This window comes from Microbacterium sp. NPDC055357, assembly GCF_053644835.1.
Genome location: NZ_JBSHLZ010000003.1, coordinates 225,125 through 280,257 on the forward strand (window position 1 = coordinate 225,125; position 55,133 = coordinate 280,257).

60 protein-coding genes (2 of these 60 running past the window's edge) are annotated in these 55,133 nt (G+C 67.9%); 35 read left to right on the top strand and 25 right to left on the bottom strand.

Features of this window, described 5'->3' with window-relative positions; translation table 11 throughout:
- Both ACWICD_RS06385 and ACWICD_RS06390 read left to right on the top strand, forming a co-directional pair.
- Positions 1–700, top strand: the 3' portion of a protein-coding gene (locus tag ACWICD_RS06385; protein WP_454139678.1) for an adenylosuccinate synthase. The gene continues 587 nt to the left of window position 1, outside the view; only the last 700 of its 1,287 coding nucleotides appear in the window; its start codon lies beyond the left edge, outside the window; its stop codon occupies positions 698–700.
- Between the two features lie 157 nt (positions 701–857).
- Positions 858–2,033 (top strand): lactonase family protein, encoded by a 1,176-nt coding sequence (locus tag ACWICD_RS06390; protein WP_454139679.1) that lies wholly within the window; start codon positions 858–860, stop codon positions 2,031–2,033.
- Between the two features lie 241 nt (positions 2,034–2,274).
- Here the strand turns inward: ACWICD_RS06390 and ACWICD_RS06395 are convergent, their stop codons facing one another.
- A complete protein-coding gene (locus tag ACWICD_RS06395; protein ID WP_454139680.1) occupies positions 2,275–3,462 on the bottom strand; it encodes an AI-2E family transporter in 1,188 nt (395 codons plus the stop codon).
- Between the two features lie 50 nt (positions 3,463–3,512).
- Between ACWICD_RS06395 and ACWICD_RS06400 the strand changes: the two genes are divergently transcribed.
- Positions 3,513–3,809, top strand: coding sequence for a chorismate mutase (locus tag ACWICD_RS06400; protein WP_376129302.1), 297 nt, complete (start codon positions 3,513–3,515; stop codon positions 3,807–3,809).
- Between the two features lie 30 nt (positions 3,810–3,839).
- Here ACWICD_RS06400 and ACWICD_RS06405 read toward each other — a convergent pair whose 3' ends face one another.
- From ACWICD_RS06405 to ACWICD_RS06415, 3 genes are read right to left on the bottom strand one after another with little or no spacing between them, the layout of a single operon-like run.
- On the bottom strand, positions 3,840–4,535 hold the full coding sequence (locus tag ACWICD_RS06405; RefSeq protein WP_376129300.1) for a hypothetical protein: 696 nt from the start codon (positions 4,533–4,535) through the stop codon (positions 3,840–3,842).
- Positions 4,532–5,446, bottom strand: a complete 915-nt coding sequence (locus ACWICD_RS06410; protein ID WP_376129298.1) for an ABC transporter ATP-binding protein — start codon at positions 5,444–5,446, stop codon at positions 4,532–4,534. Before ACWICD_RS06410 ends, ACWICD_RS06405 begins: the two co-directional genes overlap by 4 nt.
- Complete coding sequence (locus ACWICD_RS06415) at positions 5,443–5,829, bottom strand: GntR family transcriptional regulator (protein ID WP_454139752.1); 387 nt, start codon at positions 5,827–5,829, stop codon at positions 5,443–5,445. Before ACWICD_RS06415 ends, ACWICD_RS06410 begins: the two co-directional genes overlap by 4 nt.
- Positions 5,830–6,165: 336 nt before the next feature.
- On the opposite strand from ACWICD_RS06415, the gene ACWICD_RS06420 reads away from it, so the two are divergent.
- From ACWICD_RS06420 to ACWICD_RS06430, 3 genes are read left to right on the top strand one after another with little or no spacing between them, the layout of a single operon-like run.
- Complete coding sequence (locus ACWICD_RS06420; protein WP_376129294.1) at positions 6,166–7,476, top strand: quaternary amine ABC transporter ATP-binding protein; 1,311 nt, start codon at positions 6,166–6,168, stop codon at positions 7,474–7,476.
- The gene (locus ACWICD_RS06425) at positions 7,476–8,408 is read left to right on the top strand and encodes an ABC transporter permease (protein WP_454139681.1); all 933 of its coding nucleotides are present in this window, start codon (positions 7,476–7,478) and stop codon (positions 8,406–8,408) included. The genes ACWICD_RS06420 and ACWICD_RS06425 overlap by 1 nt, the downstream gene beginning before the upstream one ends.
- Positions 8,409–8,452: 44 nt before the next feature.
- Positions 8,453–9,379, top strand: a complete 927-nt coding sequence (locus ACWICD_RS06430; protein WP_376129290.1) for a glycine betaine ABC transporter substrate-binding protein — start codon at positions 8,453–8,455, stop codon at positions 9,377–9,379.
- A 90-nt stretch (positions 9,380–9,469) separates the two neighbouring features.
- Here the strand turns inward: ACWICD_RS06430 and ACWICD_RS06435 are convergent, their stop codons facing one another.
- Positions 9,470–9,841 carry an FCD domain-containing protein gene (locus ACWICD_RS06435; RefSeq protein WP_376130307.1) on the bottom strand — a complete coding sequence of 124 codons (372 nt, stop codon included), beginning with the start codon at positions 9,839–9,841 and terminating at the stop codon, positions 9,470–9,472.
- Between ACWICD_RS06435 and ACWICD_RS06440 the strand changes: the two genes are divergently transcribed.
- The 7 genes from ACWICD_RS06440 (at position 9,743) to ACWICD_RS06470 (ending at position 17,254) form a co-directional block, all read left to right on the top strand.
- Positions 9,743–10,858, top strand: coding sequence for an ATP-binding cassette domain-containing protein (locus ACWICD_RS06440; protein ID WP_454139683.1), 1,116 nt, complete (start codon positions 9,743–9,745; stop codon positions 10,856–10,858). The genes ACWICD_RS06435 and ACWICD_RS06440 overlap by 99 nt on opposite strands.
- Positions 10,855–11,541, top strand: a complete 687-nt coding sequence (locus ACWICD_RS06445; RefSeq protein WP_454139684.1) for an ABC transporter ATP-binding protein — start codon at positions 10,855–10,857, stop codon at positions 11,539–11,541. The genes ACWICD_RS06440 and ACWICD_RS06445 overlap by 4 nt, the downstream gene beginning before the upstream one ends.
- Before the next feature lie 196 nt (positions 11,542–11,737).
- Positions 11,738–12,424 carry a TetR/AcrR family transcriptional regulator gene (locus tag ACWICD_RS06450; RefSeq protein WP_454139685.1) on the top strand — a complete coding sequence of 229 codons (687 nt, stop codon included), beginning with the start codon at positions 11,738–11,740 and terminating at the stop codon, positions 12,422–12,424.
- A 99-nt stretch (positions 12,425–12,523) separates the two neighbouring features.
- On the top strand, positions 12,524–13,948 hold the full coding sequence (locus ACWICD_RS06455) for an aldehyde dehydrogenase family protein (RefSeq protein ID WP_454139686.1): 1,425 nt from the start codon (positions 12,524–12,526) through the stop codon (positions 13,946–13,948).
- A gap of 233 nt (positions 13,949–14,181) precedes the next feature.
- The gene (locus tag ACWICD_RS06460) at positions 14,182–15,357 is read left to right on the top strand and encodes an aspartate aminotransferase family protein (protein WP_454139687.1); all 1,176 of its coding nucleotides are present in this window, start codon (positions 14,182–14,184) and stop codon (positions 15,355–15,357) included.
- A 60-nt stretch (positions 15,358–15,417) separates the two neighbouring features.
- Entirely contained in the window at positions 15,418–16,221 is an 804-nt protein-coding gene (gene surE / locus ACWICD_RS06465; RefSeq protein WP_454139688.1) for a 5'/3'-nucleotidase SurE, read from the top strand.
- Positions 16,222–16,225: 4 nt separating this feature from the next.
- Positions 16,226–17,254 (top strand): phosphotransferase, encoded by a 1,029-nt coding sequence (locus ACWICD_RS06470; protein WP_454139689.1) that lies wholly within the window; start codon positions 16,226–16,228, stop codon positions 17,252–17,254.
- Positions 17,255–17,314: 60 nt separating this feature from the next.
- Here the strand turns inward: ACWICD_RS06470 and ACWICD_RS06475 are convergent, their stop codons facing one another.
- Positions 17,315–18,730, bottom strand: coding sequence for a purine-cytosine permease family protein (locus tag ACWICD_RS06475; RefSeq protein ID WP_454139691.1), 1,416 nt, complete (start codon positions 18,728–18,730; stop codon positions 17,315–17,317).
- A 31-nt stretch (positions 18,731–18,761) separates the two neighbouring features.
- Positions 18,762–18,923, bottom strand: coding sequence for a hypothetical protein (locus ACWICD_RS06480; protein WP_454139693.1), 162 nt, complete (start codon positions 18,921–18,923; stop codon positions 18,762–18,764).
- A gap of 192 nt (positions 18,924–19,115) precedes the next feature.
- On the opposite strand from ACWICD_RS06480, the gene ACWICD_RS06485 reads away from it, so the two are divergent.
- Genes ACWICD_RS06485 through ACWICD_RS06505 form a run of 5 tightly spaced genes read left to right on the top strand, consistent with a single transcriptional unit; the run spans position 19,116 to position 23,952 of the window.
- Positions 19,116–20,267, top strand: coding sequence for an NAD(P)/FAD-dependent oxidoreductase (locus ACWICD_RS06485; protein ID WP_454139694.1), 1,152 nt, complete (start codon positions 19,116–19,118; stop codon positions 20,265–20,267).
- Positions 20,268–20,287: 20 nt separating this feature from the next.
- Positions 20,288–21,157 (top strand): transketolase, encoded by an 870-nt coding sequence (locus tag ACWICD_RS06490; protein ID WP_454139753.1) that lies wholly within the window; start codon positions 20,288–20,290, stop codon positions 21,155–21,157.
- Between the two features lies 1 nt (position 21,158).
- Positions 21,159–22,103 carry a transketolase family protein gene (locus ACWICD_RS06495; protein ID WP_454139695.1) on the top strand — a complete coding sequence of 315 codons (945 nt, stop codon included), beginning with the start codon at positions 21,159–21,161 and terminating at the stop codon, positions 22,101–22,103.
- A 2-nt stretch (positions 22,104–22,105) separates the two neighbouring features.
- Positions 22,106–22,897 carry an SDR family oxidoreductase gene (locus tag ACWICD_RS06500; RefSeq protein ID WP_454139754.1) on the top strand — a complete coding sequence of 264 codons (792 nt, stop codon included), beginning with the start codon at positions 22,106–22,108 and terminating at the stop codon, positions 22,895–22,897.
- Positions 22,894–23,952: a zinc-binding dehydrogenase gene (locus ACWICD_RS06505; protein WP_454139696.1), complete on the top strand. Its 1,059-nt coding sequence runs from the start codon at positions 22,894–22,896 to the stop codon at positions 23,950–23,952. Before ACWICD_RS06500 ends, ACWICD_RS06505 begins: the two co-directional genes overlap by 4 nt.
- Positions 23,953–24,022: 70 nt before the next feature.
- Here the strand turns inward: ACWICD_RS06505 and ACWICD_RS06510 are convergent, their stop codons facing one another.
- From ACWICD_RS06510 to ACWICD_RS06530, 5 genes are all read right to left on the bottom strand, one after another.
- Positions 24,023–24,760 (bottom strand): hypothetical protein, encoded by a 738-nt coding sequence (locus tag ACWICD_RS06510; RefSeq protein ID WP_454139697.1) that lies wholly within the window; start codon positions 24,758–24,760, stop codon positions 24,023–24,025.
- A 9-nt stretch (positions 24,761–24,769) separates the two neighbouring features.
- Positions 24,770–25,660, bottom strand: coding sequence for a hypothetical protein (locus ACWICD_RS06515; protein WP_454139698.1), 891 nt, complete (start codon positions 25,658–25,660; stop codon positions 24,770–24,772).
- A 46-nt stretch (positions 25,661–25,706) separates the two neighbouring features.
- Entirely contained in the window at positions 25,707–25,838 is a 132-nt protein-coding gene (locus ACWICD_RS06520) for a hypothetical protein (protein ID WP_376130226.1), read from the bottom strand.
- Between the two features lie 10 nt (positions 25,839–25,848).
- Positions 25,849–28,239, bottom strand: coding sequence for a phosphoribosylformylglycinamidine synthase subunit PurL (purL, locus tag ACWICD_RS06525; RefSeq protein ID WP_454139755.1), 2,391 nt, complete (start codon positions 28,237–28,239; stop codon positions 25,849–25,851).
- Between the two features lie 102 nt (positions 28,240–28,341).
- Entirely contained in the window at positions 28,342–29,349 is a 1,008-nt protein-coding gene (locus tag ACWICD_RS06530) for a hypothetical protein (protein WP_454139699.1), read from the bottom strand.
- A 128-nt stretch (positions 29,350–29,477) separates the two neighbouring features.
- Between ACWICD_RS06530 and ACWICD_RS06535 the strand changes: the two genes are divergently transcribed.
- The 5 genes from ACWICD_RS06535 to ACWICD_RS06555 all read left to right on the top strand — a co-directional run bounded on the left by ACWICD_RS06535 (position 29,478) and on the right by ACWICD_RS06555 (position 33,970).
- Positions 29,478–30,077: a TetR/AcrR family transcriptional regulator gene (locus tag ACWICD_RS06535; protein ID WP_454139700.1), complete on the top strand. Its 600-nt coding sequence runs from the start codon at positions 29,478–29,480 to the stop codon at positions 30,075–30,077.
- Positions 30,078–30,140: 63 nt separating this feature from the next.
- The gene (locus tag ACWICD_RS06540; RefSeq protein WP_454139756.1) at positions 30,141–31,280 is read left to right on the top strand and encodes a threonine synthase; all 1,140 of its coding nucleotides are present in this window, start codon (positions 30,141–30,143) and stop codon (positions 31,278–31,280) included.
- On the top strand, positions 31,277–31,939 hold the full coding sequence (locus ACWICD_RS06545; protein ID WP_454139701.1) for a helix-turn-helix transcriptional regulator: 663 nt from the start codon (positions 31,277–31,279) through the stop codon (positions 31,937–31,939). Before ACWICD_RS06540 ends, ACWICD_RS06545 begins: the two co-directional genes overlap by 4 nt.
- Entirely contained in the window at positions 31,923–32,846 is a 924-nt protein-coding gene (locus ACWICD_RS06550; protein ID WP_454139702.1) for an ornithine cyclodeaminase family protein, read from the top strand. Before ACWICD_RS06545 ends, ACWICD_RS06550 begins: the two co-directional genes overlap by 17 nt.
- Complete coding sequence (locus ACWICD_RS06555; RefSeq protein ID WP_454139703.1) at positions 32,843–33,970, top strand: DSD1 family PLP-dependent enzyme; 1,128 nt, start codon at positions 32,843–32,845, stop codon at positions 33,968–33,970. Before ACWICD_RS06550 ends, ACWICD_RS06555 begins: the two co-directional genes overlap by 4 nt.
- Positions 33,971–33,988: 18 nt before the next feature.
- Here ACWICD_RS06555 and ACWICD_RS06560 read toward each other — a convergent pair whose 3' ends face one another.
- Together ACWICD_RS06560 and ACWICD_RS06565 are read right to left on the bottom strand one after the other, a co-directional pair.
- Entirely contained in the window at positions 33,989–34,447 is a 459-nt protein-coding gene (locus tag ACWICD_RS06560; protein ID WP_454139704.1) for a DUF1801 domain-containing protein, read from the bottom strand.
- 81 nt (positions 34,448–34,528) lie between these two features.
- Positions 34,529–34,909 (bottom strand): cupin domain-containing protein, encoded by a 381-nt coding sequence (locus ACWICD_RS06565; RefSeq protein WP_454139705.1) that lies wholly within the window; start codon positions 34,907–34,909, stop codon positions 34,529–34,531.
- A gap of 156 nt (positions 34,910–35,065) precedes the next feature.
- Between ACWICD_RS06565 and ACWICD_RS06570 the strand changes: the two genes are divergently transcribed.
- Together ACWICD_RS06570 and ACWICD_RS06575 are read left to right on the top strand one after the other, a co-directional pair.
- The gene (locus ACWICD_RS06570; protein ID WP_376130250.1) at positions 35,066–35,317 is read left to right on the top strand and encodes a type II toxin-antitoxin system Phd/YefM family antitoxin; all 252 of its coding nucleotides are present in this window, start codon (positions 35,066–35,068) and stop codon (positions 35,315–35,317) included.
- Entirely contained in the window at positions 35,314–35,700 is a 387-nt protein-coding gene (locus ACWICD_RS06575) for a type II toxin-antitoxin system VapC family toxin (RefSeq protein WP_376130253.1), read from the top strand. Before ACWICD_RS06570 ends, ACWICD_RS06575 begins: the two co-directional genes overlap by 4 nt.
- 22 nt (positions 35,701–35,722) lie before the next feature.
- On the opposite strand, the gene ACWICD_RS06580 is transcribed toward ACWICD_RS06575, so the two are convergent.
- Together ACWICD_RS06580 and ACWICD_RS06585 are read right to left on the bottom strand one after the other, a co-directional pair.
- Positions 35,723–36,352 (bottom strand): NAD(P)-dependent oxidoreductase, encoded by a 630-nt coding sequence (locus tag ACWICD_RS06580; RefSeq protein WP_454139706.1) that lies wholly within the window; start codon positions 36,350–36,352, stop codon positions 35,723–35,725.
- Positions 36,349–36,819 carry a MarR family winged helix-turn-helix transcriptional regulator gene (locus ACWICD_RS06585; protein WP_454139707.1) on the bottom strand — a complete coding sequence of 157 codons (471 nt, stop codon included), beginning with the start codon at positions 36,817–36,819 and terminating at the stop codon, positions 36,349–36,351. Before ACWICD_RS06585 ends, ACWICD_RS06580 begins: the two co-directional genes overlap by 4 nt.
- Before the next feature lie 17 nt (positions 36,820–36,836).
- Here ACWICD_RS06585 and ACWICD_RS06590 point away from each other — a divergent pair, with 17 nt between their 5' ends.
- From ACWICD_RS06590 to ACWICD_RS06605, 4 genes are all read left to right on the top strand, one after another.
- Positions 36,837–37,715, top strand: a complete 879-nt coding sequence (locus ACWICD_RS06590) for an SDR family oxidoreductase (protein WP_454139708.1) — start codon at positions 36,837–36,839, stop codon at positions 37,713–37,715.
- Positions 37,716–37,929: 214 nt separating this feature from the next.
- Entirely contained in the window at positions 37,930–38,304 is a 375-nt protein-coding gene (locus tag ACWICD_RS06595; protein WP_454139709.1) for an ArsR/SmtB family transcription factor, read from the top strand.
- A gap of 2 nt (positions 38,305–38,306) precedes the next feature.
- On the top strand, positions 38,307–39,287 hold the full coding sequence (locus ACWICD_RS06600) for an SRPBCC family protein (protein WP_454139710.1): 981 nt from the start codon (positions 38,307–38,309) through the stop codon (positions 39,285–39,287).
- A 65-nt stretch (positions 39,288–39,352) separates the two neighbouring features.
- A complete protein-coding gene (locus ACWICD_RS06605; protein WP_376130271.1) occupies positions 39,353–40,249 on the top strand; it encodes a TerC family protein in 897 nt (298 codons plus the stop codon).
- A gap of 198 nt (positions 40,250–40,447) precedes the next feature.
- On the opposite strand, the gene ACWICD_RS06610 is transcribed toward ACWICD_RS06605, so the two are convergent.
- The 3 genes from ACWICD_RS06610 to ACWICD_RS06620 all read right to left on the bottom strand — a co-directional run bounded on the left by ACWICD_RS06610 (position 40,448) and on the right by ACWICD_RS06620 (position 43,611).
- Positions 40,448–41,740, bottom strand: a complete 1,293-nt coding sequence (locus ACWICD_RS06610; protein ID WP_454139711.1) for a cytochrome P450 — start codon at positions 41,738–41,740, stop codon at positions 40,448–40,450.
- Between the two features lie 156 nt (positions 41,741–41,896).
- Positions 41,897–42,340 (bottom strand): Fe-S cluster assembly sulfur transfer protein SufU, encoded by a 444-nt coding sequence (gene sufU / locus ACWICD_RS06615; RefSeq protein ID WP_454139712.1) that lies wholly within the window; start codon positions 42,338–42,340, stop codon positions 41,897–41,899.
- Positions 42,337–43,611, bottom strand: coding sequence for an aminotransferase class V-fold PLP-dependent enzyme (locus tag ACWICD_RS06620; RefSeq protein WP_454139713.1), 1,275 nt, complete (start codon positions 43,609–43,611; stop codon positions 42,337–42,339). Before ACWICD_RS06620 ends, sufU begins: the two co-directional genes overlap by 4 nt.
- A 108-nt stretch (positions 43,612–43,719) precedes the next feature.
- On the opposite strand from ACWICD_RS06620, the gene ACWICD_RS06625 reads away from it, so the two are divergent.
- On the top strand, positions 43,720–44,817 hold the full coding sequence (locus ACWICD_RS06625; protein WP_454139714.1) for a VanZ family protein: 1,098 nt from the start codon (positions 43,720–43,722) through the stop codon (positions 44,815–44,817).
- Between the two features lie 78 nt (positions 44,818–44,895).
- Here ACWICD_RS06625 and ACWICD_RS06630 read toward each other — a convergent pair whose 3' ends face one another.
- The 3 genes from ACWICD_RS06630 to ACWICD_RS06640 are packed head-to-tail and all read right to left on the bottom strand — an operon-like array spanning position 44,896 to position 48,884.
- A complete protein-coding gene (locus ACWICD_RS06630; protein WP_454139715.1) occupies positions 44,896–46,116 on the bottom strand; it encodes an amidohydrolase in 1,221 nt (406 codons plus the stop codon).
- Positions 46,117–46,173: 57 nt separating this feature from the next.
- Positions 46,174–47,178, bottom strand: a complete 1,005-nt coding sequence (locus ACWICD_RS06635; RefSeq protein ID WP_454139716.1) for a LacI family DNA-binding transcriptional regulator — start codon at positions 47,176–47,178, stop codon at positions 46,174–46,176.
- 23 nt (positions 47,179–47,201) lie between these two features.
- The gene (locus tag ACWICD_RS06640) at positions 47,202–48,884 is read right to left on the bottom strand and encodes a glycoside hydrolase family 13 protein (RefSeq protein WP_454139717.1); all 1,683 of its coding nucleotides are present in this window, start codon (positions 48,882–48,884) and stop codon (positions 47,202–47,204) included.
- Between the two features lie 55 nt (positions 48,885–48,939).
- Between ACWICD_RS06640 and ACWICD_RS06645 the strand changes: the two genes are divergently transcribed.
- Positions 48,940–49,455 carry an adenine phosphoribosyltransferase gene (locus ACWICD_RS06645; RefSeq protein WP_454139718.1) on the top strand — a complete coding sequence of 172 codons (516 nt, stop codon included), beginning with the start codon at positions 48,940–48,942 and terminating at the stop codon, positions 49,453–49,455.
- Between the two features lie 2 nt (positions 49,456–49,457).
- Here ACWICD_RS06645 and ACWICD_RS06650 read toward each other — a convergent pair whose 3' ends face one another.
- From ACWICD_RS06650 to purS, 3 genes are read right to left on the bottom strand one after another with little or no spacing between them, the layout of a single operon-like run.
- Positions 49,458–50,381: a 2-hydroxyacid dehydrogenase gene (locus ACWICD_RS06650; RefSeq protein ID WP_454139719.1), complete on the bottom strand. Its 924-nt coding sequence runs from the start codon at positions 50,379–50,381 to the stop codon at positions 49,458–49,460.
- A gap of 34 nt (positions 50,382–50,415) precedes the next feature.
- Positions 50,416–51,123 (bottom strand): phosphoribosylformylglycinamidine synthase subunit PurQ, encoded by a 708-nt coding sequence (gene purQ, locus ACWICD_RS06655; RefSeq protein ID WP_454139720.1) that lies wholly within the window; start codon positions 51,121–51,123, stop codon positions 50,416–50,418.
- Positions 51,120–51,368, bottom strand: coding sequence for a phosphoribosylformylglycinamidine synthase subunit PurS (gene purS, locus ACWICD_RS06660; protein ID WP_376130302.1), 249 nt, complete (start codon positions 51,366–51,368; stop codon positions 51,120–51,122). Before purS ends, purQ begins: the two co-directional genes overlap by 4 nt.
- 296 nt (positions 51,369–51,664) lie before the next feature.
- On the opposite strand from purS, the gene ACWICD_RS06665 reads away from it, so the two are divergent.
- The 4 genes from ACWICD_RS06665 to ACWICD_RS06680 form a co-directional block, all read left to right on the top strand.
- Positions 51,665–52,930: an ABC transporter substrate-binding protein gene (locus tag ACWICD_RS06665; protein WP_376130305.1), complete on the top strand. Its 1,266-nt coding sequence runs from the start codon at positions 51,665–51,667 to the stop codon at positions 52,928–52,930.
- A gap of 94 nt (positions 52,931–53,024) precedes the next feature.
- Positions 53,025–54,071, top strand: a complete 1,047-nt coding sequence (locus ACWICD_RS06670) for a carbohydrate ABC transporter permease (RefSeq protein ID WP_376130724.1) — start codon at positions 53,025–53,027, stop codon at positions 54,069–54,071.
- The gene (locus tag ACWICD_RS06675; protein WP_454139721.1) at positions 54,068–54,985 is read left to right on the top strand and encodes a carbohydrate ABC transporter permease; all 918 of its coding nucleotides are present in this window, start codon (positions 54,068–54,070) and stop codon (positions 54,983–54,985) included. Before ACWICD_RS06670 ends, ACWICD_RS06675 begins: the two co-directional genes overlap by 4 nt.
- 39 nt (positions 54,986–55,024) lie before the next feature.
- A protein-coding gene (locus ACWICD_RS06680) for a GH1 family beta-glucosidase (RefSeq protein ID WP_454139722.1) crosses the window boundary here: on the top strand, positions 55,025–55,133 show its 5' portion. It continues 1,361 nt past the right edge of the window; 109 of the gene's 1,470 nt are visible here — the first part of the coding sequence; its start codon is at positions 55,025–55,027; its stop codon lies beyond the right edge, outside the window.

Consider the following 55,133-nt stretch of genomic DNA (forward strand, 5'->3'; position numbering starts at 1 on the left):
CAGGCCCATGGTGGCCGACACGTCGCTCCTGCTCAACGATGCGCTCGACCGCGGAGAGGTCGTCGTCTTCGAGGGCGGCCAGGCGACCATGCTCGACGTCGACCACGGCACGTATCCCTTCGTGACGTCGTCGTCGGCGACGGCGGGCGGCGCCGCGACGGGTTCGGGCGTCGGCCCCAACCGCCTGGACCGGATCGTCGGGATCGTGAAGGCCTACACGACCCGTGTCGGCTCAGGTCCGTTCCCGACCGAGCTGTTCGACGAGCAGGGCGACTGGCTGCGTTCGCGCGGCTTCGAGTTCGGCACGACGACGGGCCGACCGCGACGCGTCGGCTGGTACGACGCGCCCATCACCCGCTACGCCGTGCGCATCAACGGGATCACCGACCTCGTGCTGACGAAGCTCGACATCCTCACGGGACTCGAGCGCATCCCCGTCTGCGTCGCCTACGACGTCGACGGCGAGCGGTTCGATGAGATGCCGGTCAACCAATCCGACGTGCACCACGCGACGCCGATCCTCGAGTACTTCCCCGGCTGGTCGCAGGACATCTCGGGCGCCCGTTCGTTCGATGACCTGCCGATCGAGGCCCAGGACTACGTGCTCACGCTCGAAAAGATGAGCGGCACACGCATCTCGGTCATCGGCGTGGGTCCGGCGCGCGATGCCGTCATCGTGCGTCAGGACCTCGTCGACTGATGACCCCCCGGCCCCTGCGCCTGCCTCCCCGGCCCCTGAGCCCGTCCTCCCGGTCCCTGAGCCCGTCCTCCCGGTCCCTGAGCTTGTCGAAGGGTCGCCCGTCCCCCCGACCCCTGAGCCCGTCGCCCCGGTCCCTGAGCTTGTCGAAGGGTCGCCCGTGAGGTTCCTCATCGGCGGCTACTCACCCGACAAGGACGGCTCTGCCACCGGCATCGGGATGCTGCTCGCCGGCGCCGCCGACGATCACCTGGCGGGCGGGTCGCTCGGATACGCGGGCGAGGTCGCCGCGGCGACCTCGCCGTCGTGGGTCACCGCGCACCCGACCCTCGATGTCGTCTACGCGTCGCTGGAGACCAGGGGTCTCGTGCAGGCCTTCCGGCGCACGGGCGACGCGACGTTCGCGCCGCTCGGTGAGCCCGTCGCGGCCGGAGACGCCGTGTGTCACCTCGCTGTCTCTCCCGATGCGCGCTTTGCTCTCGCGAGCTGCTGGGGCGACGGGCGCGTCGTGCGCATCCCGCTCGACGGCGCGGGTCGGCCCGGCACTCCGCGAGTGCTGCCGCCGGCGGTCGGCTCGGACACCACCGTCGACGCGGACCCCGACGGCATTGATCTCGCCGCCGCGGCGCGGGCGCTGCGCGCGGCGGCCGGCGAGGAGTTCGCTCACCTGGTGCCCGCGTACGACGATCGCGAGGCGGATGCGACGAGCGAGGCATCCGATGGCCGACCTTCTCGCGCGCACCAGGCCGTGTCGCTGCCGGGCGGTGCGTTCGCCACGACCGACCTGGGGCTCGACCTCGTGCGGTTCTGGCAGACCGACGGTTCGCGGCTCGTGCCGACGCAGCAGGTCGAACTGCCGCGGGGGAGCGGACCGCGTCACGCCGTCTGGCATCCGAGCGGTCACCTGTACGTCAACACCGAGCTGTCGAACGAGGTGTACACGCTGGCGTGGGACCCCTCGCTCGCGCAGGGTCGCGGCCGTTGGCGGATCGCGGCGGGAACGCCGCTCGGTCCGACCCTCGAGACCGACACGGGCGCCGAGCTCGCGATGTCGCACGACGGTGGATTCCTCTATGCCGGGGTGCGGGGAAGCGACACGATCGCGACGCTGCGCGTGCGCGGCGCGGGCGAATCCCTCGATCCCGTCGCTCTCGTCGAAGCAGGAGTCGTCTGGCCGAGGCATCACCTCGTCGTGCGGGACACGCTGCTCGTCGCCGGGGAGCGCTCGAACGACATCGCCTCGCTCACCCTCGACACGCGCACGGGCGTGCCGGGCCGCGCACGTCACCGCACCGCGGCGCCCAGCCCCACGTGCATCCTCCCGATCGACGGCTGAACAGTCGCTGAGCTTTGGGTCTCCGCGTGACGACGGTGGCGCGCTCGCGGTCATCGAGTAGCGCCGCAGGCGCGTATCGAGATGCGCGGGGGATCTCGATACGCGGCCTGCGGCCGGCGCGAGGGGATCTCGATACGCGGCCTGCGGCCGGCGCGAGGGGATCTCGATACGCGGCCTGCGGCCGCTACTCGATCTTGTAGCGAGTCGCCTCAACGCTGCTGCGCAGCATTGACCCGACTCGCTACAACTTTGCGTCCTGCCGGGGGATCAGGATCTGCTTGATGATGAGCAGGATCGATGCGGTCACCGGGATGGCGACGAGCGCACCGAGCAGCCCGAGCAGAGTGCCGCCGACGAGCGCGCCGATCACGACGAGCGAGCCCGGTACCGAGATCGTCCGGTTCATGACGCGCGGCGTGAGGACGTACGCCTCGAGCTGCATGTACACGAGGTAGATCGCCGCGAACAGCAGCGCCGGCAGCCATCCCGTGAACAGGGCGATGACCGTCGCGAGCGCCCAGTAGAGGACCGAGCCCACGAGCGGGATGAGCGTGATGCAGAAGGCGACGACCGCCATCAGCGCGGGGAACGGCAGTCCCAGCACGAGATGCAGGACGAGTGCGAGGATCGAGTTGCAGAACGCGAGGATCACCATCCCCATCAGATATCCGCCGATCGAGTCGGTGATCTCCTCGGTGAGGCCCGCGGCCTTCGGCCGGTTGCGGGCGGCGAAGACCCGGTTGAACGCCTTCTTCATCGTCGGGAGCGACGCGAGGAAATACAGGCTCAGAACGAGCACGATCACCAGGCCCGAGATCGTCGTGGCGATCGAGGCGCCGACCTGCAGCAGCCCGCCGCCGATCGTCGCGATGTTGGAGGGGTTGGTGATGAACGACTGGACCTGGTTGAGGATCGTGCCGACCTGGTCGCCGAAGTTGTCCTGCAGCGAGTGGTAGAAGTCGGACTTCTGGAAGTCGGCGATGAGCGACGGAACGTCACTGACGAACTGCGCGATCTGCCGGATGACGGTCGGGACGATGAGCAGCAGCACTCCGGCCATGAGGATCGCGAAGCCCGTGTAGACGATGACGATGCCCCACGAGCGCTTCACCGAGTGCTTCTCGAGCCACCGCACGATCGGGTCGAGCCCGAGTGCGGCGAACAGCGCGAACACGATGTAGATGAGGACGGTGGAGAGGTTCGTGAAAGCCACCCCGACGGCGAATGCCGCCAGTGCGCCGAGAGCGAGGAAGAACCCCGCGATGAAGGGTCGGTTGAGTGTCGTCCAGTAGCTGCGCGACGCCGGTGCCTCACCGGAGGTGGTGAGGATCGCCTCTGCCGGCACATCTGCCGCGGGCGGTGCTGCGACCGACCCTGCGGGCGTCGGTGACGCGGGTGGTGGGGTGGCGGCATCCGAAGCATCGGTCATGTGTCACACTCTAGGGCCGAGCGGTCGGGTGGCACGGGTAATCTCGACCCATGACCGACGAGGACCCGACGACGACCCTCCTGCGCCTGCGCAGCAGCATCGACAACGTCGACGCTGCGCTGATCTTCCTGCTCGCGGAGCGGTTCAAGTGCACGAAGCAGGTCGGTCAGCTGAAGGCCGAGTTCGGGATGCCGCCCTCCGACCCCGCCCGCGAGGAGCAGCAGCTCGAGCGACTGCGTCGCCTGGCCGAAGACGCCGACCTCGATCCGGCGTTCGCCGAGAAGTGGTTCAACTTCGTCGTGGCCGAAGTCATCCGCCACCACACGGAAGCGGCCGACGGGCGCTGACGCCCGCCGGCCGCCACGCGGCATCCGTGTCTATGGAGTCGCGCGCCGCAGCGTGAGGTAGGACGTTCCCGAGAGAAGGACGATCAGTGCGAGTCCCCACAGTGTGAGTCCGAGCGCGCCCGTCGTCATGATCCACGAGAAGAGATCCGACCACGCGTTCTGCTGGCTCACGATCCACAGGAGCCCGACCAGGATCAGCGCGATTCCGAGGATGACGATCGTCAGGACGGCAGTGCCGAACCGCTTGAAGATCGTCGCGCCCCAGAAGCCCACGACGAAGAACAGCATCGCGAGAGCGAAGAAGCACAGACCGGCAGCGGCCGGACCGGCCTCCCAGACCCACGGCAGGTAGAAGAAGTACCCGTTCATGCCCCAGCCGTTCGAGGCCTGCTCGAACAGGCCGCCGAGCACGAAGATGAGGGCGAGGATCGCCGAGGTGAGCGCCGCCGTGAGGAGGGTGCCGAGGTAGAACTCCCGCCGCGTGACGCTCATCGCCTGCGAGAACGGGAAGGTCAGCGTCAGCGCCTGCGCGCCGACGACGGCGAAGTACCACAGCGGAGCCTGCGCCCCGCCCCCGTACAGGGCGCCGTCGACACCGGCGCTGGAGATGATCCCGTAGATCGCCAGGGTGATGATCAGCGAGCCGACCAGCACGATCACGGGAACCCAGATGTAGGTCTGACGGTTCACCAGCTGCATGCGGACGACATTGAGGGTGCGGCTCATCGGAGGGCTCCTTCGTCGAGGGCGGACGGGTCGGACTTCTGCTGCGCGTGCTGCGTCGTGCGCACGATCAGCTGCTGCAGTGAGACGGGCGCGACATCCAGGCCCGCTGCGGTGAGGCGCGCGCGGTCATCCTGGCTGAGCGCGCCGAGCACGGTCACCGACGAGACGCGGCCGAGGCTCTCGCGGTGGATCACCTCACGGCCATCGACGAAGGCATCGACAGCGGCCGAGTCGCCGACGATGTTCGCCGCCCGGTCGCGCACCGAGTCGGTGTCCTCGTCCATCACGATGCGGCCGCGATCGATCACGAGCACGCGCTCGATGAGGTTGGACACTTCGTCGATGAGGTGGCTCGAGAGGATGATCGTGCGCGGGTGCTCGCTGTAGTCCTCGAGCAGCCGATCGTAGAAGATCTGACGCGCGACGGCGTCGAGGCCGAGGTAGGGCTCGTCGAAGAAGGTGATCTCGGCGCGGGCGGCGAGCCCGATCACGACGCCGACGGCGGACAGCTGGCCGCGCGAGAGCTTCTTGATCGTCTTCTTCAGCGGCAGCTGGAAGTCGTCGATCAGGCGGTCTGCGAGCTCCTGATTCCAGTTCGGGAAGAACAGGCGGGCCGCGCGGAACGCGTGACGCGGTGTCGCATCATCCGGGTACTTCTGGCTCTCGCGCACGAAGCACATGCGCTGCAGGACGTGCGCGTTCTCATAGGGGTTCGCGCCGAAGACGCGGACATCACCCGACGTGGCGAAGTTCTGCGCCGTGAGGATCGACATGACGGTCGTCTTACCTGCACCGTTGCGGCCGAGGAGGCCGTAGATCCGATCCTTCTCGATCGTGAAGCTGACGTCGTCGACGGCCAGCGTGTCTCGATAGCGCTTGGTGAGGTTCTTCACCTCGATCACATGGGTCATCGTGCGGGTCCTTCCGTGGTGGTCGTTCGTGCGGCGCGGTCGCGCAGCAGCGTCGCGAGGTCCTCGGCGTCGAGCCCGATCGTGCGGGCCTCGTCGAGGAGTGGATCGAGGTAGCGCTCGGCGAACGTGGCGCGTCGCTCCGAGAGGAGCAGGTCGCGCGCCCCGCCGGCGACGAACATGCCGATGCCGCGGCGCTTGTAGAGCACCCCCTTGTCGACGAGCATGTTGATCCCTTTCGCTGCTGTCGCGGGGTTGATGCGGTAAAACGCGGCCAGCTCGTTCGTCGACGGCGCTCGGCTCTCTTCCGCCAGGCTGCCGTCGACGATCGAATCCTCGACACTCTCTGCGATCTGCAGGAAGAGTGCTCTGCCGTCTTCGATCACATCGACCTCACTGAGTTGGTTACTTACTTGACCAACCAACCATGCAACGAATGCTGCGCGCTTGTCAAGCCCCACGGGGTTTGGCAACGCGCAGTGGAGGGGACTAGGGTCGGTCGGGGCCTTTCCGAGGCCACGCACGACCAGTCCGCGACCGCCATGCCGCACCTTCTGGGGAGCCGGTGCGGGGGGCGTACGGTCGGCGGTCCAGGCGACGGACCCGATGTGTGTCGCCGCGCGCAGTCATCTGAACTCTCATCTCAGGGCAGGCGCACCCAGGATCGTCACCCGGGCGTAACCGATGCCGCACCGAAGCCGGGTGCGGTCGAGGCCAAGCACGTGACCACAGCACCAGTCGTTCCCGCCATCGAGGCGCGGAACATCTACAAAGTCTTCGGACGCAACCCGAAGGACGCCGTCAAACGGCTCCGTGCCGGTGAGACCCGCGCCGAGGTGAGCGATGTCGGGACCGCGGCCGTCATCGATGCCGGCTTCGCCGTCGCGCCGGGCGAGATCTTCGTCATCATGGGGCTGTCCGGATCGGGCAAGTCCACCATCATCCGCATGCTCAACGGGCTGCACGACGCCACCGCCGGAACCATCTCGGTCTACGGCGACCCCATCACCGACATCCCGGCGAATCGCCTGCGCGAGCTGCGCCGGGATCGGATCTCGATGGTCTTCCAGCACTTCGCGCTGCTTCCGCACCGCACCGTCGCCGCGAACGTCGCGTACCCCCTCGAGCTGCGCGGCGTCTCGAAGGCCGAGCGACGCGCGAAGGCGGACGAGATGCTCGCCCTGGTCGGGCTCACGGGATGGGGCGACAAGCTGCCGTCGGAGCTGTCGGGAGGCATGAAGCAGCGCGTCGGCATCGCTCGCGCGCTCGCCGCCGACACCGACATCCTGCTCATGGACGAAGCCTTCAGCGCGCTCGACCCGCTCATTCGTCGGGAGATGCAGGAGCAGCTGCTCGATCTGCAGCAGAAGCTCAAGAAGACGATCGTCTTCATCACCCACGACCTCAACGAGGCGATGTTCCTGGGCGATCGGATCGCCGTCATGCGCGACGGCCGCATCGTGCAGACGGGCACTCCCGAGGACATCCTCACCGACCCCGCGAACGATTACGTCGAGCAGTTCGTGCAGGACGTGGACCGTGCGCGCGTGCTCACGGCGGCGAACGTCATGGAGCGCTCCCGGCCGGTCGTCACCGACACGGCGGGTCCGCGCACGGCCCTTCGGCAGATGCGCGACGCCTACATGTCGGCCGTCTACGTCGTGGGCCGCGACCGTCGTCTGCTCGGCGTCGTCTCCGACCGTGACGCGGTCAAGCTCGTCCGGCAGGGCGCCACGACCCTCACTTCGGTCATCAAGCCCGCACCGCAGACCGTTCGCGAAGACGAGACGCTGATGAACCTGTTCGTCCCCGCGGTCGAGTCGCCGCTGCCGCTCGCCGTGACGGACGCCGAAGGCCGTCTCGTCGGCGTCATCCCGCGAGTGACGCTCCTCGCGGCACTCGGACCAGGGCCCAACGCCACGGAAGAGATCGCTCTGCCGCTTCCCCCTGTGCCGCAGGCCGAGATCGACGCGGTCCTGGACGCGGCCGACGCCGTCGCCCGAGGGGCCGGCGACGGCGAGGGGGTGCGCTGATGGATGGGTTCCGCATTCCGATCGGCAGCTGGGCGAAAGCCGTCATCGACTGGATCAAGGCGAACCTCGAGTGGCTTCTCGACGGCGTCGCCGACGTCACGCGCTGGCTCGTCACGTCGCTCACCGATGTGCTGATCGCGACGCCGATTCCGCTCGCGATCCTCATCTTCGCCCTGATCGGGTGGCTCGTCCGCTCGTGGCAGCTGGCCGTGGGCACCGTGATCACCTTCGTGCTGATCGTCGGCATGAACATGTGGGTCGCTTCGATGCAGACGCTGGCCCTCGTGCTCGTCGCGACGCTCGTGGCCGTGGCGATCGCCGTGCCGCTGGGAATCTGGGCCGCGCGCAACGCCACCGTGAGCACGATCATCAAACCGGTCCTCGACTTCATGCAGACGATGCCGGCCTTCGTGTACCTGATCCCGGCGATCGTCTTCTTCAGCATCGGCATCGTGCCCGGCATGGTCGCGACGGTCATCTTCGCGCTGCCGGCCGGTGTGCGCTTGACCGAGCTCGGCATCCGCGGCGTCGATTCCGAGACCGTCGAGGCGGGGTACGCGTTCGGCGCGAAGCCGGGGCAGATCCTGCGCGGCATCCAGTTGCCCCTCGCGATGCCGACCATCATGGCCGGCGTCAATCAGGTCATCATGCTCGCGCTGTCGATGGTCGTCATCGCCGGCATCGCTGGCGCGGACGGCCTCGGTAAAGAGGTCGTGGCGGCGGTATCCACACTCAACGTGCCCCAGGGCGTCGAGGCAGGGCTCAGCGTCGTCTTCGTCGCGATCTTCCTCGACCGCGTCACGGCGGCACTGGGCAACCCCAATGACTACCGCACCTCGCTGCTGGGCATTCTCGCCCGACGCCGCGAGGCGCGGCAGAAGGCCTCGACAGAGGCACCCGCGATCGAGACCATCCCTGCAACCGTCTCGTGAGCACATACGGAACGCATGAACGTATACGGAAAGAAAGAGATCACATGAAAAAGCGCAACATCACAGCACTCCTGGCGCTGGGCGCCGCAACGAGCCTCGTGCTCGCCGGCTGCAGCACCGACAACGGCGACAATGGAGCCGACGGCGGCGACGCCGGCGCGGGCGCTGCCGACGAATGCAGCACGATCACCCTCGGCTTCCTGCCCGGATGGACGGACGGCCTGAGCACCGCGTACCTGCTCGAGAACCAGCTCGAGAAGCTCGGCTACACGGTCGAGATGAACACCCTCACCGAGGCGGGCCCGCTGTACACCGGCCTCGCCAACGGCGACGTCGACATCTACCCCTCGGCGTGGCCCGAGCTGACCCACGCGTCGTACATGGACGAGTACGGCGACAGCATCGAAGACCTCGGTGCGTACTACGACAACGCCAAGCTCACGCTCGCGGTGCCGACCTACATGGACATCGACTCGATCGAAGACCTCGTCGGCAACGCCGACCGCTTCAACGGCACGATCTACGGCATCGAGCCGGGTGCCGGCCTCACGCGTCAGACGCAGGAGGAGATGATGCCCGCCTACGGCCTCGACAGCGAGTACGAGCTGCTGACGTCGTCGACCGCGGCCATGCTCACCGAGCTCGGCAGCAAGATCGATGCGCAGGAGGACATCGTCGTGACGCTGTGGCGTCCGTTCTGGGCCAACGACGCGTTCGACATCAAGGACCTCGAAGACCCGAAGGGCGCCATGGGCGACCCCGAGGCCCTGCACTTCCTCGGCACGGAGGGCTTCTCGGAGCGCTGCTCCGAGGCCGCCGACTACATCGCCGGCATCCAGCTCGATGACGCCGAGTACAACTCGCTCGAAGACCTCGTCGTGAACGAGTACGGCGAGGGCCAGGAGCGCGAGGCGATCGTCGCATGGCTCGAGCAGAACCCCGACGCCTTCGAGACGATCATCACGGACTGATATCCCACGCAGAACGGCCCCGGCGCTCGCGCCGGGGCCGTTCTGCGTCACGCGGGACCGGGGCGACGGATGCCGCTGCCCGATGCCGCGTCACACCGGTTCCAGAGGCGCGGGCCCTGTGCTGCGCTCGCGCAGCAGTGCATCCTTCGTTCGCCACCGGTGATTTCGGGCGGCGAGTTCGATCGTCACCGGGTCGACATCACTGCGCAGCATCTCGAGCATGTCGCAATGCTCCTGGACCGACTGCAAGGCGCGATCGGGCACGAAGGCGAACGTCGAGCCGCGCAATCCCGACAGTCGCGTCCCGCCGCGGTGGACGAGTTCGAGGATCTGGTCGTTGGGACACGGTGCGAACAGAATCGAATGGAACCGGCGATTGAGGCGGTGAGCGCGTTCATCGGCGGCATCGCCGGCGGACTCATCGTCGGACAGGTGACGACGGCGAACTACATCACGTTCCAGACCTTGAACTCGCTCGGGATGTACGTGCTCGCGATCGCGGTGGGCGCACACCTCCTGGACATGGCGCTGGTCGGCGGCATCCTCTTCGTGCTCGTTCCCGAGATCCTCAAGCAGTTCAAGATCCCGTTGGAGTGGTCGAACATCGCGTTCGCGCTGCTCGGGATCTATGCGCTCGCGACGAACTCGAACATCGGAAACGACATCCGCAACGCGATCATGCGACGTCGACGTCGTCGTGCCGGATTGCGCTCGGGGTCGTCGCTCGCTTCGCTGACACCCTTGGATGCACCGGTGCCGCGGCCGCACGAGGATGTCCTGCTCGACGTGCGAGGCCTCACGGTCAGCTTCGGCGCCGTGCGCGCGCTCTCCGATGTCGATGTGCAGATCCGCCGCGGCGAGATCCTGAGACTGATCGGCCCGAACGGGGCCGGGAAGTCCACGTTCATCGATGCGCTCAGCGGGTTTCTGCCGCAGCACGAGGGAAGCGTGACACTCGAGGGGATCGGGCTCGGGAGCCGTGCGCCGCACCAGATCTCTCGCGCCGGGCTGCGCCGCACGTTCCAACAAGACCGCGTGCCGACCACGATGTCGGTCGGTGCCTACGCGCGATTCATCGCACGCCGATCCGCGGACGATGAGATCGATGAGGCCCTCGAGTTCTTCGGCTGCCCCGACCCGGCGACGCCGTTGCAGATCGTGGATGTCGGCACGAGACGGCTCATCGAAGTCGCGGCGAACATCGCGGCCAAGCCGAAAGTCCTCCTGCTCGACGAACCCGCCGCGGGACTGTCGCACGAAGAGCACCTCGCGTTCGCGGACCGGCTGCGTGCCGTCCCCGACCGCTTCGGCGTGACTCTGCTCATCGTCGAGCACGACCTGGATCTGGTGCGGAGCGTGTGCACCAACCTCGTCGTTCTGAATTTCGGTGAGGTGCTCGCCGCGGGTGAGCAGGCGGCGGTTCTGTCCGACCCTGCCGTGCTCACGGCGTACATGGGGGAAACGGAGATGCTGTCATGAGCCTCGTTCTCGAGGAAGTCACGGTTCGACGCGGCGTGGGACCGGTCATCTCGGACGTATCGCTCGAAATCGTCCCGGGCGAGATCACGACCATCGTCGGGCCGAATGGCGCGGGCAAGACGAGCCTGCTGGAGGCCATCTCCGGTGTCGTGACGACGGTCAACGGGCGCATCACGATGGACGATGTGCACGACGTGCGCAAGCTGTCGCGACGTGGTCGCGCGCGGTTGGGCATCAATCACGTCGAACAGGGGCGCATGATCTTCCCCTCGTTGACCGTGCGGGAGAACCTGAAGCTCACCGCCCGCACGAAAGTCGATCTCGACGAGTCGCTCGCGCTCTTCCCGGAGCTCGAGAAGCGGCTCGACAACGCGACGGTGCTGCTCTCCGGCGAGCAGCAGATGGTCGTGCTCGCGCGCGCGTTCGCCGCGAAGCCGAAGTACCTGCTGCTCGACGAGATGTCTCTCGGTCTCGCCCCCGTCGTGTTCTTGAGGCTCCTGCCCACGATTCAGCAGATCGCGCAGACGGGAGTAGGCGTGCTCCTCATCGAGCAGTTCGCCCACCTGGCACTGGGCGTGGCAAGCCACGCGGTGGTCGTGACCGGCGGGCGAGTGACCTACAACGGAACGCCGGCCGCACTGCTCGAGGACTCGTCGCTGCTGCGGGAGGCCTATCTCGGCTGACCGACCTCGACTGCGGTGTCCGGGCGTGAGATCCACGCTCCGCGCGGGCACCGCTTCCGTCCGACGCGGTTACATGAGCTCGTCGGAGCCGCTGCCGCGTTTCGGCGCGTGCGCTGAAGCGGCTTGCGGTGGCCGCGGATGTCGGCCGACGTCGCGGAGTTCTGTGCCGCCACGCGGTCGGTCGCCTAGAGCCCATATGATTCTCGACATGGCGCCCCGACACGACACCGGACGATCTGTCGAGACGCCTCTCGTGCGGTTGCTCCTGTTCGCGCGCGGCGACCGTCGCGCAGAGAAAGACACGACGCGCCATCAGATCATGGTGGCCGCAATCCAGCTCTTCACGCGTCTTGGCTACGGCGGCACCTCGATGCGAGCCATCGCCAGTGAGGTCGGAATACAGGCCGCCAGCATCTACGCGCATTTCCCTCAAGGGAAAAGTCAGATCCTCTTCGAAGGTCTACGCGAGATCTTCGAGGAGTTTCTCGCGCACCTCATCTCGCCGCTCACGCCTGAGATGTCCTCAGATGAGCAACTGGGGACGATCATCGAACAGCACGTTCTCTGGCAACTCGACTACGGCTCTAAGGCGCTGGCGTGGGACGCCGCTTTCTCTGGTCTGGGCGTGCATGGCGTTCTGGCAGACGAGCAGCAGAAGGAGCTACGTCGTCTGCAGCGTCTCTATCACGACTACCTCGCCGAACTCATTGCCGAGCAGGTCCCCCAAGGGGCCGATGTCAGAAGGCTGACTCGCTTGTGCCTCCTGCTCTGCGATGACGCGGGCCGCGTCCGCGCGAACGACGAGCCGACCGATAGTGTGTCGCGTTTCGTGCGAAGCCTTTTCATGGATGACATTCTGCGAGCGGTGGCGCCAAGCACCTGACCTGATATGCTCCTAACGATCGTAAGGAACTAACGATCGTTAGTCAGCAACTTGGAGGGTGACGTGCCCAACCCCATCAGCGCTCCCGCTTTCTCGGAGATGGCGCTCCTGCCGCTTGTCGGCGGCGAGTTGACGGCGATCGGTGAGCAGTCGCTCCCGGTGGTCAATCCGGCCACCGGAGAGATCCTTGGCAACGTGTACGACGTCGGGACCGAGGGGGTGGACCGTGCCGTGCGCGCCGCGGTCGATGCGCAGGAGTCCTGGGGCGCCCTATCGCCGCGGGACCGAGCTCGCTACCTCCTGCGCCTTGCCGACGTGATCGAGCAGCACGCCCCGGACATCGCAGCGATCGAGTCATTGGATGTCGGCAAGCCGTACCCCCTCGTGCCGTACGAGGTCGAGAGCTCGGTCGACAAGTATCGGTTCTTCGCGGGCGCCTCGCGTGTTCTCACGGGGCTCGCCGCCAACGAATACCGTCAGCCTTACACCAGCTTTGTTCGCCGTGACCCGGTGGGCGTCGTCGCCGCACTCGCACCGTGGAACTACCCGTTCTCTCTGGCCTCGTGGAAGATCGCGCCCGCCCTCGCGGCTGGCAACACCGTTGTGCTCAAGCCCTCGCCGGACACGAACATGTCCACGCTCAAGCTCGCAGAACTGGCCGCCGGCGTCTTCCCCCCCGGTGTGCTGAACATCGTGACCGGTGGTGCCGAGGTCGGCAAGGCCCTCACGGCGCACCCTGCCGTCAACATGGTCTCGCTCACTGGCGGCACGGCGACCGGCAAGGCGGTCATGCAGGCTGCGGCCTCATCGGTCAAGCGATTGCACCTGGAATTGGGCGGAAACGCTGCGATGCTCGTCTTTGACGACGCGGATCTTGACCGTCTGCGGGACCTCTATTTCATGGCCGCGTTCCGCAACTCGGGCCAGGACTGCCACGCGGCCAGCCGCGTGTACGCCGCTGAGCACATCGCCGATGAGGTTGCCGCTGTCCTGTCTGGCGTGGCGAACACGACGCGCGTGGGAGACCCCTTCGACGAAGCAGTGCGCATGGGCCCCTTGGTCTCGGGTGCACAGCACGCGCGTGTGTCGGGCATGCTTGATCGTGCCGTCCGTCAGGGCGCCGAGATCGTATCGTCCTCTCCGGCGCCGACGAGTAATGGCTTCTACCTTCCACCGACGGTTCTGCGCGGCGTCGAGCATTCAGAGGAGCTGGTGCAGGAGGAGATTTTCGGGCCTCTCGTGACGGTCGGCACGTTCCGCGACGAGGATGAAGCCGTTCGCCTCGCCAATGGTGTTTCGCAGGGTCTGGCAGCGTCGGTGTGGACGGGCAACATGGACCGCGCGATGCGCGTCACCAAGCGACTCTCGGTGGGTACCGTGTGGGTCAATTCCCACGGCGCCACGATTGGTGAGATGCCCTTCGGCGGGGTGAAGGAATCCGGGTTCGGTAACGACCTGTCGATCTACTCGATGGAGCAGCACACCGTACTCAAGCACGTCGCGATCTACGTCGACGGACACTGACCCGCCACGATACCGCCACGCGGAGGGCCCACGAACGTGGGCCATCCGGTGCGCCAGCCCGCCGGAGCGGCCCGCGAACGAGGACTCTGAGGAACTTTATGGGAACTGCACACACCGCCCCGAGCACGAGTTCGGAAGCCTGGACCGAACGGGCGGCGCGTGTCCTTCCGCGAGGCGTGACCTCCGGCGCTCGCCTGCGAGCTCGGGCGCCGATGTTCGTCGGCGGATCGGGTGTGACGCTCCACGCTGATGACGGCAGCGATTATCTCGACACGATCATGGGATCGGGCCCGCTGCTGCTCGGACACGATCGTCCCGAGGTCATCGATGCCGTGCGCGCACAGCTGGACCGCGGAATCCTGTACGGCAACCACCCCACCGAGGTTGAGGTCGCCGAGAGAGTTCTGGCGATCGTTCCGCACTTCGACACTGTGGCCCTGATCAACTCCGGAAGCGAAGCCACGCACCTGGCCGTTCGCATCGCTCGGGCCACCACCTCTCGGCCTCTCATCGTGAAGTTCGAAGGCCACTATCACGGGTGGATAGACCCGCTCTTCCTCAACAACCAGTTCACCGAGCCGTACATGGGCGCAGGGCTTCCCCCTCGGCAGCACGCTGTGGCCCATATGACTGCGGATGCCGAAGTCATCGTCTGCCGCTACGACGACGAGGACGAGATAGCCCAGGTCTTCGCCGAACACGGCGACCGGATCGCCGCTGTCATTGCCGAGCCTGTACCCATGAACTTCGGCACCTTCCTTCCGAGAGCCGGCTACCTCGCCCGGGTGCGGGAGCTGTGCTCGACACACGGTGCCCTCCTGGTCTTCGACGAGGTGCTTTCGGGATTCCGCCTCGCGCTCCGTGGAGCACCGCCCCTCGTCGGAGTCTCTCCAGACATTGCCGTATACGCCAAGGCGATCGCATCGGGCTTTTCGCTGGCCGCCGTCGCCGGCACGGCCGCAGCGATGACATCGATCACTGAGGGGGGTGTGACCCCCGCGGGAACCTACAACGGCAACCCCGTCGCCACGGCGGCGGCACTTGCGACGCTGAATGTTCTCGAGGCCGAGCAAGACGCGATCTATCCGCACCTCGAGGCGATCGGTGTCCGTATGGCCGCGGGACTGCGCACGATCGCCGCGAGTACAGGTGCGCCGTTGAGCGTGAATCAGGTCGGTTCCGTACTGCAGATGTTCTGGGGAGTGGAAGGTGTGCATGACTTCGCGACCGCCACGACTTCGGATCGAGCCATGATCGCCGAGGTTTGCGAAGGGACGATGGACGATGGCATCTTCATCGCGCCGCGAGGTCTCATGCTCCTCAGCGCTGCCCACACGATAGATGACATCGACCGGGTCATCGCCGCTTTGGATCGGTCCGTCCACGCGGCCGTGCGTCGGTCCGGCTGACGGCACATACTTCACGCTCGCGCACAAGTCGCAGGGCGAAGATCTTATGAAGGGTACGACATGAGCCACGTGTTGGTGACGAACGACGACGGATTCGACGCAGAGGGAATTGGATCCCTCGCCAGCGCTCTCTCGCGGGCAGGTCACCGCGTGACGGTCGTCGCGCCCGACAGCAACCGCAGCGCCGCAGGGCATCGCATCATGATCCGCGGGAACCTCGAGCTGATCGAACGGGAGAAGCGCGACGGTATCCGTGTGCTTTCGTACTCGGGTACTCCCGCAGATTGTACGCGCGTCGCACTGCTTGCGGGTGTCGTCGAGCGCCCGGATGTCGTGGCCTCGGGCGTCAACCATGGAGTGAACCTGGGTGACGATGTGCGCTACTCGGGCACCGTCTCGGCGGCTGTTGAGGCTTCTCTGCTCGGCCTTCCCGGTGTCGCTATTTCGCAGCAAGGCCCCGGCGCGGGAGTCCGGTTCCTCGCTGACCCACCCGAGCAGTTCGACCACCTGGACGGTGTCGTTCGACTCATCGAGCGGTTCGCCGCTCTCGCTCGCCCGCGCGAGATTCTCAACGTCAATATTCCGCACGCGAACCCGGATGCCGGCGCAATGTGGGCTCCGCTCGGAACGCGCAGATGGGCAGACGTGCGAATGTCAGTCCAGGGCGACCTGCCGATGACGGTCCGTGCGTGGGAGTCCGATCCCGAGCCTGTGTTCGAGCCGCGCTCCGACTTCTCGGTCGTTCGTGACGGGGGTATCGCGGTGAGCCTCCTCAGCTCGCACGGTGGTCTTCGTGACATCTCCGATCAGGCGACCGACATCATCTTGTCGCAGGAACTCAACCGTCTCTTCTCCGGGGAATGACGCGATGAAGGCGTCACCGGTCAGTGCCCCGTCCGTCGTGATCGATGCGTCGATCGGTCCGGATGATGCCGAACGGATCCAGACGGCTTTGGCGGCTATGGCGCCCATCGAGCTCGATGCCAAGGCGATGACCGTGCTGCCGCTGTCGGGAGGGGGAAGCAACGAGAACTATCTCGTCTTCGACGGCGATGTGCCGCGTTATGTTCTGCGCATCGCCGCATCGCTGGCCAACAGCACCCGCTTCGGCATCGACCGGTGGGCAGGGGTTCTGATCCACCGGGAAGCAGCGCACTGGGGCCTCGCTCCCGCGCTTCGTGGTGTCGTGTTCCCCATCGGCGATTCGATGACCGACTTCTTGTCGGGCGGACTCGTGACACCGACCGCGATCCGAGAGGGAGGGGGCATCGAGGAGTGCGTCACACTCATCCGCACAGCTCATGCGCGACTTCGGGGGACAGACCATCGCTTCGGGGCCGTGGCGGACATCACTTCCTACCTCGCGCTCGCGCGAGACGAAGGTCTTCGCGTGCCAGAGGACATCGATGCACTGGTAGCCGATGTCGCACGTGTCGAGGAGGCCTTCGCCGGTCTGCCGATTCCCCATGTGGTGTGCCATAACGATCCAACGACGACCAACTTCTTCCGCGCTGACGGGCGACTGTGGCTCCTGGACTGGGAGTACGCGGGGCTCGGGAACCCCTACTTCGATCTGGCGGCGTTCGTTTCTGAGGCGGCGCTGGACGATGGTGAGATCGATCGCGTCCTTCGGGCATACTTCGGCGGTGTGCGCGCGTGCGATCGCGCGCGGATCCTCGCACAACGATTTCTCGCGGACATGCGAGAGGCGACGTGGGCCGTGGCGGCCCGCCCGGTCCTCGCCGCGACCGGATATGACCACGCCGCGCGCGCTCACGAGTTCTTCGCGCGGGCCCGGGTGAGCGCGCACCAGCTGACTCCTGCCGTCATGGTCGACATCCGAGCCGGCGCGGACAGCGACGAACTGCTCTTCAATGAGGCCTTCTCGCACGCGTGATGCCATACACGAAAGCGGGGGTGACGACTTCTCAGTCTCCGCCCCCGCTTCGTCGTCCCGCTACGGCGTGAGCGCGTCGCGATCCTTGAGGAGGTAGTGCTTGAACATGGGGATCTGCCCGAGCACGCCATAGATGACGGCCGTCGAGAGGCACGCGAAGGCCGAGGAGCCCAGAATGTAGAAGACGTCGCTTCCGATTTCGCCCGTGACGGGGTTCATCACGAGGAGCGAGATGACAGCGCCGGCGATCATCGAGAAGAACGCAAGAAGGTTGAAACCGCCGGTGTACTGGTACGCCGTGTTCCCATCAATCCGATAGATCGAGCGCAGCGAGAAACGGCCGCGGCGAACAACATAGAAATCGGTGAGCATCAGGCCGATGAACGGAGCGTAGACGAGACCGGCGATCGACAAGAACGCGCCGAAGTACTCTGTCGCACCACCCCAGACCGCAAGGATCGCTGTGTATGCCGCCAGTATCCAGACCAGCACTCGGTAGTCGGCCTTCGGGAATGCGGACTTGAGCGCGATGGAGTACGAGTAGGAGCCGATGCTCTGGGTGGTGATATTGGCAACCCCAACCCCGATCAACGCCAGCAGCGCCACAACAGGCGACCCCATCGCGATGAGCATCTCGGTCATGTCGTCGCTCATCACGCCGAACTGCAAGAACATGGCGATCGCCATGATGCCGCCGGTCAGGACGAACAGAGGAACGACGAGGCCGTAGGCCAAAACCGTGCCTGCCACCGTGTGGCTTTCACGACGAGCGAGGCGAGGCATGACCCCGAGGGCGGCAACCCAGCTCATCGCGAAGGCGATGCTCGCCTCGATCGAGAATGCGAAGTTGGCGGGGCTGTCGCCGCCTTCCGGCTTGTACGCAGCGATCGCGTCGAAGGGGACAGCGCCAAGGGCGATGCAGATGATGACGATTGCGACGATGATCAACAGCGGCACGGTGATTCGGTTGGACCACTTGATCGCGATGGGGCCGCCCAAGGCGATCAGCGTCCCACCGAGAACACACAGCACGGCCAGGACAGGGTGGAAGATCTCCGGAACTGTGACGCCGAATCCTTCGATCAGGCGAATGAGCGAGGAGGAGAAGATCCCCGCGGCGACGGCGTACCAAGGGAAGTTGACGATCACGAGGAGCACAGCGATGACGCGGATGCCGCGGTACCCGTAAAGCGCCCTCAGGCTCACCCAAAGGTCAACGCCGTATCTGACGACCGGTGGAATCGCGAGAGCGATGATGACGATGAACAGGAGGTTGCCGGCCAGTACGCTAACCGTCATCTCGGCAAAGCCCGTGAGACTTGCTGTGTACGCGCCTTGCGTGAAACACCAGGTGGCGATCCCGTATCCGGCGACGACGAGAAAGAAGTCCCAGAAGCCGAATGTCTTTTCTCCCCGCATGACGGGGAGGGTTCCGTACAGCGCTTCGCGAGTGACCTTTTCTTTGACGGAGCTCATATCAGTCCCTTTTTTCAGATTCGGTGCTGGGTCACACCACGAAGATGGAGATGAGGCACGCGACGACCACTCCGATGGCGACGACCCAGCTCACCGCGCTAAAGCGCTGGCCGAGGTCATAGCCGGGAGTTTCGATTGCCTCGACGCGCGCGCGAACTTCCGTGTCAAACCAGGCGTTGTCGGGATCAGACATTGTGCGCCTCTCCTATGAGGTGTGAGGTATTTCCCTAACGTATGTGTGGATGATGCCACCCCAGTGTCCGCCTGCGCAACACGGGCGTGAGATGAGAGCACCGTCTGCGTTGACGTGGACGCCTAACGAACGTTAGCCTGAGGTTAGCGATCCGCGCGATGCGATCGCTCTTCGGTGTGGTGGGAGTCAGGAATGAGCCAAGACACGCAGCCGTCCGGACCTGCCATCGTCGTCATCGGCGCTGGCGTGGCCGGATTGAGCGCGGCATACAGCGCGGCGCGGATAGGTGCCCGGTCGGTGACGGTGTTGGAGAAGACCGGACTCGCTGCCGGCTCATCTGCCTTGTCTGCTGGAATCTATAACCGACAGACATTCGATCCGCTCGACCTTCAATTCCGTGTCGGGAGCGGTCCGCGCCTGGCGGAGCTGGAGCGCGAGACATCGTTCCGCGTCACGCGGTCAGGGTACATGCGACTCGCGCGGACCGAGCAGCAGTGGATGCTCGTTCGCGACACGATCGATAACGGCACCTATCCCGACACCGAGCTGCTCGATGCAGAGGCAGTCGCACGTCTGGTTCCGGGCATGCGCGTCGACGACGTCGTCGGAGCGATGTACGGGCCGGAGGACGGCCACATGGACGGGCCTGAACTGTGCGCCGCGTATCTCGCGGTTGCGCGTCGGTGCGGCGTGGAGTTCCGGAGCGGCGTCGAGGTACTCGGTTCGACGCGCACGGCTGGCGGCATCCGCATAGAGACGACAACCGGTTCCCTCGAGGCCGACATCGTGATCAACGCCACGGGTTCCTGGCTCTCAGAGGTTGGCGAACGTCTCGGCGCCCCCGTCCCGATTGAGAATCAACTCCACGAGATTGCGCTCATGAGTGTGCCGTCATTGCGCGGCCGAGCCGTTCCCACGGTGCAAACCTATTTCCCGGGATCCGGCGAGAACGCCGTGTACATCCGTCCCGAAGGTTCGGGGATGTTCTTGGCGGGCCTTCACTCCTACGAGTCGGAGGCCGGCGCAGTGGCGCCCGGCACTTCCAGTCGCCATATCTCCGAGACGGCGATGGAGGAGCTTGCCGAGGCCCTCTTTGACCGTTTCCCCGACTGGACCGACGCGAGCATCGACTCTGGCTGGAGCGGCGTGTACCCGCTCAGCCCGGACGGACGCTTCATCATCGGTCCGAGTGATGACCGTGTCGTGACGTTGGGCGGTCTCGGCGGTGTCGGACTGAACGTGTCGGCAGCCGTGGGTGCGCTCGCTGCCGAGTGGGCCGTGTACGGCGAAGCCCGGACGTTCCATGGAACCGACCTCCTCCTGCCCACGAGGTTTGCGGCATGATCGCGCCTGTCGACCCGCCCATGCAGGGCTCCGCGACCGTTCCTGAGCTCGAAGCGATCGCTCGCGAGGTGCGCTGGCGCATCATCAGCACGGTCGCGGCCTCCGGCGCAGGCCACATCGGCGGACCACTGTCGATGACAGATCTACTCGTCTCGCTGTACTTCTCACACTTGCGCGTCGACCCGGCGACGCCGGACGACCCTGATCGGGACCGGTTCATCCTCTCCAAAGGCCACTGTGCGATCGGGCTCTATAGCGTGCTCGCGTTGCGCGGCTATTTCCCCGTGGACGAGGTCGCGACGTTCGACCACGGGGATTCGCGGTTGCAAGGGCACCCCGATATGCGCCTCACGCCCGGCGTGGATGCCTCGACCGGATCGCTCGGCCAGGGGCTGTCCGTCGGCTCGGGGCTGGCGCTGTCCGCCCGCATGTCGAATCGCGACTTCCGCACGTGGGTCCTGATGGGCGACGGCGAGATTCAGGAGGGGATGGTGTGGGAAGCGGTGTACTTCGCCTCACGCCACGCGCTTAGCAACCTCACGGCGATCGTCGACGTCAACGGTCTGCAGCAGTACGGCTGGAAGCCGGTGGAAGGCCGGGACCGGTTCGACCGCTCGGAGCCGTGGGGTGGGCTCTCGCTCGCGGACATCTTCCGGGGCTACCGATGGAACGTCATCGACGTCGACGGCCACGATCAAACTCAGATTCTGGATGCCTACGCGCGCGCCGATGAAAACGCACGGTCCACGGACCGACCGACCGTGATCTTGGCGCACACGCGCAAGGGAAACGGCATTTCGTTCACGGCAGGCACCTATCGCTGGCACAACGGGATCGCGAACGACGCCCAATTGGCCACCGCCCGCACCGAGCTCGGAATCGAGGAGTGACATGAGAGCACAACGTGAGGTGTGGGGGTCTACGCTCACCGAGCTTGCCACGACCGATCCGCGCATCATCCTGCTGGATGCGGACCTGGCGAACTCCACCCGCGCTGATATCTTCGCCGCGGCGCACCCTGACCGTTTCGTCGAAGTGGGAATCGCCGAACAGAACATGGTCGGTGTCGCTGCGGGCCTCGCTGCCGGCGGCTACCGCCCGTGGGTGTCTACATTCGGTGTGTTCCTCACACAACGTGCCCTCGATCAAGTGCGCATGCTGGTGTCGCAAACGGGCGCGAGCGTGCGACTGGCAGCGGGCTACGCGGGGTTGCTGAACGGTCGCAGCGGTAAGACTCACCAGGACATCGCTGACCTTGCGATCATGCGCTCGATGCCGAACATGACGGTTCTTGCTCCCGCCGACGAATACGAAGCCGCCGCCGTGATCCGCTGGGCAGCGGATCACGAAGGACCCGTTTACGTCCGGTTGGCCCGCGATGGTGTTCCCGCAGTATTCGATGCCGACTATGTGTTCACGCTCGGGCAACCGGTTGTCGTTCGTCCTGGTGGGCGCATCGTGCTCGTCTCGACGGGTGTTCAAACGTCGCGGACTGTGGCGGCTGCCGACATCCTCGAGGCGAAAGGCATCGACGTCGGCGTCGTTCATGTGCCCTCGCTCAAACCGCTGGATGAAGACGCACTGTGCCTTGCCCTGCAGGGCGCAGAGCGTATCTACACGGTGGAGGAGCACAGCATGATCGGTGGATTGGGCGGCCTCGTCAGCGAGATCGTCGCTGCCCGCAGCGATATCGCCCCCACCGTGAGAATCGGTCTCGCCGACCAGTGGTCAGAGTCCGGGCCCGATGATTTCCTCCTCGCCAAGTACGGGCTCTCTGCGGCTCGCGTCGCTGACGCCGTGGGCGTCGATCTGGTAGCGCAGGGGGTCGCGTCGTGAGCATGCAGAGTATCGCGGGGCGCACTGCGGTCGTCACGGGAGCCGGCAGTGGGATTGGTGAAGGGATCGCTCGTCGACTCTTGGATGCCGGCGCCATCGTGTACGCGGTGGGCCGGCGACTAGCGTCATTGCAGGCTATCGACGACGCAGCATTCGCTGAGGGGAGGCTGAGGCCACGATCGCTCGACGTGACGGATTCGGCAGCGGTGCGCGCGCTCGCGGTCGAGCTTGCCGAGTCTGTGCCTGTCTCGATCCTCGTCTGCGCCGCTGGGACCAACATCACGAGGCGACGGTTCGCCGAACTCACAGACCAGAGTTTCGCTGAGGTCCTCGACACGAATGTCACCGGAACCTTCACGATGGTCAGCGCGTTCCTGGATCAGCTGCGTGCAACCTCCGGCGACGTCGTCTTCATCTCGTCGATCGCGGCGGCATGGCCTGATCACAGTGGCGCCGCCTACGGGGCTTCGAAGTCGGCCCTCCTCGGTTTGGCACGGGGTCTCTCGCGCGACGAGCACGCGAACGGCGTCCGCGTGTGCACACTGCTTCCCGGCCTCGTTGACACACCTCTCCTGGCAAAGCGGCCTTCGCCGCCGCCGCAGGCAGTACGCGACTGGGCGATAAAGCCAGAAGACATCGCCGAAGCGGTCCATCTCGCCGTGAGTCTCCCGCCGCGGACCAGCATCGCCGAGATGAGTATCGTCGCCACCCGGCTGCAGGCTTTCACCGATACGCAGAAGTCGACTCCGGAACTGCCGCAGGAGCTCATCGCTGAAGAAGAAGTCTCCGCATGAGGGCAGTCACGCTCCACGGCGCCGAAGACCTGCGTCTAGAGAATGCCGACGAGATCAGTGCTCGTGACGATCAGGTCATCGTCGCCGTCGCCTACGGGGGAATCTGCGGGAGTGACCTGCATTATGCGGCCAGCGGCCGCAACGGCATCTACACGGTCCGTGAACCGCTTGTGCTCGGTCACGAGATCGTGGGCGTTGTTGCAGAGATCGGTGGCGCGGTCTCGGATGCACCCGCCGTTGGCACTCCCGTCGCGCTCCACCCTGCATGGCCGGTACCTTCGCCCGGTGAGACTGCTCGCCGGGGACTGCACCTCACCGCGGATGGTAGTTACCTTGGGAGCGCGTCGACCTGGCCGCACACGCAGGGTGGTCTCCGCGACCGCATCGCGGTCGCCCCCGATCAGCTCCGTCCGATTCCCGCCGGAGTCCCGCTGCGTCGAGCGGCGCTCGCCGAGCCGCTGGCCGTCGCCCTTCACGGAGTCGACCGATTCGGTGGCGACTACACGGGGCGGGATGTGATCGTCACGGGAGCCGGGCCGATCGGATGTCTTGCAGTGGCCGCGCTGCGTCACCGCGGAGCCAGAACGGTGACTGTAACCGACCTGCATGAGGGTCCACTCGCTCGCGCTCGCGCTGTCGGTGCTGACACCGTGATCCGGCTGGGTGTGGACCCTGATCCTGCCACAGCATCTTTCGACGTCGTCATCGAGGCTTCCGGTGCACCCATCGCCGCCGCGCACGCACATGAATACGTTCGCTCAGGCGGCACGATCGTCCAGCTCGGCATTCCGCCGGCGGGAGACCTGCCCGTTCCGCTGTCTTCGCTCGTGAGTCGCGAGATCACTGTGCGCGGCTCGCAGCGCTTCGAGACCGAGCTGGACGACGCCGTCGCCCTCCTCGCGATCGACGCTTCTCTGGACGCGGTCGTCACCGACGTCTTCGCTGCCGAGGACTTCGTGGCCGCTTTCGACTGCGCGCGCGACTCTGCGCGGTCGGGGAAGGTGCTCATCGCGTTCGGGGCCGCCGAGGAGGTAACCGCCCCGCCTGAGGTTTAGCGCGCCGTTGACGCTCGCCGCGATTCGGAGGGCGAGCGCGTTGTCATCGATGGCACCGCCGGAGCGCCGATCAGGCTGAGGTCTGCGGCGGGATGAGGCCGGAGGAGTCCCTACCGGGGGCCAACTGCAGCGCGACCTGGTTCTCGAGCCCTTCGATCGCGTCGTCGGACAGCGAGATCAGTCCGTCGAGCTCTTCGCGCACGCGCTTGTAGGCGACCTGGCGCTCGGCCGGTGTCGCGGCCTGGTCGACCGCGATCGTCAGCAGCTGCTGCGCTTTGTCGAGGCGGCGCCGCTCGCTCTCGCTGAAGGTGGAGGCCTTCAGCCGGCGCGCATCGCGCTCGGCGACGTCGAATGCCACCTCGTAATCGACGACGGCATTGCGGTACTCCGTGAGCTCGTCCGGGGTGAGCCGGACCTTCGGTGACGCGGGCCGCAACCCGTCGGCGACGCGCTGCGCCCGCAGGAACGCCGCCGTGAGTGGCTGGCGACCGTCGCTCATCGCGGGGAAGGCGATGAGCTTCGCTACGTCGAGCTCGTAGTCGAGCCAGCGCGCGGTGACGGAGTCATGCGTCGCGAAGAGCTTCGCGAGCTGTGTCGCCTGCGACTCCGGCGGGGGTGCGACCGCACGCGTTTCGCGTGCTGCCCGCAGCTCGCTCTTGGCCTTGAGCATCTCGAGCTTCTCTTTGTGGCGGCGCTTCGCCCGTCGCTCCCACGAACTGCCGATCTTGCCCGCGACGGCGACCGCGGCGCCGCCGAGCGGAAAAATCAGCCACCAGTAGCTCTCCCAGAGGGTTGCGAGGGTCTCCACCCGCTCATGCTATGTCAGGGGCTTCTCGCCGGAGGGGCGGGATGTGCGTGCGGGAATCGGCCACACCGGTCGCTGGCTCCGCGGAGCTTCGGGCTCGGACGGCGGGAGCGATCGCGCGGCACCACGCGGGTCGGTCTCGACGCCGGCCGCGGGTCGCGTAGAGCGTGAGGAGGCGCCGGGGCGCGGCATCCGCGTCGGTGTCCCGGCTCCCGCCCGGCGCGCCTCGGCCTCGGCATGCGCGAACGCCGCTCCGTATCTCGCCACGGCCGTGCGATAGGCGGCATACTCCTCCGGACGCATGCGGGCGAGCGTCGACGCGGGCCGGAGCCGGTGTGCTTCGCTCTGCGCGCGCAGGAAGGCGTGTGTCGCGGGATGCCGCGCATCGCTCATCTGCGGGAACGAGATCATCGCGAGTGGGTCGGTCTCGTATTCGAGCCAGCGCGCCGTGATGGCGTCGTGCTCGTGCATGAGCCGTTCGAGGGGCAGCGGATCGTTCGGTCCGGCGGCGCTGCGCCGGGCGTCGACCGCCTTGACCTGGGTGCGTGAAGCTCTCAGTGCCATCGTCGCGCTCTTGTGCGCCTGGCGCGCGCGCTGCAGGTCGCGCTTGGCCTCGGCGACGGTCGGCGTGCCCGGTGTCGGGTTCGCGCGCTGTGCCTGCGCGTGCTGCACCCTCGCCTGTGCGGCACGGACGTCGGCGCGGGCCTCGAGCATCGTGCGGTAGGCGATCTGCACGTCGTGGCGCGCAGCCTCGAGCTCGAGACGTTTCGCGCGCCATCTGCTCATCGTGCCCCCCGAGCGTCGTCGGTGCGTGGTCACCGCGGCGTAGCCGACACCTCCGGCACCGGCGGCTGCCGGCGCGATCCACCAGAACTCGGTGATGAACACCAGGAGGGGCTCCACCCTCCGATGTTAACCGTCCGAATCGGCGTGCGGGAGATGGGGTGGGTCAGCCGAAGAGCAGGGCGATGACCGTCGCGCCACCGCCGACGACGATGAGCGAGACGATGACGACCCACGCGACCACCTTGATCCGGCGCTGGCGTGCGTCGTCGTAACTGCCGTACTCGTCGTCGCTCATGTCGTCCAGGTTATCCCGCGACAGGCTCGGCGACCGTCGGCCCGAACGCCGCGGGCAGCGTCGAGGTCGACTGCTCGTACAGCTCGGGCAGCGGCACGGTGAACAGGCCCTGCACCTCGAGAGCGGCGACGCCGTCGTCGCTCGGCGAATCGGTCACGCCGATGCGCAGCACGGGGTAGCCGCGGCCTTCGCACAGCCCGCGGAACTTCACGTCGTCTTCGCGGGGGACGGTCACGATGACACGGCCGGTCGACTCCGAGAACAGCGCCGTCGCGACGTCGACGCCGTCGCGTTCGACGATCTCGTCGAGCCATACGCGGGCGCCCACGCCGAAGCGCAGCACGCCCTCGCCGAGGGCCTGGCCGAGTCCACCGCCGGACAGATCGTGCGCCGACGAGATGAGCGACTGCTGCCCTGCGGCGTGCAGCAGCTCGGCGAGCTTGCGCTCCTGGGCGAGGTCGACCGCGGGCGGACGACCGCCGAGGTGCCCGTGCACGGTGTCGGCCCACTGCGATCCGCTGAGTTCGGTCGAGGTCACGCCGAGCAGGTAGATGTTCTCACCGGCATCCTGCCACCCCGAGGGGATGCGGCGCGCGACGTCGTCGATGATGCCGAGCACGCCCACGACGGGGGTCGGGAAGATCGGCTGATCACCGGTCTGGTTGTAGAACGACACGTTGCCGCCGGTCACGGGGACGCTGAGCTCGAGGCATCCGTCGGCGAGGCCGTCGACCGTCTGCGAGAACTGCCACATGACCTCGGGGTTCTCGGGGCTGCCGAAGTTGAGGCAGTCCGTCACCGCGGTCGGCACGGCGCCGGTGACGGCGACGTTGCGGTACGCCTCGGCGAGGGCGAGCTTGGCGCCCTCGTACGGGTCGAGCTGGCAGAAGCGGCTGTTGCAGTCGGTCGCGATCGCGAAGCCGAGACCGGACTGCTCGTCGACGCGGATCATGCCGGCGTCGTCGGGGAAGGACAGTGCCGTGTTGCCGAGCACGTAGTAGTCGTACTGGTTGGTGATCCACGACGTGTCGGCGAGGTTCGGGCTCGAGACGAGCTGCAGGAACTGACCGCGCAGCGTGTCGGGGTCGAGGTCGCGCGGCAGCGCCGACGCGGAGTCCTCTTGGAGCGCGTCGATCCAGGTCGGGTAGGCGACGGGGCGCTCGTAGACCGGGCCGTCGACGGCGACCGTGGAGGGGTCGACGTTCACGATCTCTTCGCCGTGCCAGAAGATCTGCAGGCGGCCGTCGCCGGTGACCTCGCCCAGGACGCTCGTCTCGACGTCCCACTTGGCGGTGACGGCGAGGAATGCGTCGAGCTTCTCGGGCGCGACGATGGCCATCATGCGCTCCTGGCTCTCGCTCATGAGGATCTCTTCGGGCGTGAGCGTGGAGTCGCGCAGCAGCACATTCTCGAGGTCGACGCGCATGCCCGAGCCGCCGTTGGCGGCCAGTTCGCTCGTCGCGCACGAGATGCCCGCGGCGCCGAGGTCCTGGATGGCCTCGACGAGTTCGCCCTGATAGAGCTCGAGGCAGCACTCGATGAGCACCTTCTCGGCGAACGGGTCGCCCACCTGCACGGCGGGGCGCTTCCGCTGCGGCTTCGCCGCGCCGTCGCCGCCTGCGGCGACATCGGTCCCTGAGCTGGTCGAAGGGTCGAACGAGTCGGATGCCAGGATCGACGCGCCGCCGATGCCGTCACCGCCCGTGCGGGCTCCGAACAGGACGACCTTGTTGCCCGCGCCCGAGGCGTTGGCGAGCTTGAGGTCTTCGTGGCGCAGCACGCCCACCGCGAGGGCGTTGACGAGCGGGTTGGCCTGGTAGACCGAGTCGAAGACCGTCTCGCCGCCGATGTTGGGCAGGCCGAGGCAGTTGCCGTAGAACGAGATGCCGCTCGTGACGCCGTGCACGACGCGCGCCGTGTCGGGGTGGTCGATCGCGCCGAAGCGCAGCTGGTCCATGATCGCGACGGGGCGCGCGCCCATCGAGATGATGTCGCGCACGATGCCGCCGACACCCGTCGCGGCGCCCTGGAACGGCTCGATGTAGCTCGGGTGGTTGTGCGACTCGACCTTGAAGGTGACCGCCCAGCCCTCGCCGATGTCGACGACGCCGGCATTCTGTCCCATGCCCACCATGAGGCGGGTCTTCATCTCGTCCGAGACCTTCTGCCCGAACTTCCGCAGGTAGATCTTGCTCGACTTGTACGAGCAGTGCTCGCTCCACATGACGGAGTACATCGCCAGCTCACCCGATGTCGGGCGGCGGCCGAGGATCCGGCGGATCTCGGCGTATTCGTCGTCTTTGAGGCCGAGCGCCGCGTACGGCTGCTCTTTCTCGGGGGTGGCGGTGGCGTTGGCGACGGTGTCGGCGACGGCCGCGGAATTCTGCGAGGGGGTGGTCACGCGGCTGAGCTCCAGGAATTCGAGGGTGGCCAGACGGGTCAAGTCTAGTTGCGACCCGCCGTGGGCGGTGCTCCGTAGGAGCCGGTAGCGGGGTGTGATGACCTACGCGGTCAGCCGACCCTCCCCGCGTCGATCGCGGACGACGGCGAATGCGTACATGGCGAGCCCGAGCACGAGCCACGCGGTGAGGACGAGAATGGGATGCAGCGTCGCAGCCCCGTCGAAGAACCCGAGGTTGCGCAGCAGTGTCCCGGTGGCGCCGGGCGGCAGCAGCTGTCCGATCGCGCCCCACGGCACGGGCAGCACCTCGGGCGCGCTCGACAGGCCCGACAGCGGATTGCCGAGCAGGATCAGCAGCACCGCGGCGATCGCGATGCCGACGCCCTTGAGGAGTCGTTCGAGGCCGAGCACCAGGAACGCGGTCGCGGCGATGCCCAGCATGGCCCCCAGCGTGGTCATCCAGAAGTTGTCCTCGAACGTGCCGATCCAGAAATAGAGGGTCGAGGTGAGCGCGAGCCCGCCGAGTACGGCGAAGGATCCTGCGGTGGCGAGCCGCTGGCGGTTTCCACGGACCAGCGCGACCGTCGCCACGGCGGCGATCCATCCGCCGAGCGCCATCGGGAGGGCGCCCGCCGACAGTCCGATGCCGCGCGGATCCGCCGCCGGGAACGGCACGACGTCGTCGACGACGACCGGCAGCGATGTCACCGCACCGATCTGCTGCGCGGCGGCCTCCAGGATCGTCGCGACGTAGGAGCTCGCCGCCGACGCCGTGTCCACGGTCAGTCCGCTCGCCGGGTCGACGATGAACGCCCCGTAGACGTCACGATTCAGGATCAGCTCCCGGGCGTCGTCGGCGGAATCGGCCACGGTGATCTCGAATCCACCCGGCGCGTTCTCCTCGAGTGCATCACCGAGCGCCGTGACCACCTGGCCGGGCCCGACGACGGCGATCGGGATGTCGCGCGGTTCCGAGTTGACGCTCGGCAGGGCGAAGGCGAGGAGGAAGACGACGATGATCGCGATCAGGATCGCGACGACACCGGCGACCTTGCTCCAGCTCGATGGCGCTGTCGCCGTGTCGGTGGTCGCGGCGGGGGTGAGGGACATGCATGCTCCTGAGTTATTTCCACAAGTGTGGAGTTCTGGGCGTGAGCCTAATGGCTGGAAGCGCGATGATCCAGCCGAATCTCCCCAAATGCGGAATTGCGTCGCAACGCCACATATCCTGAGGGGCGATGACCCCCAAGCCGCAGACCCGCCCCGGGCGTCGTCCGGGCGACAATCGCACGCAAGACGTGATCCTCTCGGCCGCACGAGAGCTGTTCTCCCGCGATGGCTATGCAGGGGCTTCGCTGCGCGCGATCGCCGCCGCTGCTGATGTCGATCCCGGCATGATCCGGCACTTCTTCGGCAGTAAGGACGGTCTCTTCGAAGCGGCCCTCGCCCTGCCCGACGGGTATTCCGCAGCGCTCACCGCAGCGATCGATGGCGCGCCCGACGGCATCGGCGAGCGGATCACGCGTGCATATCTGAGCCTCTGGGAGAACCCCGAAACCGCGGCGCCGGTGCTTGCGATGGTGCGCACGGCGCTGGCTTCCGAACGCGCAGCCGAACGATCGCGCGACCTGGTGACGTCGCGACTGATCACCCACGCCATCCCGGCGCTCAGCGCCGACCGGCCCGCACTGCGAGCATCGCTCGCCGGTGCACACCTCACGGGAGCAGCATTCGTCCGGCATGTCCTGCGGATCGAGCCGCTCGCCGACCTCTCTTTCGAAGAGGTCGTCCGCCTGATCGCGCCGGCCATCCAGCGATATCTCAGCGAGCCGCTCTAGCAGCCAGGAGCATACCTGGACACTCTGTCCAGGTCTACTCGTTTCGTCTAGGCTGGACGCGTGATGCGAAGGTATCGAGACCTCGTCGATGGCTCGTCGTACCCGTTGGACGTGCCGAGGTGGCGGTCGGATTCGGGTCGCCCGCTGTGGATCGACGCCGGGCCGGGGATCGGCCGAGACGATATCGACGACTCGCAGCGGTCGCTGTGGCGGTATCGCGCCGCGCTTCCGGTCGAGATCCCGTCTCCGATCAGCATGGGCGAAGGCGTGACCCCGTTGATCGAGCACGCGTGGGAGGAAACGGCGCGACCGCTGTTCAAGGCGGAGTGGTTCAGCCCGACGGCGAGTTTCAAGGACCGGGGGACGAGCGTGATGCTGTCCTACCTGCGGGATCGTGGCGTCACCAGCGTGTTGGAGGACAGTTCCGGCAACGGCGGGTCCTCCGTCGCCGGCTACGGGGCCGCCGGCGGCCTGCAGGTGAAGATCTTCGCGCCGGCTACGACGTCGCCGGCGAAGATCGCTCAGGTGCGCGCATACGGCGCCGAGGTCGAATTGGTGGAGGGCCCGCGGGAGGAGTCGCAGAACGCCGCGATCCGTCAGGCGACGGCGCCGGCGTTCTACGCGTCCCACAACTGGCAGGCGTTCTTCCTGCAGGGGACGAAGACGCAGGCGTACGAGCTGTGGGAAGACCTCGGCTTCCGTGCTCCCGACAACGTGGTCATCTCCGTCGGCGCCGGCAGCAGCCTGCTGGGCTGCTACCTCGGTTTCCGTGAACTGATGAACGCCGGCCAGATCGCGAGGATGCCACGACTGTTCGCCGCGCAGCCGGTGAACTGCTCGCCGGTCGACGCGAGCTTCACCGCACACGTCGACACTCCGGTCGAGCGGCCCGTCCTGCCGACGATCGCCGAAGGCACGGCGATCGCCCGTCCATTGCGGCTGGCCCCGATGATCGCGGCGCTGCGCGAATCGGGAGGCTCGACGGTCGCGGTCTCGGAGGAGCGCATCGTGCGGGCCCTGGACGAACTGTGCTCACGGGGCCTGTTCGTGGAGCCCACGAGCGCCACCGCCGCCGCCGCGTACTCGATGCTGCTGCACGCCGGCACGGTCCATCCGGCCGAGACCACCGTGGTCATGCTGAGCGGGTCGGGTCTGAAAGCCGCTCCGACGGTCCGCGATCTGGTCGAGGCGGTCCGCGCATGAACGACTCCGCCGACCGGGTGTTCGCGACCGTCCGTGATCTCGTTCCGGGGATCGCGGCGACATTCGGGCGGTCCTGCGAGATCGTGCTGCACGACTACCGGGACCCCGACCGTTCCGTGATCGCGGTGGCAGGTGATGTCACCGGCCGTCGGGTGGGTGACGGGATGAGCGAGATAGGCCACCGGGTCCTCGCCGACGGCGACAACGTCGCCACCGACCTCAACTACATCACCCGCACACCCGACGGGGTGCTGCTCAAGAGCACCACGATCCCGTTGCGCGACGACGCCGGCGCACTGATCGGCGCGTTGTGCATCAACGTGGACGTGAGCGCACTGAACCGGATCACCGAGGCCGTGAACGACCTCATCGGGCTTCCCGCCGCCGAGACCGAAACGGCGCCGGTGACCGAGTTCCCGACGGGGCTGACGGAAATGATGAACCGGATCGTCGAGCAACGCGAGCGGGCCGCGGGGATCCCGGCGCGAGGGTTCGACCGGCAGACCCGGACGGCCGTGATCCGCGACCTCGCCACGGCGGGAATCTTCGAGCTCCGCGGCGCATCGGCGGCCGTGGCGACCCGTCTCGGTGTGTCCCGGGCCGGCCTCTACAACGACCTTCGCAAGATCAGGGAGACCAGCGATGCAGTATCTCAGTGAGGCGGTGACCAGTGAGCTCGTCGACGAACAGCTCGCTCTGGACGCCGCGCGCGCAGCTTTCACCTCCGAAGGGATGGTCTTCCCCGTCGTCGTGGGGCGGACCCCGGTGGAGGGGCAGCGGTTCACTCTCAAGTCCGGCAGCACCGGCTCAGCGACGGGGGTGAAGATCGGCACCTACTGGCTCGGCAACAGCGAACTCGGAATCCCCCGCCACGGGTCGACCACGATCCTGCTCGACCCTGCGACGGGGCGTCTGGCCGCGGTCATCGAGGCGGCATCCGCAAACGCGATGCGCACCGCGGCGGCCGATGCGCTCGCGGTGCAGACCCTCGCCCGCCCCGACGCGGCCACCCTCGCCGTCGTGGGAACCGGCACGCAGGCGTACTACGAAGCAATCGCCGTCGCGCGGGTCCGTCCGATCACCACGGTGCTGGTCGCCGGTCGCGACCCCGAGAAAGCCGACGCCCTCGCCGCGCGGATCGGTGCGCGCCTGAACACGATTCACACGCAGGCCGCTCCGATCGACGCCGCAGTCGCGTCGGCCGATGTCATCGTGACCGCCACGACCTCTCGGGAACCGCTCTTCGAGGCGGGATGGGTGCGGCCGGGAACCCACGTGTCGGCGATGGGAGCCGACGGCCCCGGCAAGCGCGAGCTGCCCTCCGCGCTCTACGAGCACGCCGCGCTGTTCTGCGACGTCGCCGAGCAGACCCGCACCCTCGGAGAGTTCCAGCACGCGCCCGAGCACGTCACGATCACACCCCTCGGCGCCGTGATCTCCGGCTCCGCACCCGGACGACAGACCGCTGGCCAGATCACGATCTTCGACAGCTCCGGCTTCGCGCTGCAGGACCTCACCCTCGCCGAACACATCCTCGCCGCCTACGAAGCGACCCGAAGCCGATGACCACTCTGCACACCCCAGACACCCCGTTCCTCGCGCTCGACGTCGACCGCGTCGACGCCAACATCGCCCGGCTGCGCACCCACCTGAAGACCCTCCAGGTGCCGCTGCGGTTGCACGTCAAGACCGCGAAGTCCATCGAGGTGGCATCCCGCGTCTTCCCTAGCGGCACCGGCCCGATCACCGTGTCGACACTGGCCGAAGCGGAGTACTTCGCCGACGCCGGATACACCGACATCCTCTACGCCGTCGGCATCGACCCGCACAAGCTGCCCCGCGCCGCCGCCCTCGTCCGCGGCGGCGTCGACCTGACGCTGCTGCTGGACAGCGTCGCCCAAGCCGAAGCGCTCGTCGGCTACGCGTCGACGAACGGCGTCGCTGTGCCGGCTCTGATCGAGATCGACTGCGACGGGCACCGGGGCGGTCTGCGCACGGACGACCCGACACTGCTGGACATCGCCCGCATCCTGGATGCTGCGGGACTCATGCGAGGCGTCCTCGATCACGCCGGCGAGTCCTACTACAGCCCCACCCCAGAGGGTCGACAGGCCGCGGCCGAGAACGAACGAAGCACCGCCGTCGACGCAGCCGCGCGGCTGCATGCGGCCGGGCTTTCGTGCCCCGTCGTCAGCATCGGCTCCACGCCCACCGCCCACGCCGCCACTCAGCTCGAGGGAGTCACCGAAGTCCGGGCCGGCAACTTCGTCTTCTTCGACCTCGTCATGGCCGGCATCGGAGTCTGCACGACAGAGGACATCGCGCTATCCGTCGTCGTCACCGTCATCGGCCAACAACCCGCCCACGGATGGATCCTCACCGACGGCGGCTGGATGGCCACATCGCGTGACCGGGGCACCGCAGCACAGCGCACAGACCAGGGCTACGGACTCGTCGCCACGATCGACGGCGAGCTCATCCCGGATCTGATCATGGTCGCCGCCAGTCAGGAGCACGGCCAACTCGCCATCCGCGACGGCAGCGACCGACCGCTCCCCGTCATCCCGATCGGCACGCGCCTGCGCATCCTTCCCAACCACGCCTGCGCGACCGCATCGCAGCACCAGCGATATCACCTGACCGGAGTGAACCCGCCGGCACCCACCTGGGAGCGGCATAACGGGTGGTGACCGCCGGCAACGACCTCGTCAGCCCTCCGGACGCTCGCGTTCGGGCAGCCCGGGTTCCAGGTGATCCACCGCGGCGACCATCAGCGTGCGCAGCTCGGGGCGCTGCACCTCGTCGACAGACGCGAGCTTCAGGCTGCGCATCGCGAGACGTCCCGACGCCTGCCGCCCACCCGACGTGGGGAGCAGCCCACTCGGGTCGGGCAGGTCGCCGCCGTAGTAGAAGCCGAACGTCACGTGGTTCTTGAACGGCATCACGTAGGCGAACTGCTCGGTGAACTTCTTCGGGCCGATTCCCCATCCGACCGACCGCTGCTTCGGCCACACGACCTCCACCGTCTGCGGCAGAACGTCGTAGACGAGGTCGCGGACGGCGTCCGCCACCGACTGCGCCTGTTCGGTCGCCTGCGACAGGATGCCGCGGAATGCCTCGGCGTCCTTTGGACCTGACCGATTGATGATCCCGGCCGCTTCCGCCATGTCGGAGCACCTGCCCTTCGCCGCGGTGACGCATCGACTGTATCCCCGGTGGGGGTGGACGAGTGAAGCCCTCGGGCCAGATCAGCGGGGGCGGCTGGCGATCGTCAGCCCTGGCTTGCGCTGATGGACCGAGAAGTAGCGCAGGCCGTCCGGGCCGGCGAGGAAGCGCCGCGTCGAGTGCGGCGGAAGCCACACGATCGTGCCGACGGCGAGAGGGATGCTCCCGTCATCGGTTTCGAGGGATCCGTCACCGGCGAGGATGTGGATGAGCACATCGAGGGCGGGTCCGACGTGGCTGCGGATCTCGTCGCCGGGCGGAAGATCGATGACGTTCGCATCCAGTCCTCGCGTGGGTGGCTCCAGCCGCCAGGCCGAGCGGCCCTGGATGGAGGGCAGCCGCGAGGTGTCTCCGACGACGCGCGGCCGCGGGGTGTCGACGTCGTCTCCGCGATCCGTGGTCATGGCCGATCCTTCCGTCTCGGTTTCGTGCGCATCTTCGAGTCAGCGGCTGAGAAGGTCGTGCTCCATCGCGGCAGCGCCGCGGCCGCGCGAGGGGAATGGCCGATCTTGGCATAGATGTGCCGCACGTGGTTGTGCTACGCGTGCTACGTTCGACGGATGAAGACGATCAGCCACCGCGATATGCGCAACAACAGCGCGGAGGTGTTGAAGCGCGTTGCTGCGGGTGATTCCTATACGGTCACGAATCACGGGACGGCCGTTGCGCAGATCATTCCGATCGGTCGAACCGCTGCCGACCTGCCGCTTGCGCAGCCCGCTACGCGGCAGGGTGGCTTCAGTTCTCTGCCTCGACGCCGTGTCGACGGCACGATCACCGAAGCGTTGGACGATCTTCGAGGCGAGCGGTGACGCGGTTCTATCTCGACACATCAGCCGCCGCCAAGCTTCTCGTCGAGGAGCCGGAGTCCGCCGCGTTCGTGAAATGGGCCGACGGAGACTCCGTTGAACTGGTTGCGACGCTGCTGCTCGAAACGGAGTTGCGCCGACTCGCGACCCGGTACGCTCTCCCGCAGCTCCAGGTCACCCACATCCTCGCGGCCGTCTCGCTGTACGACCTGCCGCTCAGCCTTTACCGGGAGGCAGGCCTCCTGCCGGGCGTTGCGCTGCGCTCGCTCGATGCGCTGCATCTCATCGGGGCACTGCGGCTCGGAGTCGATGCGATTGCCACATATGACGAGCGGTTGGCACGTGCGGCACGGGAGGTCGGCGTCGCCGTCATCGCTCCGTCGTGAGAGTGGCTCGTCGGGGCCCGCGCTACCGCAGGTCTGTGACGAACGGCGCCTGTCGCGGATAGGAGCCGGTCGCGACGGTGTCGGCGAGGAAGCGGGCGAGGTTCGCCCGAGTGAGGGTGGTGCGGCGTCCGGAGCGGTGCGGGTCAACCTCGACTTCTCCTGCTCCGCCGTCGATGAGTCGCGGGACGCGGACGAGCGTCCAATCGACATCACTCTCTTCCCATGCGGCGTGTTCGGCGATCTTGTCCTTCGCGAGCTCGCCGCCGAGCCTGTTCAGCAGCCAGGAGATGACCTTGTCGCGGCCGCGCTTGCGATCGCCCTCGAGGGTGAGGCCGGCGACGCTGATGCCGACGTAGCGCGTCACATCGGCATCGGCCATCGCGGACGAGAGGATGCGGGCCGTGTCGCGCAGGAGTGTGGTGTCTTTGCCGACGGGCCCGAGGGCGGATACGACCGCGTCGGCGCCGACCAGCGATTCCGCGACAGCGCCGGTGTCGCGGATGTCACCGGCGACGATCGTCGCCTGATCGGCCCACCGCGCGGCCTTGGCGGGGTCGCGCACCAGGAGGGTCAGCTGATGGCCGTCGTTCAGAAGATCCGGGACGAGGAGGCGGCCGGTGCGACCGGTACCGCCGAGAACGGTGAGCTTCATGGGATGTCTCCTCGGGGAGGCGTCGGGGGGTCGACGTGCACGGCGGTGGCGAATCGGGTGAGGAGCCGCTCGAACGTCTGGACGTCTTCAGATGTCCAGTCGTGCAGGATGCGGCGCAGGTAGTCGAGCCGGAAGGCTTCGGACTGCGCTCGCAAGGCCCCGCCGGCCGGGGTGAGCGTGAGGGAGAGCCGGCGCGCGTCGGCGGCGGCGTTGGCCTTGGCGACGTACCCGCCGACGACCGCGCGATCGCACAGCCGGCTGGCCGTTGCAGGTGCGACGCCCAGCTCGCTCGCGATGTCGGCGACCGACAGCCCATCGGGCGCACCGCCGATCGCGGTGACGATCAGCACCGTCGACAGGTCGACGCCCGCGGCCTCACCCCGCGCGGCCCGCCCTGACGTGGTCGGTGCCCAGATCCGGCGCATGTCGATGAGCGCCCCATCGATCCGCGCGAAAGACGAATGCATAGCTGTATCATACATACATGCTGATTGATTCCCGTCCCGCCGTGTTCGTGACCGGAGCAACCGGCACGGTCGGCTCCGCGGTCGTGGAGTTCCTCCTCGACCGCGGTGAACGCGTCGTCGCGGGAGTGCGCAGCGAGGCGGATGCCGCGGACCTGCCGGCGGGTGCGCAGTGGAGAATCTTCGAGTTCGGCTCAGACGAGGACGCACTGCGCGAGGCGATGACCGGATGCAACCGGCTGTTCCTCATGCGACCGCCGCCGATCGAGGATGTCGACACCTACCTGTTCCCCGTGATCGACGTCGCGATGGATCTCGGCTTCCGCCAGATCGTGTTCCTCTCCCTGCAGGGAGTGCAGCACAACAAGGGGGTTCCGCACCATCGGGTCGAACAGTACCTCGAAGCCCGGAATGCGCCGTTCACGTTCCTGCGCCCCAACTTCTTCATGCAGAACCTCTCCACGACCTACCGAGGCGGCATCCGCGACGACGACGAGATCTACGTCCCCGCGGGTCACGCCTTCACCGCGTTCATCGACGCCCGCGACATCGGCGACGTCGCCGCCGCCGTGTTCACCTCACCCGGCCACGAGGGCAGGAAATACACCCTGAACGGCGAGCAGACCCTCACCTACCGCAACGTCGCGCGCATCCTCTCCGAGGTCCTCGGCCGTGTCATCCGCTACCCGCGGCCCACCGAGCAGGAATATCTCGCCCGCCTCGCCGAGCAGGGCGCGCCCGCCGACTACATCGCCGTGCAGCGCATGATCTACCGTGTCGTGCGATTCAACGTCTCCGCGTTCCCCAACCGGATGGTCCGCAAGCTCACGGGTCGTCCCGCCACGAGGTTCCGCGAGTTCGCGCTGCGCGAGCGGTCCGTCTGGAGTCGTGCTCGCTGAGGCGCGGCACCCCGTGCGACACCTTCCGGCGCCATTCGCGCCCGTCTCACGCCCGCGACCGATCGCGAGCCTCGGTCAGATCGTCGACCGCGAGTTCGGTGAGCCGGGGCGTCACTGTTCGGCACGAAGGTGAGCGCGGACCTGACCCCAGTCGCGGCTCCGGGGGTTGCAGAGGTATTGCCGAGAGCGTGAATCGGGAGTAATGTGCAACCAAATGGTTGCACAAAGGGAACTCAGCGATGACGAGATCGACCGCGTCTTCCAGGCGCTCGCCGACACGACGCGGCGCGACATCGTGCGGCGCACGATCGACGACGAACTGTCGATCTCGATGCTCGCGGCCGAGTACGACATGTCATTCGCCGCGGTGCAGAAGCACGTCTCGGTGCTCGAGGCCGCGCGGCTCATCGTCAAGCGCGCCGAGGGGCGCGAACGACTCGTGCGAGCGGATCCGGCCATGATCGCTCGCGCCCGTGCACTGCTCGCGCGCTACGAAGAACTCTGGCGCGCCCGCATCTCGCGTCTCGATGCGCTGCTGTCCGTCCCAGCGACCGAACCGTCCGAACCCTCCGAAGAAGAAGGAGCTTGATCATGCCTGTCACCGATGTCACGACCGACCCCGAAGCGCTCACCATGACGCTCACGGCCGACTTCGATGCGCCCGTCGAACGGGTCTGGAGCGCGTTCACCGATCCGAGCCAGCTCGAGCGGTTCTGGGGCCCGCCCGGATGGCCCGCGACATTTCCGACCTTCGATCTCACCGTCGGTGGTCGCGCCGTCTATACGATGACGAGCCCGCAGGGTGAGAAATCGTCGGGGTCGTGGGAGTTCCTCGAGATCGACGAGCCGCGTGGGTTCACCGTGCTCGACAACTTCGTCAATGAGGATGGTGCGCCGCTCGAGGGGATGCCCGCCATGCGCGTCGTCTTCCGGTTCGAGCCGACCGAGACCGGGTCGCGCCTGATCAACACGACGTACTTCGACTCCGCCGATGCGCTCGAACAGGTCGTCGCGTTCGGCGCCGTCGAGGGATCGACGATGGCGATCAACCAGCTCGACCGCGTACTGCAGGGGCTGCGCGAGTATGCGGCCGGCAAAGGCACGCGCACCGAGATTCTCGATGACACCCACGTGCGCATCACGCGGCTCATCGAAGGACCGCGTGAGCTCGTCTGGCGCGCGCACACCGAGCCGGACCTGATCCGGCAATGGATGCTGGGGCCCGATGGCTGGCAGATGTCGGTGTGCGACGTCGACCCTGCCGTGGGCGGGCGCTACCGGTACGAGTGGGAGCCCCTCCCCGGCACCGAGGGGGAGCGCTTCGGGTTCGACGGCGAGACGGTGCTCAGCGAACCGCCGCGTCGGGGCGTCACGACCGAGCACATGACGGGCACCGACTATCCGTCGACGCTCAACGATCTGCAGCTCGAAGAAGAGGACGGCGCGACCCTCATCACGACGCTCATCGAGTACCCCGACAGCGCGACGCGCGACATGGTGCTGGCCACGGGCATGGCCGACGGCATGGAGTCGAGCTACGCGCGACTGGAACGCGTGCTCGCCGAGGCCTGAGCACGACGGGGAGGGATGCCGCAAGCCCTCGCGGAGCAGCGGCATCCCGACCCTAAGATCACTGCGTGGACTTCTCTTTCGCCTTCACGCCCGACCTCATCGCCGTCTTCCTGACGCTGTTCGTGCTCGAAGTCGTCCTCGGGGTCGACAACGTCATCTTCATCTCGATCCTCGCCTCGAAGCTGCCCAAGGAGCAGCAGGCGAAGGCGCGCAACCTCGGGCTCACGCTCGCGATGCTGATGCGCATCATTCTGGTCTTCTTCGCCGGGTGGCTCATCACGCTGACCGAGGAGATCTTCTCGATCGGCGACCTCGGGTTCTCGTGGAAGGACTTCATCCTCATCGCGGGCGGTCTCTTCCTCGTCTACAAGGCCGTCACCGAGATCCATCACAAGCTCGAGGGCGAGGAGGAATCCGAGGGCACGTCGAACGGCAAGGGGGTGACGTTCGGATCGGTCATCGCCCAGATCCTCGTGCTCGACCTCGTCTTCTCTCTCGACTCGGTCATCACGGCGGTCGGCATGACGACGAACATGCTGATCATCATCACGGTCGTCGTGCTGTCGTTCGGCATCATGTTGTTCGCCGCCCGGTTCATCTTCGGGTTCGTCAACGCGCACCCCACGGTCAAGATGCTGGCGCTGTCGTTCCTGCTGCTGATCGGGGTGTTCCTGATCGCCGAGGGCTTCGGTTTCCACATCGACAAGGCCCTCATCTACGGCCCGATGGCGTTCGCGATCTTCGTCGAGGCGCTCAACCTCTTCGCGGCATCGCGCAAGGCGAAGCGCGAGCAGCGCGCCCGGAACGCCGTGCAGCTGCGGCCGCGTTACCCGAGCGTCGACGAATCGGTAGCCGTCACGGCGGCACTGTCGAAGGAACCGGGTGCGGGTTCGGTCGGCCTCTCCCGCAAACCCGTCGACGGTGAGGCGGCGTCCGGTGAGGAGCGCCGCGGCCTCGGCTGAGCGGTTGCCGAAGTGTCGTCGCCGCGACTTGCGGCTCCCCGAGCGTGGTTCCGTGGTTTCGATCTCTGAGGGTGGGATCGGTCCCTGAGGTGGTTTCGGTCTCTGAGGGTGGGATCGGTCCCTGAGCTTGGACCGGTCCCTGAGCTTGGATCGGTCCCTGAGCTTGTCGAAGGGTCGTCGGGCTCGGCGACGTCAGCGTCAGTGGAAGGGGCAGCGGATCTTGCCGCCGGATCGGGGCTTCGTCGGCAGACGCCGTTCGTTGACGTCGAGGCCCTCGTCGAGGATCGTCAGACGCGGGTCGCTCAGGGTCGCGACCGCGGCGGCGAGTCCCGCGATCGCGAGCTTCTCGCCCGGGCAGCGGTGGCCGTCCGGAACCGACGCGCCGCCGTGCGGGACGAAGGCGGCGATCGCCTCGTAGTCGTCGACGCCGACGAAGCGATCGGGGTCGAAGGCGTCGGCGTCATTCCATGACCGGTCGTCGGTGTTCGTCCCGAGGATGTCGAGCACGACGCGGCCGCCGGCGGCGAGATGCTGCCCGTCGATCTCGACATCGGTCGTCGCCCACGCCGGCAGCATCGGAACGAAGGGCGCCGTGCGACGAATCTCCTGCGCGAACGCCGTCGCGAGCGGCCCGTGAGTGAGCGTGCCCCGCTCTTCGGTCTCTGCGGCGATGCGCTGCCGCCATTCGGGGCGATCGTGCAGCTCCTTCGCCGCGAACGCGACGAAGCGGGCGACGGCGATCATGGGCCGCATGCTGTTCTGCAGCTCGACGCCGGCCAGCTTCGGCGAGAGCCTTTCGCCCGCGGCATCCGTATGCCAGGCCCATTCGTGCAGCGCCGTGCCCTCGCGGGTCGCGAGCCGCCCGTCGCGGACGGCCTCGATGAGGCGGGGGGCGTGCCGATCCGACCAGAGCCGGTTGAGCTGCGCGAGCACGAACGACGGCGAGTAGGGAGCGCCGAAGCCGTCGACGATCTGGGCGAGGCGCGTCGCCCATCGCGTCTGCGCATCGGGGGTGCCCGGGAGCCCGGCCCAGCGCATGATGGCCCGGCCGAAGGCTCCGACCGCCGCGTCGTAGGCGCTGCGCCGACCACCCGCGAGCCACGAGTCGCGCTCGAACTGCCACTCGTGCTCGAGCAGCGGGGTCAGGCGCTCGACCTGCGCGTCTTCGTAGGCGACGTCGACGAAGGTCGCCTTGCGGTGGCGGTGCGCCGCGCCGTCGAGGCTGTGCACCGAGTCGTGGCCGAAGAGGGTCTCCTGGACGATCTTCGGCATCGCCCCGTGCCGGGCGATGCGCTCGCCGTCATAGAACAGCGCGACGCCCTCCGCCCCGCGCACGAACATCGCGTCCTTGGCGAGCAGCCGCAGGGGAGCCGATCGCGCGCCGTCGCGCACGCGCCGCCAGATGTGGGCGCTGATGCCGTAGCCCCGCACGAGCAGCGACACGCCGTCTTCGCGCAGGGGGTGGGCGGCGGACTGCTGAGTGTGTGCCATTCCGCCACGATGCCAAAGCCGCTCGGCCGGCTCCAGGGGGCGGCGCTCCCCGGGCGGGTGTGCTATCGGGCGACGGGCGTCGACAACTCCGGACGAAACTGCGCCGGCCGGGCCCAGGGGCCGGTTCGCGTCGACGGGTCCGGAGTTGTCGACGCGTCAGGCGCGGGCGAGGGCATCTTCGAGTGCGACCCACGCGAGCATGGCGCACTTCACGCGCGCGACGTACTTCGAGACGCCCGAGAGCGCGGCGGCATCCAGGTAGACGTCCTCGTCGAGGGGGATCGCGCCGCGCGAGCGCAGCGCCGTGCGGAACCCGTCGATCAGGGCGGACGCCTCGCCGACGGGCAACCCCTCGACGAGCTCGCTGAGCATCGAGGCCGACGCCTGCGAGACCGAGCAGCCGGCGCCGTCCCACGTGACATCGCGAATCGTCTCGCCGGCGTCGTCGAGCCGCACGCGCAGCGTGACGTCGTCGCCGCATACCGGATTGTGCTGGTGCGACGTCGCCGAGCGACCGTGCTCGTCGGCGAGCTCCTTGCCGCGCGGACGCTTGGAGTGGTCCAGCAGCAGCTCCTGGTACAGCGCCTCGAGGCCGCTCATGCGCCGACTCCGAAGAACCCACGCACGCCGGCGACCGCGTCGAGGAACACGTCGATGTCGTCCTCCGTCGTGAAGACGGATGCCGACGCCCGCACCGACGCCGTCAGGCCGAGTCGTGCGTGCAGGGGCTTGGCGCAGTGGTGACCCACGCGCACCGCGACGCCGCGGTCGTCGAGGAACTGCCCCACGTCGTGCGCGTGCACCCCGTCGACGTCGAACGCCGCGATCGCGATCCGCTCGACCCCTGCAGCGTCACCCAGCACCCGCACGCCGTCGATCCCACGCAGCCCCTCGAGCATGCGCTGCTCGAGCCTCCGCTCGCGGGCGTGCACGCGCGGCATCCCGAGCCCGTCGAGATAGCGCACGGCGGCAGCGAGGCCGATCGCCTGCGACACGGGCTGCGTGCCGGCTTCGAACTTCTGCGGCGGCGGCAGGAAGCCGGCCTCGTCGAGGGTCACGGTCGTCACCATCGATCCGCCCGTGAGGAAGGGCGGCAGGTCTTCGAGCACGTCGCTGCGCCCGAGCAGTCCGCCGACGCCGTACGGGCCGAGCATCTTGTGCCCGGAGAACGCCGCGAGGTCGACGCCGAGCTCGGCGAAGTCGAACGGCAGGTGCGGCACCGACTGGCACGCATCCAGCACCGTGAGCGCACCGGCGGCACGGGCGAGCGCGGCGATCTCGGCGACGGGATTGACGATGCCGAGCACGTTCGAGACGTGCGTGAAGGCGACGACGCGCGTGCGCTCGCCGATGACGGATGCCGCGACCTCGAGGTCGAGCGTGCCGTCATCGCGCACGGGGATGTGGCGCAGCACGGCGCCCGTGCGGGCGGCGAGCTCCTGCCAGGGGATGAGGTTCGCGTGGTGCTCGGTCTCGGTCACGACGAGCTCGTCGCCCGGGGCGAGGGCGAACCGCGCGCTGCCGCGCCCTGCCGTGGCGTTGCCGATCGCGTAGGCGACGAGGTTGAGGGCGGCGGTCGCGCCGCTCGTCCACACCAGCTGGTCGGGTCGCGCCCCGAGGAACCCGGCGACGGTCGAGCGGGCGTCCTCGAAGAGCTCGGTCGCCTCGGCGGCCAGCGTGTGCGCGCCGCGATGCACGGCGGAGTTCGCCCGCGTGAGGAAGTCGATCTCGGCGTCGAGCACGGCCTGCGGCTTCTGGCTCGTCGCGCCCGCATCGAGGTAGACGAGCGGCCGTCCGTTGAGGGTCTGCGACAGGATCGGGAAGTCCGCGCGCACGGCGGCGACGTCGAAGTCGGTCGTCGTGGCGCTCATCCCTCCAGGCTACGCGGGATGCCGCGCCGCGGCGCCGTCCACCGTCATTGCGTGCCGTCTCGGCCCGTGTGCGCGAAGCGCGCACGCGAGGGATGAAATGATTCTGGCGTGGACGAACAGGTCATCCTCGGCATTCTGGCCATCTTCATCGGCGCCGCCGTCGGGTTCGTCTTCTTCGTGCCCTTCGTCGCGATCAGCTATCGCCGGCGCGGAGGGCTGAGCTTCGGGCGCTTCGTGCTGTGGGCCGCGGCGCTGGTCTACTTCTGGGCGATCTGGACGTACACGCTGCTGCCGCTGCCCGATCCCGACACGATCCGCTGCGCCGGGGTGAACCTCGATCTGTTCCAGTTCGTCGACGACGTGCGCGGCGCGATGCGCCGTCCCGGCAACACGCTGACCGACCCCGCCGTCCTGCAGCTGCTGCTCAACGTGCTGCTGTTCACACCGCTCGGCTTCTTCATCCGCGTGCTCGGCGGCCGCGGCATCCTCATCGCCTTCGTCGTCGGTCTCGGTCTGTCGGCGTTCATCGAGACGACCCAGCTGACCGGCGTGTGGGGCGTCTACCCGTGCGCCTATCGGGTCTTCGACGTCGACGACATGCTGACCAACACGACGGGAGCCGTGCTCGGGTCCGTCCTGTCGCTCGTCGTCCCGAAGCGGTACCGCGGAGCGCATCGCGCGACGGATGCCGCCCTGCCGCACCCCGTCACCCGCGGGCGCCGCTTCGTCGCGATCGTGTGCGACGTCGTGGGGTTCGGCCTGCTGTACTTCACCGTCGCCATCACGACCCAGCTCGTACTGGAGTTCACGGGGCAGCGCGAAGCCCTGCTCGCCGGGCACGTCGCGTCCGTCACCGCGACGTGCGCTGCGGCCGCGATCTGGCTCATCGTCATCGTCGGAACGGGCCGGTCGATCGGCGACCTCGCCGTGCAGCTCCGCTATGGCGGTGGGCGGCTTCCGGCGCTGGTCGCGCGCCCCCTTCGCTGGGTCGGCGGAGTCAGCGGCGCGGCGCTCCTCGGGCTCCTTCCGATGCCCTGGAATCTCGCGTCGGCGGTCTTCGTCCTGCTGTCGCTGCTCGTCTTCTTCACGACGGCTTCCGGGCGGGGTCTGCCGGGGCTCCTTTCGGGGATGCGGCTCGCCGACGCCCGCGAGGATGCCGGAGCAGCATCGCGTCCTGCGGCAGCTCCTCGATCCACGTCCCCGTGATCCTCGAGAGCGCGGCCGTATCCGTCAGCGCGGCGAACGCGATCTCGTGCGACGGCTTCGCGTCGTCGAGGTAGAGCCTTACCGCCCGCCGAGGAACTCCCGTGCGGCGACGACGAGGCCGTCGACACCGTTCTCGAGGGTCGGGCGCAGCACCGGTGCGAAGAACGGCGAGTGATTCGTGGGGATGTCGCTCGCGATGGTGCCCGCCGCCGCGGCCGTCGCATACGTCTCGGGGTCGACCCCGCCCCAGAACCAGAAGACGAGGGGCGCACCGGACTCGCGGGCGAACCACGACACGTCCTCGCTGCCGGTGAACATGCCCGGATCGACGACGGTGCCCTCGCCGAACGCGCGGTCGAAGGCGAGCGTCAGCCGCGCCGTCGCGGCGTCGTCGTTGATCGTGGGGGGCAGCGAGTGGTCGGTCGCGATGATCGGCTCCTGCTCGGCTCCGGATGCCTGGGCTTCGGCGCGCACGATGCGCTCGACCTTCTCGAGCACGGCGGCGCGGGTCGTCTCGTCCGGATACCGCAGGCTCAGCTCGAGACGCGCTTCCGCCGGGATGATGTTGTTCTTCAGTCCGGCGTGGATCGAGCCGACCGTCACGACGGCGACGTCGCGCGGATCGACTTCGCGCGACACGATCGTCTGCAGCCGCATGACCGTCGCCGCCGCCATGACGACGGGGTCGATCGTCGAGTGCGGCCGTGACCCGTGGCCGCCGCGGCCGAGCAGGGTCACGGTGATGCCGTCGGATGCCGCCATCTGCGTGCCGCCCCGCACGCCGATCGTGCCCGCGGGCAGCGGCGTCACGTGCTGCCCGAGCACGATGTCGGGGTGCGGATACCGATCGAGCACGCCGTCGGCGATCATCGCCAGTGAGCCCGCGCCGTACTCCTCTGCCGGCTGGAAGACCGCGACGACGGTGCCCGACCACTCGTCCTTCGTCGAGACGAGCCGCTCGAGCGCGCCGATGAGGGCGGCCACGTGCATGTCGTGTCCGCACGCGTGCATGACGGGCACGTCGAGCCCCGCGGGGTCGACGCCCCGGGCGGTCGAGGCGTAGGCGAGACCCGTCTGCTCTTCGACGGGGAGGGCGTCCATGTCGGCGCGCAGCCACACGACGGGGCCGTCGCCGTTGCGGATCACGGTCACCAGGCCCGTGCGGCCCACGCCCTCTTCGAACTCGAGTCCGAGCTCGGTGAGGTGTTGCGCGATGACGCCGGCCGTGCGGGTCTCCTGGAACGACAGCTCGGGGTGGCGGTGCAGGTCGATGTAGAGCGCTTCGAGGTCGATGGCCATGCTGCCGAGCCTACTCACGCGACCTCGGTCGATCCCGTGACCGCCGGATGCCGCGGCTCAGCGCCGGGCGGTCGAGTCGCGCACGATGAGCTCGAACGGCAGGCGCGCGGGATCGTGGTGATCACCGGGCGCTTCGAGCTCGTCGAGGATCGCCTCTGCGGCGCGCGCCCCCTGCCCGAGCGGGAACTGGTCCACCGTCGTGAGGCGGAAGAACTCACCGTGCTCGTGGCCGTCGATGCCGATGACCGACAGGTCGTCGGGCACGCGGCATCCGAGTTCGCGGGCGGCCAGCAACGCGCCGATCGCCATCTCGTCCGACGCGGCGAAGATCGCCGTGGGTCGCTCGCCGGGCCGCTCGAGCAGGTGCCTGGCCGCGCGGAAGCCGCCCTCGATCGTGAAGTCCGCCGGCTCGTAGAGAGCGGCGCGGGCGGGGATGCCGGCATCCGAGAGCGCCTGCTCGAACCCGAGGCGGCGACGGGTGGGGATGTGGAAGTCGATGTCGAACTCGGGGCTGGCGCCGATGTGCGCGATGTCGCGGTGGCCGAGCGCGATCAGGTGCTCGGTCGCGAGTCGCGCGACCGAGACGTCGTCGACCGTGAGGGTCGTCAGGCGCGGGTTGGGTCCGCCGATCGCGATGACGGGGAGCCCGAGTTCGGCCAGCCGGTCGGTCTCGGCCTGATCGAGCTCGAGCGCGATCGCGATGACGCCGTCGACGCGCCGTCGACGCAGGAACGTCTCGAAGATCTCGTGGCGCTCGCCGCGGTCGGCCGTGAGGGAGTAGAGCGTGATGTCGTAGCCGCGGCGCATGAGCGCGGAGGCGATGCCGCTGAGCACCGTCGAGAAGAACCAGCGGTCGAGGAACGGCACGAGCACGCCGATGTTGCGGGTTCGGCCCGAGGCGAGGCTCGACGCCGACGACGAGACGACGTAGCCGAGGCTCTTCGCCGCCGTCTCGACGCGCAGACGGGTCGCGGCCGACACGTGACCGCGACCGCTCAGGGCGCGCGACACGGTCGCCGTCGAGACACCCGCCGCACGGGCGACCTCACTGATGCCGACCACGTCGTCGCTCTCTTCCGCCAGGTTCAGTCGTCGAGGAGCCAGACCGCCGTGTCGGCGGGCAGCATGCCATCCGACACGTCACCGCTCGCGACGACGACGATACCCTCCGGCATCGGGATCGGGCGAGCCGCGACGTTGGCGATGACCGTGACATTCCCGTTGCGGAATGCGACGACGCCGTCGTCGAACCCGTCGAGCCACAGGAGCGAGCCCGCACCGAGTCCGTGCGCGGCGCGGGCCGCCAGCAGTTCGCGGTAGAGCGCCAGGGTCGACTCGGGATCCGAGACCTGCACATCGCGGGCGAGCGCGGCCCATTCGGCCGGCTGCGGCAGCCACGAGGCGCCCGAGTCGCTGAAGCCGTAGGACGGGCCGTCCGCGGTCCACGGGATCGGCACGCGGCATCCGTCACGGCCGTAGCGTTCGCCGTTCGTGCGGAACCAGGTCGGGTCCTGGCGTGCGTCTGCGGGGATGTCGATGACCTCGGGCAGGCCGAGCTCTTCGCCCTGGTACACATAGGCGGAGCCGGGCAGGGCGAGCATGAGCGTCGTGGCGGCGCGCGCACGGCGCAGGCCCACCTCGGCGATCGGCTTGCCGGGCGAGTCCGGGCCGATGCCGTGCCCCTGCGGGTTGTCGGCCGTCAGGGCGAGTCGCGACGCGTGCCGCACGACGTCATGGTTCGACAGGACCCACGTGCTCGGAGCCCCGACGGCGCCGTACGCCTCGAGCGACCGCGTGATGACGTCGCGCAGCGCGGCGGCATCCCAGCCGGTCTCGAGGTAGGCGAAGTTGAACGCCTGGTGCATCTCGTCGGGACGCACCCACAGGGCGGTCTTCTCGGGCGTCGACAGCCAGGCCTCGGCGCACAGCGCGCGATCGCCGTCGTACTCCGCGAACAGCTCATGCCAGTCCCGGTATATCTCGTGGACGCCGTCCTGGCCCCAGTACGGCACCTCTTCGGCTTCGCCGCCCATCGAGCCCGCCGCGGGGTCGGGCGTGTAGTCCGGCAGACCGTCGGCTTTGACCAGTCCGTGCGCGACGTCGACGCGGAATCCGTCGACACCGCGGTCGAGCCAGAAGCGCAGGATGCGGCGGAACTCGGCGCGGACCTCATCGTTCGACCAGTCGAAATCGGGCTGCGACGAGTCGAACAGGTGCAGGTACCACTGTCCGGGCGTGCCGTCGGCCTCGACGATGCGCGTCCAGGCGGGACCGCCGAAGACCGACTCCCAGTTGTTCGGCGGCAGGTCGCTGTTCTCGCCCGTGCCGTCGCGGAACATGTAGCGGGCGCGTTCGGGGCTTCCGGGGTCTGCGGCGAGGGCCTCCTGGAACCAGACGTGCTGATCCGACGAGTGGTTCGGCACGAGATCGACGATGATGCGGATGCCGCGCGCGTGCGTCGCCGCGAGCATCGTGTCGAAGTCGGCGATGGTGCCGAACAGCGGGTCGACGTCGCAGTAGTCGGCGACGTCGTAGCCGGCGTCCTTCTGCGGGGACCGCTGGAACGGGCTCAGCCAGATCGCGTCGATGCCGAGGGTCGCAAGGTCGTCGAGCCGTGCCGTGATGCCGGGCAGGTCGCCGATCCCGTCGCCCGAGCTGTCCGAGAAGGAACGGGGGTAGATCTGATAGATCACGGCGGTGCGCCACCACTCGTTCCCCGTGGGGGAGCCGGTGAGCGCGGAGAGCTCGGTGGATTGTGTCGACGTCATCGGTCCAGGATAGTGCAAGCGCTTACATTCCCGGCGGCCCGGGTATCGTGGGCGGGTGACCGAACCCCTCGCCCGCGCCGAATCGCTCATCCGCACGATCGCGGACTACCCCGAACCGGGCGTGAAGTTCCGCGACATCACGCCGCTTCTGGCCGATGCGGCAGCCTTCCGCACCGTCATCGACGCGATGATCGATCCCTTCGAGGGGCAGTTCGACGTCGTGGCGGGTATCGAGGCGCGCGGGTTCCTGCTCGCGGGCGCGGTCGCGGCGGCGGCGGGGGTGGGTCTCGTGCCGATCCGCAAGGCGGGCAAGCTGCCTCGGCCGGCGGCATCCGTCTCGTACTCGCTCGAGTACGGCACCGCGACGATCGAAGCCCACGACGACATCGCCCCCGGAACGCGCGTGCTGCTGGTCGACGACGTGCTGGCCACGGGCGGTACCCTCCGGGCCGCGCACGAGCTCGTTCCCACGCTCGGCGGCGTCGTCGTCGCGACGAGCGTGCTCATGGAGCTCACGGCGCTCGGCGGCCGTGCCCTCGTGCCCGACACGCACGCGGTCTTCACCGCCTGAGCTCAGGTGCGGATCACGACGTTCAACGGCTCCTCGCCCGCACGCATCCGCTCGATCTGAGCGCGCAGCAGCGCCGTCATGCGCGGGCGCATGGCCGCCGACGCGCCGCCGACGTGCGGCACGATGAGCGCTCCCGGCAGCGACCACAGCGGGTGGTCGGCGGGAAGCGGCTCGGGGTCGGTCACGTCGAGGGCGGCACGCAGGCGCCCGCTCGCGACCTCGGCGACGAGCGCGTCGGTGTCGACGAGCGATCCGCGCCCGACGTTGACGACGAGCGCGCCGTCGGGCAGTGCGGCGAGGAAGGCCGCGTCGACCATGCGGCGCGTCGCGTCCCCGCCGGGCAGGGTGAGGATCACGATCTCGGTGTCGCGCAGCAGCGCGGGCAGCTCGTCGATGCCGTGCACGGCGACGCCGCTCTCGTCGCGCGCCCGAGAGGCGACGACCGTCAGCACGGTCTCGAAGGGCGCCAGGCGTGCCGCGACGGCCTTGCCCACGCCGCCGTAGCCGAGCAGCAGCACGCGGCGGTCGGCGAGGCTCCCCGTCTCTTCGGGTGCCCACCGGTGCGCGTCCTGCGCGCGCACGAACTGCGGCAGGCTGCGCTGCGAGGCGAGCGTGAGAGCGAGGGCGAGCTCGGCCGTGGACGCCTCGTGCACGGATGCCGCATTGGCGAAGACGAGTCCCGCGGGCAGAAGCCGCGCGAAGCCGTCGTATCCGATCGACTCGCCCTGCACGAGCCCGACCGAGACGCCGTGCAGCCGGTCGAGCACGCGCGTCGTGGACATGTACGGCGGCATGACGATGTCGAAGTGCGCGCGGGGCGCCGCATCTTCCATCGACCACACGACGATCTCGACGTCGTCGGGAAGGTCACGCAGATCGTCGGCGAACTCCTGCGTGGGGACACTGATGACGAGGGGGCGGCTCACCGCTCCACGATATCGAGGCGCCGGATGCCGGGGGTCAGGCGGCTGCGCCGACGACCGCGGCGACGGCCGAGGTGAAGAACGCCAGACCGTCGACGCCCGACCGCATCGCGGCGGGGGTGTTCGGTCCGAAGCCCTCTTCGACGGCGTGTTCGGGGTGCGGCATGAGACCCACGACGTTGCCGCGCTCGTTCGCGATGCCGGCGATGTCGCGCAGTGACCCGTTCGGGTTCACGCCGACATAGCGGAACGCGACGAGGCCTTCGCCCTCGAGACGGTCCAGCTCGGACTCCGAGGCGATGTAGCCGCCGTCGGCGTTCTTGAGCGGGATCGTGATCTCCTGGCCGGCCGCGAAGTCGCTCGTCCACGCCGTGTCGGCGTTCTCGACCCGCAGGCGCTGGTCGCGGCGGATGAACTGCTGGTGCGCATTGCGGATGAGGCCGCCGGGCAGCAGGTGAGCCTCGACGAGCATCTGGAACCCGTTGCAGATGCCGAGGATCGGCATGCCCTTCGCCGCGGCATCCGACACTTCGGTCATGATCGGCGCGAGGGCCGCGATCGCGCCGGCGCGCAGGTAGTCGCCGTAGCTGAAGCCTCCGGGCAGCACGAGCGCGTCGACGCCGTCGAGGTCGTGCGAGCCGTGCCAGAGGGCGACGGGTTCGGCGCCGGCGACGCGGATCGCGCGCTGCGCGTCGCGATCGTCGAGCGAGCCGGGGAAGGTGATGACGCCGATGCGGACGGTCATTCGACGACCTCGATGCCGACGACGTCTTCGATGACGGAGTTCGAGAGGATCTCGTCGGCGATGCGGCGGGCCGTCGCGAGGGTGGCCTCGTCGACCTCGCCCTCGACGGTGAGCTCGAAGCGCTTGCCGATGCGGACGCCCGTGATGGCGTCGACGCCGAGACGGCTCAGTGCACCCGACACCGCCTTCCCCTGCGGGTCCAGCAGCTCGGCCTTGGGCATGACGTCGACGACGATGGTGGGCATGACGGGGCTCCGGAATGTCGCGGGCGGGGGACCCTGACAGTCTACGGCCGCCCGCCCTCCCGCCCCCGCTCCTGACCGCGAGACTGCAACGGCGGGTCGAGACAGCGGGTGAACCCCACGGTTTCGGCGCCCCGATGCAGTCTCGCGGTCAAGGAGATCGGGGTCTTGCGCTCGTGGGAGCGCTCCCGTAGTGTGGGCGCCACTTCGATGGGACCGCTCCCACGAACGACCGGACGCCGCACCGCGACCGATCCTGCACGTAGCATCAACCGACCTGACAACACATAGGAGTGACAGTGAACACTCGAGCCATCCGCAAGGGCGCCGTGGCCGTGGCCGCCCTCTCTGCGACCGCCATGGTCCTCGCCGGCTGTTCCGGTGGCGGGGACTCGCCCGACCCCGGGGCCGACGGCGACGTGACCCTCACGCTCTCGACCTTCAACGACATGGGCTACACCGACGAACTCCTGGCCGAGTTCACCGAAGAGACCGGCATCAAGGTCGTGCACAACAAGGCCGCGACCTCGAACGACGCCCGCGCGAACTTCTTCCAGAAGCTCGGCAAGTCCGGCCTCGGCGATGTCGAAGCCGTCGAGATCGACTGGTTCACCGAGATGATGCAGTACTCCGACCTCGTCGCGCCCGTCCCCGACGACCTGAGGGGCCGCTGGCTCGACTGGAAGGAAGCCGCCGCGACCGACGCCGACGGCAACCTCGTCGCGTACGGCACCGACATCGGACCGCAGGCCGTCTGCTACCGCGGCGACCTGTTCGAAGCGGCCGGCCTGCCCAGCGACCGCGAAGCCGTCGCCGAGCTCTTCCCCACGTGGGACGCCTTCTTCGAGGTCGGCGCCGACTACGTCGCCCAGACCGGCACGCCGTTCATCGATTCGGCCAACTCCGTGCTGCAGGGCCTGGTGAACCAGCTCGAGTTCGCGTACGAAGAGCCCGACGGCGCCATCATCGCCGCCGAGAACCCTGAGATCCGCGCCGCCTACGAGACCGTCGTCGACCAGGCGATCCCGATCTCGGCCTTCCCCGGCCAGTGGAGCGACGACTGGTACGCGGCCATGGCCGGCGGCGAGTTCGCCGCCATGCTCTGCCCGCCGTGGATGCACGGCATCATCGCGGGCGAAGCGCCCGAGGTCACGGGCTGGGATGTCGCCGACGCCTTCCCCGAGGGCGGTGGCAACTGGGGTGGCTCGTACCTCGTCGTCCCGGCCAACGGCGCGAACGTCGAGGCGGCGCAGCAGCTCGCCGACTGGCTGACCGCACCCGAGACGCAGATCAAGGCGTTCGTGAACGCGGGCACCTTCCCGAGCCAGCTCGAGGCGCAGACGAGCACCGACCTGACCGGCTACGTCAACGAGTACTTCAACGACGCGCCGACCGGCGAGATCGGCATCGAGCGCGCCAACGCGATCACCGTGTCGACCTACAAGGGACCGAAGTACTTCCAGTTCCACGACGCGCTGCAGAACGCCGTCACCCGCGTCTTCGACGGTCTCGAAGACAAGGAGAAGGCCTGGGACACGTGGCTCACCGAGATCTCGGCATTCTGACCCGGTCGCTGACCGATTGACCGGCGGGGGGGATGCCACCACGCGGCATCCGCCCCCGCTTCTGCCCCTCCGACGACGACGACGAAGGACGATTGTGACCGCGACGGATACCACCGGAACGAGGGCCGCCGCCCCCGCTCCGGCGAGGCCACCCCGAGTGATCTCGTTCTCCCATCGGCTGAGCCGCTGGGACCTGAAGATCTCGCCCTACCTGTACATCTCGCCGTTCTTCATCATGTTCGCGATCGTCGGGCTGTTCCCGATCGCCTACACCGCCGTCATCTCGTTCATGGACTGGGATCTCGTGCGCAACTCCGGCGAGTTCGTCGGGTTCGACCAGTACGTCTGGATCCTCACGCAGCCGCACTTCTGGACGGCGATGCGCAACACGTTCAGCATCTTCCTGCTGTCCTCGATCCCGCAGCTCATCCTCGCCGTCTTCATCGCGGCCGTGCTCGATCGCAACATCCGCGCGAAGACGTTCTGGCGCATGAGCGTGCTTGTGCCTTTCGTCGTCGCCCCCGTCGCCGTCGGCCTCATCTTCAACGCGATCTTCGCCGACCAGTCGGGCCTGGCGAACTCGTGGCTCGGCACGATCGGCATCTCTGCGATCCCGTGGCACGTCGATCCGTTCTGGAGCCATGTCGCGATCGCGACGATGGTCAACTACCGCTGGACCGGCTACAACGCTCTCATCCTGCTCGCGGCGATGCAGGCCGTGAACCGCGACTACTACGAGGCGGCCACCGTCGACGGAGCCGGTCCGATCCGCCAGTTCTTCAGCATCACGCTCCCCTCGCTCAAGCCGACCCTCATCTTCGTCATCATCACGTCGACGATCGGGGGGCTGCAGATCTTCGACGAGCCGCGCGTGTTCGACCAGTTCGGTCGCGGCGGAGCGGGGCAGCAGTGGCTCACGGTCACCCTGTATCTCTATGACATCGGCTGGGGGCAGTGGAACTTCGGCCGCGCGGCAGCGATGGCGTGGATCCTGTTCCTCGTCATCCTGCTCATCGGACTCGTGAACCTGCTCGTCACGCGCACCCTGCTGCGCGATGAGGGGCTGCGCTCCGAACTCACCAAACGACAACTGCGCGAACGCGCGCGAGAAGCGAAGAAGAACGTGGGGGCCCGGTCATGAGCACTCTCGGCACACCCACCCCGCTCGCCGTCGTGGAAGAGAGCATCCCGAACGCCCGCAGGCGACGCCGCGGCGCGAAGACGACGCGCATCCGCGGAGCGCGGCCGGGCTTCTGGGCGTACGCGACGCTCGGGGTCGTGTTCCTCTCGGCGATCTTCCCGCTCTACTGGTCGTTCATCATCGGCTCGGGCGACGCGACGACGCTGCGTCAGCCGTTCCCGTGGATCCCGGGCGGCAACTTCATCGACAACGCCATCTCGGTCGTCACCAATCCGGCCGTGAACTTCTGGGGCGCCCTGTGGAACTCCATCTACAGCTCGTTCCTCATCGCCGCTGCCGTCGTGATCACCTCGACCCTCGCCGGGTGGGCGTTCGCGAAGCTGCGGTTCCACGGCGGTGCGGGCCTGCTCGTCTTCGTCGTCGCGACGATGGCCGTGCCGCAGCAGCTCGGCGTCGTGCCGCTGTACATCCTGTTCTCCGAGCTCGGCTGGACGGGTGAGATCGGCGCGATCATCATCCCGGCCCTCACGAGCGCCTTCGGCGTGTTCTGGATGACGCAGTACCTGCGCCAGGCCGTGCCGAACGAGCTCATCGAGGCCGCGCGCGTCGACGGCGCGACGATGTTCCGCACCTTCCTCACGGTGGGTCTGCCCGCCGCGCGCCCGGCCGCCGCGATGCTGTTCCTCTTCACCTTCGTCGGTGCGTGGAACAACTTCTTCTGGCCGTTCATCGTGCTCGACCGCCAGAACCCGACCCTGCCGGTGGCGCTGTCGCTCCTGCAGTCCAACTACTTCGTCGACTACTCCGTCGTGCTCGCCGGCGTCGTGCTCGCCACCATCCCGCTCCTGCTGCTGTTCATCTTCGCGGGCAAGCAGCTCGTGAGCGGCATCATGGCCGGCGCCGTGAAGGGATAGCCCACCGTGACCACCGCAGAAAGATTGGATCCCGTTCGCATGACCGCGTCCGCGTCTCGCCCGTTCCCGACGGACTTCTTGTTCGGAGCGGCCACCGCTGCCTACCAGATCGAGGGCGCCGCCTTCGAAGACGGCCGCCAGGCCTCGA

Excerpts from the sequence above, each read along its gene's own strand:
- ACWICD_RS06395 (WP_454139680.1), bottom strand. The coding sequence starts at position 3,462 with ATGACCGATGCTTCGGATGCCGCCACCCCACCACCCGCGTCACCGACG.
- ACWICD_RS06400 (WP_376129302.1), top strand. The coding sequence starts at position 3,513 with ATGACCGACGAGGACCCGACGACGACCCTCCTGCGCCTGCGCAGCAGC.
- ACWICD_RS06405 (WP_376129300.1), bottom strand. The coding sequence starts at position 4,535 with ATGAGCCGCACCCTCAATGTCGTCCGCATGCAGCTGGTGAACCGTCAG.
- ACWICD_RS06410 (WP_376129298.1), bottom strand. The coding sequence starts at position 5,446 with ATGACCCATGTGATCGAGGTGAAGAACCTCACCAAGCGCTATCGAGAC.
- ACWICD_RS06425 (WP_454139681.1), top strand. The coding sequence starts at position 7,476 with ATGGATGGGTTCCGCATTCCGATCGGCAGCTGGGCGAAAGCCGTCATC.
- ACWICD_RS06430 (WP_376129290.1), top strand. The coding sequence starts at position 8,453 with ATGAAAAAGCGCAACATCACAGCACTCCTGGCGCTGGGCGCCGCAACG.
- ACWICD_RS06440 (WP_454139683.1), top strand. The coding sequence starts at position 9,743 with ATGGAACCGGCGATTGAGGCGGTGAGCGCGTTCATCGGCGGCATCGCC.
- ACWICD_RS06445 (WP_454139684.1), top strand. The coding sequence starts at position 10,855 with ATGAGCCTCGTTCTCGAGGAAGTCACGGTTCGACGCGGCGTGGGACCG.
- ACWICD_RS06450 (WP_454139685.1), top strand. The coding sequence starts at position 11,738 with ATGATTCTCGACATGGCGCCCCGACACGACACCGGACGATCTGTCGAG.
- ACWICD_RS06455 (WP_454139686.1), top strand. The coding sequence starts at position 12,524 with ATGGCGCTCCTGCCGCTTGTCGGCGGCGAGTTGACGGCGATCGGTGAG.
- surE (WP_454139688.1), top strand. The coding sequence starts at position 15,418 with ATGAGCCACGTGTTGGTGACGAACGACGACGGATTCGACGCAGAGGGA.
- ACWICD_RS06470 (WP_454139689.1), top strand. The coding sequence starts at position 16,226 with ATGAAGGCGTCACCGGTCAGTGCCCCGTCCGTCGTGATCGATGCGTCG.
- ACWICD_RS06475 (WP_454139691.1), bottom strand. The coding sequence starts at position 18,730 with ATGAGCTCCGTCAAAGAAAAGGTCACTCGCGAAGCGCTGTACGGAACC.
- ACWICD_RS06480 (WP_454139693.1), bottom strand. The coding sequence starts at position 18,923 with ATGTCTGATCCCGACAACGCCTGGTTTGACACGGAAGTTCGCGCGCGC.
- ACWICD_RS06485 (WP_454139694.1), top strand. The coding sequence starts at position 19,116 with ATGAGCCAAGACACGCAGCCGTCCGGACCTGCCATCGTCGTCATCGGC.
- ACWICD_RS06490 (WP_454139753.1), top strand. The coding sequence starts at position 20,288 with ATGCAGGGCTCCGCGACCGTTCCTGAGCTCGAAGCGATCGCTCGCGAG.
- ACWICD_RS06495 (WP_454139695.1), top strand. The coding sequence starts at position 21,159 with ATGAGAGCACAACGTGAGGTGTGGGGGTCTACGCTCACCGAGCTTGCC.
- ACWICD_RS06500 (WP_454139754.1), top strand. The coding sequence starts at position 22,106 with ATGCAGAGTATCGCGGGGCGCACTGCGGTCGTCACGGGAGCCGGCAGT.
- ACWICD_RS06505 (WP_454139696.1), top strand. The coding sequence starts at position 22,894 with ATGAGGGCAGTCACGCTCCACGGCGCCGAAGACCTGCGTCTAGAGAAT.
- ACWICD_RS06520 (WP_376130226.1), bottom strand. The coding sequence starts at position 25,838 with ATGAGCGACGACGAGTACGGCAGTTACGACGACGCACGCCAGCGCCGG.
- ACWICD_RS06530 (WP_454139699.1), bottom strand. The coding sequence starts at position 29,349 with ATGTCCCTCACCCCCGCCGCGACCACCGACACGGCGACAGCGCCATCG.
- ACWICD_RS06535 (WP_454139700.1), top strand. The coding sequence starts at position 29,478 with ATGACCCCCAAGCCGCAGACCCGCCCCGGGCGTCGTCCGGGCGACAAT.
- ACWICD_RS06540 (WP_454139756.1), top strand. The coding sequence starts at position 30,141 with ATGCGAAGGTATCGAGACCTCGTCGATGGCTCGTCGTACCCGTTGGAC.
- ACWICD_RS06545 (WP_454139701.1), top strand. The coding sequence starts at position 31,277 with ATGAACGACTCCGCCGACCGGGTGTTCGCGACCGTCCGTGATCTCGTT.
- ACWICD_RS06550 (WP_454139702.1), top strand. The coding sequence starts at position 31,923 with ATGCAGTATCTCAGTGAGGCGGTGACCAGTGAGCTCGTCGACGAACAG.
- ACWICD_RS06555 (WP_454139703.1), top strand. The coding sequence starts at position 32,843 with ATGACCACTCTGCACACCCCAGACACCCCGTTCCTCGCGCTCGACGTC.
- ACWICD_RS06560 (WP_454139704.1), bottom strand. The coding sequence starts at position 34,447 with ATGGCGGAAGCGGCCGGGATCATCAATCGGTCAGGTCCAAAGGACGCC.
- ACWICD_RS06565 (WP_454139705.1), bottom strand. The coding sequence starts at position 34,909 with ATGACCACGGATCGCGGAGACGACGTCGACACCCCGCGGCCGCGCGTC.
- ACWICD_RS06570 (WP_376130250.1), top strand. The coding sequence starts at position 35,066 with ATGAAGACGATCAGCCACCGCGATATGCGCAACAACAGCGCGGAGGTG.
- ACWICD_RS06580 (WP_454139706.1), bottom strand. The coding sequence starts at position 36,352 with ATGAAGCTCACCGTTCTCGGCGGTACCGGTCGCACCGGCCGCCTCCTC.
- ACWICD_RS06585 (WP_454139707.1), bottom strand. The coding sequence starts at position 36,819 with ATGCATTCGTCTTTCGCGCGGATCGATGGGGCGCTCATCGACATGCGC.
- ACWICD_RS06590 (WP_454139708.1), top strand. The coding sequence starts at position 36,837 with ATGCTGATTGATTCCCGTCCCGCCGTGTTCGTGACCGGAGCAACCGGC.
- ACWICD_RS06595 (WP_454139709.1), top strand. The coding sequence starts at position 37,930 with ATGGTTGCACAAAGGGAACTCAGCGATGACGAGATCGACCGCGTCTTC.
- ACWICD_RS06600 (WP_454139710.1), top strand. The coding sequence starts at position 38,307 with ATGCCTGTCACCGATGTCACGACCGACCCCGAAGCGCTCACCATGACG.
- ACWICD_RS06610 (WP_454139711.1), bottom strand. The coding sequence starts at position 41,740 with ATGGCACACACTCAGCAGTCCGCCGCCCACCCCCTGCGCGAAGACGGC.
- sufU (WP_454139712.1), bottom strand. The coding sequence starts at position 42,340 with ATGAGCGGCCTCGAGGCGCTGTACCAGGAGCTGCTGCTGGACCACTCC.
- ACWICD_RS06620 (WP_454139713.1), bottom strand. The coding sequence starts at position 43,611 with ATGAGCGCCACGACGACCGACTTCGACGTCGCCGCCGTGCGCGCGGAC.
- ACWICD_RS06630 (WP_454139715.1), bottom strand. The coding sequence starts at position 46,116 with ATGGCCATCGACCTCGAAGCGCTCTACATCGACCTGCACCGCCACCCC.
- ACWICD_RS06640 (WP_454139717.1), bottom strand. The coding sequence starts at position 48,884 with ATGACGTCGACACAATCCACCGAGCTCTCCGCGCTCACCGGCTCCCCC.
- purQ (WP_454139720.1), bottom strand. The coding sequence starts at position 51,123 with ATGACCGTCCGCATCGGCGTCATCACCTTCCCCGGCTCGCTCGACGAT.
- purS (WP_376130302.1), bottom strand. The coding sequence starts at position 51,368 with ATGCCCACCATCGTCGTCGACGTCATGCCCAAGGCCGAGCTGCTGGAC.
- ACWICD_RS06675 (WP_454139721.1), top strand. The coding sequence starts at position 54,068 with ATGAGCACTCTCGGCACACCCACCCCGCTCGCCGTCGTGGAAGAGAGC.